The organism is Flavobacterium sp. (genome assembly GCF_027490375.1).
In the GTDB taxonomy this organism is placed as follows: domain Bacteria; phylum Bacteroidota; class Bacteroidia; order Flavobacteriales; family Flavobacteriaceae; genus Flavobacterium.
This window is the reverse complement of sequence record NZ_JAIXYH010000088.1, coordinates 1-57,671: the sequence shown is the minus strand read 5'-3', so window position 1 is coordinate 57,671 and position 57,671 is coordinate 1. Positions and strand designations below refer to the sequence as shown.

Sequence of the window (57,671 nt, the reverse complement as noted above, 5' to 3'; positions counted from 1 at the left end):
TTACGCGGTATTCCAAGGTTTTGGTGTCCGACACTTTAGTGTAGCCGTAGTAGTGTTCAAAGATAAATTCTTCGATGCTGTTTTCACGCATGGCAACAGCGTTTGGGCTGCAATTTAGTTGCAAATGGTTCCAGTTATTATTGGTTTTCCATTGGTAGCTCAGCGAGCGATTTTGGGCGTTTGCCAAAATTTGATGTTTAGTAGGTATGGCGGTGTAATGTTCTTTGTACAATTTATTGGCAAGCCAGGCAACTGCTGGGTACGGAACGGTTTCGTTAATAAAAACCACGCCGCGTTTATAGCTGTTTTCTGTGCGGCGTTTAACGTAAAAACGCAGATTTATCTTTTCAAAAGTTCCGAGCAGTGGTATAGGAAGACCAAACAAGCGCGTATTTCGAAACATAAAACCTACTAAACTTACATAGGTTTTGCCTTCAAAAAAGTCGAGTTCAACGCCTTTCGGAAGGTAGGGTTGCAGAATTTCCGGATCAACGGCATAATTTGCCATGATTAGATCTTCCCATCGCGCCGACAAAAAAGTTTTAGGCATTTTAACGGTTGCTATATATTTTGATAATCAGCATATTTTCAATTAGTTGCTTTTAAAAACCAAGTTGAATTTGTAGCTAGCAAGTTAGCGGTATTCAAGGGAACTTACCGCCATTTTAACCTTGCATTGGGCATTTTTCAAGTTGCGATGGTGGCTGAGTTTGCAGACGGCTAGTTTTTAGAAGCGAGACACGATGAATTCGCCACTTTACGTTTCATGTTCCCACCCGAACCCACGTATCGTTGGAGCCTGAAAGTGTCGAAAGCTTTACGTGAAAGTTCGCACAGCGTTTTATTCCTTCTTTCGCTTTTTCTGCCTTTTTTGCTTCCTTCATTTTTTTCGCTTTTTTCTATTCGTAGCTTTTCCGGCTGTTCGCTATAGTCCGCAAAAAATACGCCTCGTTCAGTCGGCAGGTGTTGGGCTTCTTGGGTCGCCCACACGTACCGCTTCACGTTGCCATATTTTTTTTACGGGCTGCCGCTTCCATCCGGGCTAGGGCATACGTTAGCAAAAATTCGTGAAAATGTAGTAACAAATAGGTAGGTGAGAGAAGGAAGCTACTTTACGAACAACATTTTAAAAGTAGTAATTTGAAAATAGTTTTTTAACCAATAAATTGTTAATCAATTATTTTTTACATTTAGGCGTGATTGAAAAAATAAAACTAACGGATTTAAATAATGCATGTAAGTATGCGGAATATGTTTAAGATTTTATTACTAGGTGGATTTCTTTTGGTGGTGAATACAATTTTCGGGCAAACAGACCCTAAAAAAATAGCTTTAGAAAAAGGGCAAGAAGCCATTAAGCTCATGGATAATGGCAAAATTGAAGAAAGTATTAAATTATTGAAAGACGCTCAAAAGTTAGATCCTGATAGGTTAGATTATCCTTATGAACTTGCCTTAGCTTACTATAAAAAATCGGATTATAATGAAGCTATAAAGATATTAGAACAGTTTAAAAATCATAAAAAAGTTAACGACCGTTTTTTTCAACTCTTAGGTAATAGTTATGATTATATTGAAAATTCTGAGAAAGCTATAGAAATATACGACGAAGGACTGAAATTATTTCCTAAATCAGGAAGTTTGTATTTAGAAAAAGGTAACGTTTACTGGCACAAGAAAGATTATCTAAAAGCGCTATCGTTTTATGAAGATGGTATAAAAGCCGATCCATCATTCCCTTCAAATTACTACCGGGCTGCTCGGATTTATTGTAGTTCTTCCGAAGAAGTTTGGGGGTTAATTTACGGTGAGATTTTTATGAATTTAGAACGCAACAGTAGCCGAACTTCTGAAATTAGCAAACTACTTTTCGACACCTACAATAGTCAAATTACGATCGATGGAGACACTACAAAAATTGATTTTTGTAACATCGTGATTGATTCGAAAAAAGAACTAAAGAAGAAAAACAGACCTTTTTGTATGGTTTTCGGTAAAGCACTTATTTTGTCTTTCGATGGTATTTCGAAAATTGATATAAATTCTCTCGATAAATTACGGTCTATTTTTATTCAAGAATACTATCGTCAAGGAAGTGCGAAAACACATCCGAATGTACTTTTTGAATACCAAAAGAAAATATTAGAACTTGGCCATGCTGAGGCATATAATCATTGGATTTTGATGAAAGGTGATGAAGATAAGTTCATTGTGTGGCAGTCAGCTAATCAAGAAAAGTGGAATAATTTTATCAGCTGGTTTAAAGAAAATAAATTGGAAATAGGCGACAATAAAAAGTTTTGTAGACTGCACTATGAGTAAGATTTATATATAAATATGATTTTAAGGTATTTGCTTTACACGTACTAATATATGAAATGCATTCCGATAGCCTTCGGAATATATCAATTAACCGCTTAATGGCACATGTTCCTACGCGAACCAACGCATCGTTACGGCCCGAGCCTGTTGAAGGCAAAAATTTTTTTTGAGAAGTTAGTCCCGATAGCTATCGGGATCGTGGCGTTCACCACTTAACGTATCGTTTTGCCCAACTTAACCCACTATCGTCGGTGCCTGAGCCTGTCGAAAGCTAACCGCAAAGTTCGCAAAGGTTTACGCAAAATTCGTAAAGGGAAATTTTTCCATTTTTTTCGCTTTTTTCTATTTTTCCCTTTTTTCTTTTTTTTAGTTTTTTTTTCATTTGCAGCTTCCCCCGGGTGAGCGACAGCAGCGGCATCCTTTGCGGCGCTACGGTATTTCCACCACGTGTTCGCCGGAAAGATATAGCGTATGGCGCGACGGCGCTGCGGTGAAACGTTTGCGAAGCGGTATGATTGCAGCGCCGGCACCCCCAAAAAAATTCCGCTAGTAGGAATACAAATACTGTAAGAGTGTTGTGTGTTTTTAATAGCTAAAGACCTTATCACTTAAAAAAATCATAAAGTTATCGGATCTTTTTTTAGGTTTCGGAAAAGTAAATAGATTTGCGACTGATTAGTCAATCACAAAATGAACAAAAGAGATTCCATCATCAAAGCTGCGCTCAAATTGTTTGTGGAAAACGGTTTTCACGGCACCGCAACTAGTAAAATTGCACAAGAAGCGGGCGTTGCCAACGGAACACTCTTTCAGTATTTTAAGACCAAAGAAGAACTTATCGTTACGCTATACACCAATTTTAAAGAAGAGCTGGCGCTTTACGTGGCGAATAATACCGCTGTGGATGCCAACATAAAAGACACGATAAAAACTAATATTCTGGCATCGCTCTATTGGGCTCTCGACAACAGAGATAAATTCCGATTCTTACAGCAATTTCATACGTCGCCCTATCACGGTCAGCTCGAACTCGAAACTTTGCGCAAGTACGAAGAGCCACATTTACAATTGATTCAGCAGGGAATAAACGAAGGAGCAATAAAACAGCTTCCGGTAGATTTGCTCTATGCACTTATGCTTAATCAGGTGTTTGGCTTGTATCAGTTCATGACTTCAAAGGAACTCTCTAAAACCGAACAATCTGAAGTAGTGGAAACCACTTTTGAAATGCTGTGGGGAATGATCACCTAAATTTTTTTAAATTCTAAAACGACTGATTAGTCAATCATATTTATAAACAATCAAAAAAATGAAAAAAGTAGCTTTAGTAACCGGCGCGTCGTCGGGAATTGGAAAAGAAACGTCTAAAATGCTAATCGCAGACGGATATACCGTTTATGTCGCGGCGCGTAGACTCGAAAAAATGGCCGATTTGGCGCAGCTGGGCGCGCATTTAGTAGAACTAGATCTGGCAAACGATGCTTCTATTAAAAAGGCGGTGGAAACTCTCTTAGCCCAAGAGCAACGCGTTGACGTACTGGTAAATAACGCGGGCTATGGCTCGTATGGAGCTTTAGAAGATGTTCCGTTGGAAGAAGCAAAATATCAGTTCGAAGTGAATATTTTTGGATTGGCACGCCTAACGCAATTGCTGCTGCCAACTATGCGTAATCAGAAGAGTGGTCGGATTATCAACATTTCGTCTATTGGCGGTAGTTTTGGAGAGCCGCATGGCGCTTGGTACCATGCCACTAAATTTGCTGTTGAAGGTTTGAGCGACAGTTTACGTATGGAACTTAAGCAATTTGGAATTGATGTCGTGATCATTAAACCCGGTGCTATTTTAACGGAATGGAACGGTATTGCGCGTGAGCATTTACTCAAAACTTCGGGAAGTACAGCTTATGGTGCGCTGGCGCAGAAGCATGTAAAAATGCTTGCTGATGCCGATAACAGAGGTTCGCTGCCATCGGTGGTTGCAAAAACTATTCTAAAAGCCGTACGAGCAAGTAAGCCCAAGACGAGATACGCAACTGGTGGAGGAGCCCATCTGATTTTATTTTTAAGATCGATCTTGTCGGATCGGTTGTTTGACAAACTTATTTTGGCACTGATAAAAAGATAATTGATCTAATTTTGCAGCGGAAATCTTAAACCGAGTATCAATGAATGCTTCAAAAAACAAGTTAACGTTTCTAAAAATATTTTTAGTGCTCCAAGTGCTTTTAGTGCTGGTTTACACAGGTCTAACAATCAACAATGCAGGATGGTCGCTTTTTCATGTTTTTATAAACGACATTCTGGCGGTATCTTGGAACGGACAGTTTAACATAGATTTTAGTTCGTATTTAGTTTTGTCTGGCGTTTGGATTTTGTGGCGAAATAAATTTTCGAGCAAGTCGATTTTCCTTGCATTAGCAGCGGCAATAATCGGTTTCATTGTTTTTGGGTCTTATCTGCTTTATCTATCTATCAAAGAAAAAGGAGACGTAACTCGAATACTCGTGGGTGAAAATTAGCTTTAGGAAGTCAACTACTATTTGATTACGGCTGATTTGATTTGAGTGAACACAATTTTTCTGGTGTAGTTTCACGACGAGCACAATCTCTTTACTTATTCCGAAACGTTTACAAATCATTTCTCGGGTGAGCGACAGCAGCGGCATCCTTTGCGGCGCTACGGTGTTTCCATTATGCGTTCGCCGGAAAGATACAGCGTATGGCGCGACGGCGGTTTGGTGAACCGTTTGCGAAGCGGTATGATTGCACCGCCGGCACCCCCAAAAAACTACTTCTTTAAAATCAGAGAAAAAGTGGTTCCTTCGCCTAAGGTGCTCGATACTTCGATGCTGCCGTTTAGGCGCTCTGCGAGTTGTTTTACGATCGCTAGACCTAAACCTGTCGACGCTTCGCCGTTGGTGGGGCGGGCAGTTAGTTTCTGAAATTTGCGAAATAACTTCGTTTGATCGGTATCACTAATTCCCGGTCCTTCATCGCGAACTGAGAAAATCCATGCATCGTCGCGTTCTGAAAAGCGAATCCAGACGCGCTTTTCCTTTGGTGAGAACTTTAAAGCATTGGAAATCAGATTGTCTAAAATGCGTTGTAGCTTGTCGGTGTCTGTATAAAAAGTGGTTTCAATCGCTTCGCAAAGCAACGTGATTCCCTTTTCCTGCGCCGACATTTGATAAGTCTTAGCTAAATTTTCCAAAAACGGCCGAGCAGAAACTTCAGTTTTTTCCACAACGAAATCGGTCGATTCGGCCTTACTCAGACATAACAGATCGTCGATAAGGCGGCGTCCTTGGTCGGTTACAATAGTAATTAAATCCAAACACTGTTTCTGAGTTTCCGGATCTGTGTCGGCATCTCGCAGCAAATCGCTCAAGCCTTTTACCTTATCGAGAGGCGCTCGCAAATCGTGTGCAACGATATTCATCAGATTATTTTTCTCGAAAACAGCTTCTTCCAGCAACGAATTTTTAGTTTCAATCTCCGCTTTCTGTTGTACGAGTAAGGCATTTAATTTCTCTTTTTTGCGCGATTGAAGATACACCGACAACAGGACGACCAGCACCAAGGCGATAACTAGGGAAAACGTTACGATGGTTAGATTTTTTTTGTGAAGCATAGCCGTGGCTAAGTCGGCTTTTTGTTTCAGTAATTTGTTTTCTTGGGCTTTCTTTTCCGACTCGTACTTTTCAATCATTTCGGTGCGCTTTTCAAGCTTTTCCTCATTGTACAAATCGTCCATTAAATCCGGAACTTGTTTTTCGTACGAGAGTGCTTTTTTGTAATCGCCCACAGCTTCGTACGCTTCGGAAAGCGCCATTAACGAACTGATTTCCAAATCAGCCGATTCAGCTTTTCGTGCCATGACAAGCGATTCTTCCGCGTAGGCGACAGCTTTGGTGTAATCTCCGGTTTGCCGGCATGAAACGCTTAACTTTGCTAAGGTCGATGCTAAATCAAACGGATCGTTAAACAAGCGTTTTAATTCGAGTGATTTCAAAAAATAGAAGGTGGCTTCTTTATGGCGACGCTCGGATTTATACGTGTTGGCCACATTGAAGTAAATCCGTGAATACTCGCGTTTGTTCTTTTCTTTATCAATGAAGGCCGCTCCTTTCCAATAGTATTTTCGCGATTCTTCGTATTGTCCTTTTCGGTCGAGCACGATAGCAATATTGCTGTAGTTCCAAGCTTCGCCCTTCTTGTACTTGGCTTTTATGCTGTTGGCGAGCGACTTTTTAAACCAATTGTACGCTTCGTCGATTTCATCCTGACTCAAGTACACAAATCCGATGTTAAGTTGCGCATTTGCTGCTCCGATTAAATCGTTTTGCTTTTCGCTGAGTCGCAAGGCTTTTAGGTATAAATCGAGTGCTTCGGTGTACTGACTCCGATTTTCGAGCATGATGCCGTAATCGTTTAGTACGGCAATTTCCTGAGGAACATCTTTGGCTATTTTCGCCTGCTGGATGGCGCGTTTGAAGTAGTTCTCTGAGCTAGTATAATCGGCAGAAATACGCTTAATACTTGCCAATAGTTGGTAAATCTTACTGCGCTTTTTTGGATTTTTTCCCGCCCATTTTTCTGCCAGAAGTGCGTAATGTGTTGCACTATCGGCGTTTATGAAGCGATAATCTTCGGCTAAATAATACGCGAGCCGGTCGTTTTTTGAATTCTTTGCTTGTCGCAACACCGCTTTTAAACTGTCGATTTTCTTTAAAGACGGTGTACTGCTTTCAATTTCTTGAGAAAAGCATATTTGTGCTAGCGCAATTAACGTGAGACAGAGAAAACGCATGACTATGTACTTCAATTTGAAGCAATAGTAAACAATTTTAAGAAGAAATTTCTTAGAAAATACAATAAACCGACTTCTCGCTCACAACCTGAAATGAAATTATAGATCTGACTGATCCATCAATTCGAAATACATGTCGTTTGGATCATAGTCGAAGTCGAAATCAAATAAATTATCATCGTAATCGTCGCTGTTGTTAATGGCGATGATGTTTTCTAAATCAGAATTTACTTCGGCGTAAGACAATGGATTCATAGCAGCTAATCTTTTTAGTAAAGTTCGGCAGCTCTTATGAAATGTGCTTTACGCGAATGTTATCCTATTGCGAATAAATTCAATGCGAGTTTTAGTACTTACCGGAAAGAAGTTCGCCTCCTAAAGTAGATTTTCGGTCAATTCCGAGTGCTTTCATCATTTCGTAGGTAGTTGAAACCGCTGCGCTGGTAACGGGCAATCCGAGTTTTTGCTGTAGCGGATCGATAGCAGCTAGAGAAGGCATTTGCACACAAGCAGATGCTACCACCATATCGGCTCCAGCGATATTTAAACGTTCGGATATTTCCAATAAATTCATGGGATTTTGCGCGGCAACTTCCAAATTATCAGGAATCTCCAAAGCAATGGAATCGATTACGGTAAATCCTTGATGTTCTAAATAACCAACCACTAAATCGGTTAACGGACGCATGTACGGCGTGATGATACTGATTTTTTTGGCTTTCAAGGTTTGTAAACCACTAACCAATGCGCCCGCGCTCGTAATTATTGGAGTAGGAGCACCGTTGGCAACAGTTTCGGCATGAAGATTTTTCTCGGAAACGCAATGATACCCATTTCCCATACTCATAATAGCCACTAAACAGGCATAGCCCATTACGTCTACTCGTGCATCTGACAATTCGACCGCGCATTTCAAGCTCATGGCATCCATGGCTTCTAGTTCCTCTTTGGTAACTTTTTTCATGCGCATTCTACTCGAATGAAACGTAAAGCGTTCGGGTAAAATGCTTTCTCTGCCTCTGAAAATAGCAGGGATTTCGGTTTCCATCGTCACATTCGACGAAGGTACGATCTGGCCAATACGGTATATTTTTTCTGAAGTCATTAAATTTCCTTTACGTGATTTACAAGCGTTCCCAATCGTTCCACGCTGGCTTCAATAAGGTCGCCGTCTTTCAGCCATTCTTGCGGATTTCGCCCAGCACCAACACCAGCGGGAGTTCCTGTTGCAATAATGTCGCCAGGCTCCAAAGTAAAAACGGTACTTAAATCTGATATTAAATCGGCAATTCTGAAAAGCATAAACTTGGTATTGCTGTTTTGTTTTTCAATGCCGTTTACGGTAAGTCGTAAGTCTAAATCCTGTGGATCTGAAATTTCATCGGCAGTAAGTAGGGCAGGACCCATAGGTGCAAAAGTGTCTTGACCTTTGGAAACAATCCATTGTCCGGCACGTCGACAATCGCGTGCTGAGATGTCGTTTATAATGGTGTAACCAAAAATGTGATTATGTGCAGTTTCTTTGCTAATGTTTTTACCTCCAGTTCCAATTATAACCGCTAATTCGACTTCCCAATCCAGCTGATTCGTAATTTTTCGATTTAATAGAACTGCGGTTTGATGTGCGGTAACTGTAGTTGGTGGTTTAGAAAAAATGACAGGCTGTTGCGGCAATTCGTTTGAAGTATCAAGCGTTCGCGCACTTTCGGCTACGTGTTCGGTGTAATTTAATCCGATACCAAAAATATTCTTCCTTGGTTTTGGAATTGGAGCCAGCAACTGGATTTCAGAAAGCTTTTGGCTTACTTGAACAAATTCTCCTTCTTTCAAACGATTAATACGCAATTGTAGCTGATCTTTCGCTGCTTGTCCGCGATCGATAAGTTCAAGCATCGTCACTGGAATTTCGGGATAATGTGCGTTCAATAGGCGTGTATTAACGACAAAATCGCCCAAAACAACACCCAAGGTTTCACGTTCGTGAAAAAGGAAACTATTTAATTTCATAATGTAATTTTTAATCGGCTTGTTCTTGGTACAAACCTAGTGATTCGATAACTGGTAAATCGTTGAAGGAGAATAAACAGGCATCTTCGGTATCCGATGCATTATGATGTTCGTGCCACGCCCAAGACGGCACGCAAAATATATCGCGGGTTTTCCAATCAAAACGCTTTCCCGCAATAATCGAATATCCAAAGCCTTTCGCTACTTGATAAACAAACGAACCCGTGTGTCGGTGACGCTTGCCAGAAAATCCAGCAGGAAGTAATTGCATGGAAGCGCCCATGGTTTGCATAACGTGTCCACCCGTAATCGGGTTGCAGTAACGCATTTTTACACCGTCGTACGCATCAATCGGATTAACTTTTGCTGCTTCGACTAAAGCGGGATAAATCTTCTTCCATTCAAATTTAAATAACGGCGAATACGGCTTATCCCAAATTTCATGAGTAGGATAAAAACCTGAATTTCCGTAATTTAAAACGGAATAATTAACAGGATACTTTAATTCTTGTTTTCCGTCATAAACCGCATAATCATTCGCTTCCAGTGCATTTACTAGCGGAATATCTAAGCCGTCTTGCCAAACGCAGGTTTCGCCATCTTCGGCAACGCCGTGTTCGTGCCAGGTGCTGTTTGGAGTGATTACAAAATCGTTTACTTCAAAGGTTATTTTATGTCCGTCGACAACCGTATAGCCGCCTTTTCCTTCCATAATGAAACGCAGTGCCGAAGCTTTGTGGCGGTGTGCCGAAGTACTTTCGCCGGGTTTTGTAACTTGAATACCTGTGTACAACCAACCAACAGCTGCACTTACCGCTTTTCGATGGTCGTTAACGAGATAAACCACGCGTCTGCCTGCTTGTTCGGGTGTAACCAATTCGGCACTTTTTAAAGCTAGGCCGCGCAGTTCTTCGTACTTCCATAACATAGGAACGGAGTAGGAGCGAGGTTCCCAAGGTTCAATGTCGTTGGCAACGGTCCATAAAGCACCAGCACCCAAGCCTTCTAATTCTTTGTAATAGGCTTCGAGTTCAGGCGAAGATTTAACTCGCGCTCTTCCTAGTTGATCGTCTGAATGATTATTATTCATTTGGTAGTATTCAAAAGTATTAAATTATTAAACTCAAAGTTGCTCGAAAATTATTCTAAAATTGATTCGTTAATGGCATTCCCATTTTGCTGTTGCATGTGATACGCAAGAAAATGTTCTTTTCCACCGAATATTTCTATAACATCGTCTCTTCTTAACGTGCTTTGTTCTGTTGAAAAAATGTCATTAAAAGACGACCAATGATATAAACTCATTTTACTTGCAAAGCCATGCTTAACAGGATTGTAATGAATGTAGCAAATCAAATTTTTCAAATAAATACTTGAAGAGACTAATTTACGTGAAAATCGTTTTTCAAAAAGAGAGCCTGTTCTATTAAATTTCTTGTTGATTGCTTGGGTATAGGCATTGAAAAGATGACCGAACTGCTTAGAGGCATCAAGAACTTTAGCTTTTTCAACAGTTGAATATTTTAACTTATCAAACTTTATCTCTTTCTCAATTCTTATATAAACCAAGATATGAAAGTGATTTTTTAATAAACACCATGCATAGATATCTGCAATTGGCGAAGTATACTTTTCCAATAATTTTAAAAAATAGCGGTAACTTTCATTATCAAAAAAAACATTGATGCTATTATTTCCTCTATTGTAAATGTGATAGTAGTTTCCCTGCTCCAGTGGTAAAGGCTTGTAATTTTTCATAAATGGCGGTTAAAAAGTTTGACAGTATAAACTTAAAGAGTTTTAAACTCTTCAAGACAATTTCTGCATATATATTTAATTTATTTGAAAAGTATTCAGTAAGTGTCTCTTTGACTGCTTCTGCGAAATTGTAGGTACTAGTCATCTTTTGATTTTAGATTTTTTTAAATAACAATTTAGTACCTTAACACTCTTCGAGAATTTAAAACTCTCGGAGAGTGTAGAACTCGCGGAGAGTGTAGAACGTTTCATAAATTTAACATCGGAATAACTTGCCATTTTTCTCAAGCAGTAGAAAAAAACTATACTAAATTCAATACTTTATTTTTATGAAAAGTGAATTTATTTAAAGAAACGTTATTCTCTTAGTTTTCGCTGTATTCACACGGAGTTCAAAAATATCGAAACGATTGTAATGTCCTAAAATATCGTGCATTTGCTTGGGTTGGATACATTTACTTAAGTCGATATCTCCGTAGACAATTCCTTCCTGGTCGATTAACGGTTCGGAAATCGGAACTCCCGTCGGACCGATAATTCCGGAAAAAGCAGCGTGTTCGCGATTAAGCAATTCAGCAGCATTCGGACAATCCGTTTCCAACATTTTTACCGCATCGGCACCAATAGTTGAGCATGAAACGAGTGTAAACAACTTTCCTTCAAACGAATGTGCGGCCGCTCGAATCTTTATAGCATCGGCCATATCATAATCAGGAGGTGCCACAGGCAAGGAAATGTAATTGGCAATGTGTACGTTTTCGTCTTGTGCCAACAAAGTAAATCGGGCCAAAGTATTGGTATTTTCTCCACAAGCTAAAGTTCCAATATTTCCTGTTTTTGTTGGATAAACGCGCAAGGAAGAACCATCGCCAGAAGTCCATGTAAGTTTTTCCGCCCAGGTGGGAACTAACTTTCGGTGCTTTCCAACGATCTCGCCGGTGTTGTCGATTATCAAATTCATATTGTACAGTTCGCCAAAGCTTGTTCCGCGTTCGTTCATGCCAATAACAACCGTCAAATCAAGTTCCTTTGCTGTTTTTTGGATTTTCTGAATAAGAATATCATCAGCCGTTAAAGACGATTTATACAAGAGTTCAAACCATTTGCTTCCTTGAACGGGCGTAAGTATCCAATTCCAATACGGATATGCACAGATAAAAACTTCGGGGAATGCCACCAGTTGAGCACCGTTCCGCGCCACTTCACGCATGATGTCGAGCACTTTATCAACCGTTTTTTCGGCATTTAGGAAAACAGGCGATGCTTGTACAACTGCTGCTTTAAATTTCGGAAGTTCTAAACTCATACGTATTGATTTAAAAGTTCAATGGTTTTTGTATCAAAGGGTTCCGATTTCATAGCTTCGGTTGCTGTTGCTAAACGCACATTCACTAGTGTTGCTTCGCCCGACAAAATTTCTTGATCATGCGCTCCTGTAAAGGAAAATTTAAATACAACCGAAGAAGAACCTATTTTTCGAACGTTCAGTTTTTTGGTTATCCTATCGCCAATACGCGCGGGCGCCGAAAAACGCGTTTGCAGTTGTACTGTTGGAATACCGTTGGTTTCGTGTATTTTGGAAAACGGACGTTCTAAAACTTCGGCAAAGAAATCTTCTACTAAATCATTGAGCATTTCGAAATAGCGTGGATAGAACACAATTCCGGCGTAATCGCAATGCCTGAAGCGTATTTCCTCTGTTTTTATAAAAGATTTCATGACGTTCGAAGTTTAAATCGTTGAATTTTTCCTGTTTCCGTTTTGGGAAGTGTCGCTACAAATTCAATATGTCTCGGATATTTGTACGGAGCGGCATGTTCTTTAAACCAATTTTGTATTTGTATTTTGAGTTCGTCGTTTCCGGAAACCGATTCGTGCAAAACAACATAAGCAGCAACGAGCATACCTCTGTTTTCGTCGGGTTTTCCTACCACAGCACATTCCTTTATTAATTCGTGTTCCAAAAGTACTTGTTCTACTTCGATTGCTGCAATGTTATAGCCCGAAGAAATGATCATATCGTCGCCACGTGCCACAAATTGGAAAAAGCCATCAGCGTCTTTTTGGTAAATATCGCCTGTAAAATTCCAGCCATTCTGTACGTAGGCGTCTTGTTTTTCAGCGTTGAAAAGATATTTGCAACCCGTAATTCCACGAACGGCTAGCCGACCTGCTTTATTAATCTCCTGTATTTCATTACCAAAGTCGTCGAATAATGTCGCTTCGTAACCCGGTATCGGAACTCCTGTAAAACCGATTTTCCGTTTTTCGTGTGAAGATCCGATGAAAATATGCAGCATTTCCGTAGCGCCAATACCATCCAAAATCGGAATTCCCGTAACTTCTTCCCAATCTTTTGCCACCTTAGCGGGCAATGCTTCGCCTGCCGAAACGCAATATTTTAGGGTGTCGATGTTGTAATCGGCTGCCTTTTCACACATGACACGCCAAGCGGTTGGTGCAGTAAAGCAAGTTGTAACGCCTTGTTTTTCGATAGCTTGCAGCAAAACTTCTGGAGCAGGTTTGGGAATGAGTAGGGAAGTAGCTCCATAATACAAAGGAAACAGCAACAAGCCGCCTAATCCGAAGGTAAAACCTAGCGGCGGACTCCCAGCGAAAATCTCTCCTCTTTTAGGTTTCAATGAATATTTGGGAAATCCTTCGCAAATAGCTGCTACATCACTGTGATAATGGGCAGTCATTTTTGGTTTTCCTGTAGTTCCTGAAGTAAAACCTATCAAGGCCAGCAGTTCCTCATGGGCAATAAAAGGCTGGAAATAGGTGCTGAAATTGTTTTTCTTTAAAGAAAGATGGAAGTTAGCACGATTAAATAAAAGGAGTTTTGTGTTTTCATTTTTTGAAAACGAATCGAGTTCTGAGGCTAACTCATCTTCGCAAATCATTAAGTTCACAGCAGCCATTTCTGCGATCACTTCTAATTCCTTCTTCCGCAAAAGTGGCATAGTTGCAACAGCTATAGCGCCAATTCGCGCAATCGCTAACCAATACACAGCAAAAGCTGCGCTGTTGTATCCGCGAAGCAATACGCGATTTCCGGCTTGAATTCCGTATCGTTTAGTTAATTCGTGAGCTGCCTGATTAACTAATTCAAGTAATTCAAAATAAGTAATTGAATGATTTTCAGAAATTAAAGCAATGTTATCTCCACAACCCGTTTCAATATTCTTTTCCAAAAACAAAGTCGTGCAATTTCCTTTAAAACGGGGAAATTCAACAAACGGATTATGAGCTAAGCGATTCGCTTCCGGCAATCCATCGTATGCAAAACGGTCGGCAATCATCATTGTGGTTTATGTGATTTTGGTTTTAAAGCTTGTTTCATACGTTCGAGTTGCATGCGTTCAAACTGCGTTGTTTTGAGTAGAGAATCCCACGATCTTTGATAAGCTTTTGGAATCTTATTCAAAGTAACACCTTCATAAGCAGCAGCTTTCATTACAAATCCGGGATTCAATAAAAGTGGCTTTCCTAAGGCAATCAAATCGGCTTTCTCGGCAAGTAAAATGGTATTAATCTGATCGATATCCGTTATTTCACCTGCTGTTATTGTCTTTACATTACAAGCATTTCGAATTTCATCGCTGTAAGGAACTTGCCACATTGGCGTAACTTTTACCTGCTGTTGCGCATGCGTATTGCCTGTCGAAACATTGATGATATTCGCACCATTTTCTTTCAAAGTTGAAACAAAAGTTTGAATATCAGATTTTGAAACGCCTTTGGAATGCCAATCGGTTGCCGAAATTCGCACAGAAATAGGAAAGTCTTTTGCAACGATCGATCGAATTGTCTTTAATATATGAATCGGAAAGCGCATGCGGTTTTCAATGCTTCCGCCAAAAGAATCGGTTCGCAAATTTGTCAACGGTGAAATAAAACTTCCAAGTAGAAATCCGTGATGCATTTGAATTTCAATTCCGTCAAAACCGGCTGCGACGGCTCGTTCTGCGGCAGCTTTAAAATGCTCTGTAATTTGTTCTAAATCGCTGTCGTTTAAAATGGTTGGAATTTTTCCATTTTCATGGAAGGGAATCGCTGAAGGTCCGACAGGCTCAATAACCGACTTCCGACCGGCATGTGCCAACTGAATCCAAATTTTGGTGTCGCAGTTTTCGTGTATGAAACGATTGATTTTTTGCCACGATTCTTGCTGTTCGGAATTGTAAATACCCGTGCAAGTCTCAGCAATTCTCGAACCTGCACTGACCGCAGTTGCCTCGGTAATGATTAAACCAAGTCCTTGAAGTGCGCGCGAGGTATAGTGCTGAAAATGCCAATCGTTTGGTAATCCGTTTTCTGAGCAGTATTGCCCCATAGCGCTCATGGCAATACGATTTGACAACGTACAGCCGTTAATTTTCAAGGGTTGAAAAGCTGGACTGTTAATCGACGCGACATTTTTCTGTGCAAACGCCTGCGCTACAAAATCAGTGAATTTACGATCGCGAATGCGCAAGTTCTCGTAGGTTACTTTTTTAGCACGTGTCATTACTGCCATAGCAAATGCTTCAAACGGCTTTTTCACTTGTAAATCCATCGATTCAAACCACTTCAATGAAACTACTGCTGCATGTTGTATAGCTTCTACACGCTTGCGGCGATTTTGTTCGTAAAGTGCGTAAACTTCAGGCAAATTTGTTTGATGTGTTTGAACCGCTTCTGCCAAAGCAATAGCCGATTCCATAGCTAATTTCGTACCCGAACCAATGGAAAAATGCGCAGTGGCTTTCGAATCGCCCAATAAAACAATATTGTTATGATGCCAATTTTGGTTGTGAACTTCGGGAAACTGACGCCAAATTGATTTGTTTGTGAGCAAGCCGTGTCCGTCGAGTTCTTCAGCAAATAAATCCTGTAAAACCGCTACCGTTTGCGCTTCGTCGAGTTTATCGAATCCAGCATTTTTCCATGTTGTTTCCGAACATTCGAAAATCCACGTACTTTTTCCGGCTTCGTATTGGTAGGCGTGTGCTACAATGGCACCGTGCGCGGTAGTTCTAAAAAAGTAGGCAAATGCATCTAAGGGTTTTGTAGAACCCATCCACACAAATCGGTTCGAATGGAGAGTAACCTCGGTTTTGAATGTCTCGGAGAATTGCGTTCTAAACTTACTGCCAATTCCGTCGGCAGCAACAATTAAGTCGTATGCTAAAACAGCCGTATCGGGTTCAATACTTGTTTCGAAATGCAAGTTCACACCTTCTTCTAAGGCACGTTGCTGCAAGAGTTTGAGTAGGGTTTTCCGGGAACAGCCGCAAAATCCGTTTCCAGAAATTCGAACCGATTTGCCGTTGAGAACCACGTCGAGATCGTCCCAATAAGCAAACGAATTCTTTATTAAATCGTATGATTTTTGATCTTTTTGAAGAAATTCACTTAGTGTTTCATCTGAAAAAACAACACCAAAACCAAAGCTATCATCGGCTTTATTTTGTTCAAAAACCGAAATTTCGAACGTAGGTTGTTGTTTTTTGAGTAAAATCGAGAAGTATAATCCGCCTGGACCACCGCCAATTACTGCTATTTTCATTGTGCGCGTTTTAAAACAAATTGATCGCCTAAGCGTGCATAAAAAGCTCCCGCTAAACGCGAAATTGGCTGGTAAACTTCTAAATCGGTGTGATAGTTCTCATCCACAATTTGATCGTTTATATGAATCATCACAATTTCTCCGAGAATCATCATACTTCCACCGCGTTGTCCGTCGATGTGATGATGATGAATAACCTTACATTCAAACGAAATCGGTGCATTTGCCACACGACGCGGTTTCACTACGGTACTTTCTGCGTAAGCGATCTTCGCATAATCAAACTCACTTTCGTGGGAAGGAATCGGTGCTGCCGTATCGTTCATCTGTTCAACTAAATTCTCGGTGACCATATTAACGACAAACTCACCTGTTTGAAGGGCATTACGAGAAGTATCTTTATTGGCATTCGGACTGTTAGAAGCCGAAAACATGAGCGTAGGCGGATCGGCACTTACGGCATTGAAAAAAGAGAAAGGTGCTAAATTGTGCACACCGTCTTCACTGACAGTAGCTACCCAACCAATAGGTCTGGGAATTACAAGTCCGGTGAGCAACTTATAAACCGATTTGAAATCGAGTTCTTCCGGTTTGATTATCATTTTGGATTGTTTTTCCACAAATTAAATAAAAAATAGCTTTTGCAAACGATTTCGTGAACACTCGTTTGTGATTTTTTACTTGTTAACGAATAAAAGTTATTAGATTTGAACTACACGAATTTTAAGCCATGAGTTACTACAAGATTGAAAACCTAGAACAATATTTTAAACATTATAATAAGTCGATCCGCGAACCACGAAAATTTTGGGGAAAAATTGCTGAAGAGCACTTTATTTGGTACCAAAATTGGGAAAAGGTGGTTGATTTTAATATGGCTGAAGCCGATGTAAAATGGTTTGTTGACGGCAAATTAAATATTGTAAAAAATTGTATCGACCGTCATTTGGCGAAACGTGGTACAAAAACGGCAATTCTCTTTGAACCGAATAATCCCGACGAGGAAGCACAGCACATTTCTTACAACGAATTGCATTCGCGGGTTTGTAAAATGGCAAATATCTACAAAGATTTAGGTGTGAAAAAAGGCGATCGTGTTTGCATATACATGCCTATGATTCCGGAACTAGCGGTAGCTACTTTAGCTTGCGCGCGAATCGGTGCCATTCACTCGGTAGTTTTCGCCGGATTTTCATCAGCTGCACTCGCTGCCCGAATAAACGATGCGGGCTGTAAACTAGTTGTTACCAGCGACGGCGGTTTCCGTGGAAACAAAACCATTAATCTGAAAGAAATTGTCGACGAAGCTTTGAAATCAAACGATACCGTAGAGCGCGTAATCGTGGCAAAGCGCACACATACTTCGGTAAACATGACCGACGGTCGCGATATTTGGCTAGACGATTTGTGGGTTGATGCATCCGACAATCACGTGGCAGAAATCATGGACAGTGAAGATCCGCTTTTCATTCTCTATACCAGTGGAAGCACCGGAAAACCTAAAGGAATGGTACACACCACCGCAGGTTACATGGTTTACACGGCTTATACTTTTAAGAATATTTTTAATTACGAAGAGAACGATATCTTCTGGTGTACGGCAGATTTAGGTTGGATAACCGGACATTCTTACATTTTGTACGGGCCGTTATTAAACGGTGCAACTACCGTGATGTTTGAAGGAATTCCGACGTTTCCCGATCCGAGTAGATTTTGGCAAGTAATTGAAAAACATAAAATTACGCAGTTTTATACGGCGCCAACAGCGATACGTTCGCTAGCTAAAGAGAGCTTGGATTATGTGCAAAAGTTCCCGCTTTCGTCATTGAAAGTGATTGGTTCGGTTGGTGAACCTATTAATGAAGAGGCTTGGCACTGGTTTAACGATCATGTAGGAGGTAAACGCTGTCCGCTTGTCGATACTTGGTGGCAAACGGAAACGGGTGGCATCATGATTTCGCCTATTGCCTTCGTTACACCTACAAAACCAACTTATGCGACTTTGCCGTTGCCGGGAATCCAGCCGGTATTGATGGACGAAAAGCGTAATGAAATCGACGGAAATCAGGTTGTGGGAAGCTTGTGCATAAAATTTCCATGGCCTGCCATTGCACGAACCATTTGGGGCGATCACGAACGATATAAGAAAACATATTTCTCTACATTTCCTGGAAAATACTTCACCGGAGACGGTGCACTGCGCGACGAAGTAGGTTATTACCGAATTACCGGACGCGTTGACGATGTCGTAATTGTTTCCGGACATAATTTAGGAACCGCGCCAATTGAAGACGCCATAAACGAACATCCAGCTGTTGCAGAAAGTGCGATCGTTGGCTTTCCGCACGACATCAAAGGAAACGCTCTTTACGGCTTTGTGATTTTGAAAGAAGAAGGAATGACTCGTAATCACGACAACTTGCGCAATGAAATTAATCAAGTAGTTGCAAGTCAGATCGGACCGATTGCTAAATTGGATAAAATTCAGTTTGTAAGTGGATTACCCAAAACGCGATCTGGAAAGATCATGCGACGAATTCTTAGAAAAATCGCCGAAAATAACGACGCTGATTTTGGAGATATCACAACCTTACTCAATCCAGAAGTTGTCGACGAAATTAAAAAAGGAAAGTTGTAAACTTTACATGCTGTAACATAATCCCACGTAATGCAGTAGGGAAGACCCTCAGACGAAATGAAACCAAAAATTGTGATCGCGGGAGGCGGATTAGCCGGTTTAACTGCCGCGATTCACCTGCGTATGAATGGTTTTGATGTTACGGTTATCGAAAAAAATAAGTATCCGCATCACAAAATGTGTGGCGAATATTTGTCTAATGAAGTAGTTTCCTACTTGCTGCAAATAGGTGTGGATGTTTTGTCTTTACAACCGAAAAATCTTGACACACTGCGATTTGTGTTGGAAAACGGTAAGCAATTGGAGTGTACATTGCCACTTGGAGGTCTGGGAATCAGTCGATTTGCCCTCGATTCACTGCTGTACCAACGCGCAAAAGCTATTGGCGTTGACTTTATTTTTGAAAAAGTAGACAACATCAGCTTCCATGAAAATGTATTCACTGTCAGAATTCGCGGAGATCAAACACTAACAGCCGATTACGTTTTAAACGCTTTGGGAAAGAAAAGTGTTGTCGATGTTCAATTTCAGCGAAAGCACACCTATAAAAATGCAGATTGGATTGCGGTCAAAGCACACTACAAAGGCGATTTCCCCGAACACATCGTTGGATTATACCACTTTACCGGCGGTTACTGCGGCGTTTCTAAAATCGAAAACAACGAAATGAATATTTGCTTTCTGGCCAAACAAGAGTTGCTCGAGCAAAACAAAACCATATCCGAATTAATTAAGAACGTCCTTTTTAAAAATGCGCCGCTTCGAGAAATCTTCGAAAAAAGCACTTCCACTTTTGAAAAACCAATTGCCATCAGCGGAATTTCTTTTGAAAAGAAAACCAAATCTGAAAAACATATCTTAATGATTGGCGATTCTGCCGGTTTGATACATCCACTTTGTGGAAACGGAATGGCAATGGCCATAAATAGTGCGCGTTTGATTTCGGAAATATTGACAAAATATCCCGAACCCACAAAAATAAATCGAATACGTGTCGAGAAAATCTATCAAGAAGCTTGGAACAAGGCGTTTTCAGGACGATTGTGGATGGGCCGACAAATCTCTAAAGTTTTGCAAAATCAAGTCATTGCCGACAAATTGTTCCCTATCTTCGTAAGGTACCCGCAGTTGTTGAAATTCGTTATCAAACAAACACACGGCAAACAAGAATCCACATGATAAGTACTCGAACGCGCTCTACAGAACCGGAAATCATGGACGACATGAATTTAGAAGGTTCGGAGTTGACAGACGCTCTCGATAAAATTGCTTGGATCAATCGAATTTTAGGAGGGAATCGGGTTACAATTAACGGAATTGAGCAACTTCTTCGAAACAAAAATCAAAAGGAAATACATATTGTTGATTTAGGTTGCGGAAACGGTGACATGCTCAGAACCATAAAAATCTGGGCTGAGAAACGTAACTTAAATGTTCGTCTAACGGGAATCGACGGGAATCAAGCCTCTATAAATCATGCAATTAAACTATCTGATAGTTCGATTCGCTATAGCTGTTCCGATTTTCTACAGGTAGTTCCCGATGAACCCATTGATATTGTAATTTGCACATTAACCTTGCATCATTTTGAAGACGAATTGTTGCTTGAGGTGCTTCGAAAATATTACGAGAAAGCAAATGTCGGATTGGTAATCAATGATTTACATCGATCTAAACAAGCTTATTATTTGTTCACAGCTTTGGCAGTTGTTTTCCGGTTAAATCGAATGTCTAAATCCGACGGTCTGGTTTCGATTTTGCGGGGTTTCAAAAAAGCTGATTTTTTGCGTTACGCCAAGCAACTAAATTTCACTAAATTCAGCATTTGTTGGAAATGGGCGTACCGCTACCAATGGATCATCTATAAAACATGAGTGTACAAATAAATGCCGTTGCTACCGCAGTTCCCGAATTTACGAGGAAAACCGCCGAAATCATTCCTTTTTTGGAAGAGTGGCTGCACGGCCAAGATGACCGCTTTATTCGTAAAGTGGTAAAAATATTCGAAAGCGCTCTGGTCGATCAACGCTATGCCATTATGGATCCGGTGTCAGTATTTACTGCCGATACTTTCGCACAAAAGAACCGTATTTACAAGGAAGCTGCAATAACACTCGGAAGACGCGTACTTGAACAAGCTTTACAACAGGCAAATTGGAATCCCGAGGAACTCGATTATATCATTACTGTAAGCTGCACTGGAATTATGATTCCATCTTTAGATGCGTATTTGATTAATAAAGTTGGACTAAAGCAAGATGTTGTGCGGCTTCCCGTAACCGAAATGGGTTGTGTTGCGGGCGTGAGTGCATTGATTTATGCAACTCATTTTCTCAAAGCAAACCCAGGTAAAAAGGCAGCAATTGTGGCATTCGAAAGTCCTTCGGCAACGTTTCAACTCGACGATTTTAGCATGGCAAATATGGTTAGCGCGGCCATTTTTGGCGATGGTGCTGCATGTGTTTTACTCTCTGAAAGTGAAGAAGTTACACATCCTAAAATACTGAGCCACGAAATGTATCATTTCTTTGATAAAGAACACATGATGGGATTTGATTTGGTTGAAGGAGGTCTGAAAATGGTTTTAGATGTGGAAGTCCCAGATACGATTGCCGAGCATTTTCCGAACATCATACACCCATTTTTAGAAAAGAACAAACGCACTATCGATCAGATTGATCACCTTATTTTTCATCCAGGTGGGAAGAAAATCATTCAAACGGTCGAAGCGCTGTTTGGTGATTTGGGAAAGAATCTAAACGCAACAAAGTCGGTTTTATCGCGCTATGGAAACATGTCGAGCGCAACGGTTTTATTTGTTTTGGAAGAAGTTTTAAAATCGAAACCAAAGTCGGGCGAACTTGGTTTGATGCTGAGTTTTGGTCCGGGTTTTACCGCGCAACGCCTACTAATCGAATTTTAAAATGATGAATGCAAACACCTATATTCTGGCTCAGCTGCCGTACCGACAACCATTTTTGTTTGTTGATGAAATAACGTCGGTATCCGAAAATGAGATCACCGGAAATTACCGGTTGCCCGAAGATGCGTATTTCTATCAAGGACATTTTAAAGATTTTCCGATGACGCCCGGTGTTATACATACCGAAATTATGGCACAGATAGGAGTAGTTTGTTTAGGAATTTATATAAATCATAATGCATTGTATAATAACAAGATATGTGTACTTACTTCAACTGAAATTAACTTCTTAAAACCCAGTTTCCCAGGAGATAAACTCACAGTAAAATCAAAGAAAGTATATTTTAGATTTGAAAAATTAAAGTGCGATGTTTCTTTGTTCAATGAAAGTGGCGATGTTTTAGCGAGAGGAAGTATTTCCGGTATGTTAACCGATTTTAATCCAAATGAATAGGAGAGTAGTCATAACCGGATTAGGCGTTGTTGCTCCAAATGCTGTTGGAATACAGAATTTTAGCGATGCCTTACGAACGGGTGTCTCCGGAATTTCGTTCGATCCGGAGCTGGATGCTCTTCAATTTTCATGTCGCATTTCAGGTACGCCAAAAATCGAAACAGCCTTACTGGAATCTGTTTTTTCTGAAATTGAACGCAGAAATCTGCAATCTACGGGCTTTGTTTACGGTGTTTTGGCATCGTTAGAAGCTTGGAAAGACGCGGGTTTGCCAGTAGAAACAGCGCATCCACTTTGGGAAAGCGGAATTATCTTCGGAAACGGAAGTTTGGGTGTCGGTAAATTCCGCGAAAGCATTCTTCAAATCGATGCACTTCAAACGCGAAGATTGGGAAGTTCGGCGGTAATTCAAACCATGAGTAGCGCCGTAAGTGCATACGTAGGAGGGAAGCTTGGCTTGGGAAATTGTAACACCTCGAATTCAAGTGCTTGTGCTACGGGAACTGAAAGTATTCTCGCTGCCGCGGAACGGATTGCCACTGGAAAAGCCGATCGTATTTTGGCAGGAAGCAGCAGTGATAGCGGCCCGTATATTTGGGGAGGCTTTGATGCGATGCGTGTTTGTACGTTTAAACACAACGATGAGCCGGAAAAAGGTTCGCGACCGCTTTCGGGTATAGCTTCCGGTTTTGTTCCAGCAGCGGGAGCCGGCGCCTTGGTTTTAGAAGCCTTAGACGTGGCTTTGGAAAGAAACGCACCGATTTATGGAGAGATTTTAGGCGGACACGTAAACAGTGGCGGTCAACGAAACGGCGGAAGCATGACCGCGCCAAATTCGGTTGCTGTGATTCGATGCATTCAGCAAGCGCTTATTAACGCCGGTGTTTCGGCATCTGAAATTGACTTGATAAACGGACATCTAACAGCCACCATAAAAGACAGTACCGAAATTGAAAACTGGTCGCAGGCTTTACAAAGGTCTGGAGCAGATTTTCCTCAAATCCAAGCCACAAAAGGACTCATCGGACATACATTGGCCGCAAGTGGTGCCATAGAAACAGTAGCTGCAGTGTTGCAATTGAAAGAGCAGTTTTTACATCCAAATGTAAATTCAGAAGATATTCATCCCGAAATTAGCAATCGAATTGCAGTGGAATGCATTCATCCTACCAAAAAACTGCACAAATTAGATGTTATTGCCAAGGCAAGTTTTGGTTTTGGAGATGTAAATGCTTGTTTGATTCTCAAAAAATATTAAAATGACGCAAACTGAAATTTTAGCAAAACTCATCGAAATTGTTCGACCGTATTCTCAGAAAAGTGCTGCAATGGAGCACGTTTCGATGGAAACCGATTTCATAAAAGATTTAAAAATTGATTCAGCCACTTTGGTAGATGTGGTTTTGGATGTGGAAGATGCTTTTGGCATTACAATCGATAATTCGGCCATGGAGAAAATGACGAATGTAGCCAATACGATCGCGGTAATTGAGGACGCAATTTCTCGTAAATGATTGGAAATGATATCATTGATTTGCAATTCGCGTTAAGCGAAAGTATTGTACTTCAGCAACGGCGCTTGGATAAAATTTGTACGTTGGCCGAGCAGCGCTACATTCGACAAGCCGAAAATTCGTGGCAAACATTTTGGTTGATATGGACCAGAAAAGAGGCTTGTTATAAAGCTTTTCAGCGCGATAATTACATCCATAGTATTTGTCCGCATCAAATTGAAAACCAATTTGATTCCTCTGGAATGTTGTCTGAATCGATTAGTTTTCGCGGTAAGCAATTTTTCGCACAAACAGCAATAGACGGTTCAAAAATTCATTCGATTTGCAGTAGTTCAGAGGAACGTCTGAAAGAAATACACGTACTCGACGATTTACAAGAAGTACTTTATCTGTTTGATTTTAGAAAAGATACGAATGGAATGCCGTTTCTTCAAACAAAAAACAATCATCGCCGAATTCCAATATCAAAAAGTTCGCATGGTGCATTTACGACGTATGCACTTTTCAAAGCAGATATCGCAAACCTGGACGCTACAGCTTTAATTTATGCTTGAGTTTCTGGTAAATCAACGCCAAGGCAAAAGCTTTGTCGGTAGTCGATTCTTTATCCGATTCAGGAAGTTTTAATTGTTTTTCGATTTCCTCGATGGCAAAGGTCTTGTCTGATGAAATGTCCTTGTACTTTTTGTACATAATATCTACGTCGAGCGCTTCATTACGCAAACGTCCGCAATTTAGTTTTTCAAGAACCGTGTTAATGATTTCGATGTCAAAATTCACCTGATGCCCAACAATAACCGCATTTCCGAGATAATTAATGAATTGTTCGATGGCTTGCGGTTCCAGCATTTTCTCGACTTTACTTTCAATGATAAATTCGTTCGACAATCCGTTGTCGTGGTTAAAAACGTATTGTAAAAGAACGACTTCAAAAACATCGCCGGCATTTATGTGATTCTGTTGCATTCCTACTGCACTAATCGCTAAAATGACATCTTTATGCGGATCGTTTCCCGTAGTTTGTAGTCGTAAAGCAACTGCACGTTCCGGTTTTTGTTCGATACGCGAAAGGTAGACTTTCCAGAAGTCGGGATAATTTTTGTTTGCTATTTTAATCCAGTCGAGCATAATTACGAGAAAAAGGTCAGTTGAAACTTACTTTTTACGATTTCTTCCAGTTCTTTTAAAGGAAGAATGGCACTTTTCAGCCGTTCGCGATCCGATTTAGAAAGCTCATCGGTGGCTATGTACGCGGCGTCGGAACCCGATTTGTAACCTTCGTTGGTTCTAATTTTCAACAACATCAAAAATGCTTCCGAAGCCACTTGATAAACGTCGGCATGCTTCGGCTCAAGCATCGCCAATTGCTTAAAACGACTGTACGTATTGGTACTTCCTTTGATTTCGCGACTTAAAGAAATAACTCGTGCAATTTCCACGTAAGTGAGAATCGCTCTGTTTTTAATGTCAAATAAATCTTTGTATTCGCCGTCTTCTTCTAAATTAAATTTAGAGAAAAATCCTAGTGCTGGCGGACGTTTGATCGCTTCGTTAGCCAAATAAGCCAAGAATTTTTTGTTTTTCGGAACAACCGACATGACATGTTCCCACAAGCTTTCTTCAATTTTTGCTTCACCAGCAGCAAGTTCAAAATCAAAGAAAATTCCTGGATTCTCCTGATTTTTCAAACCAGGCTTCGAAGTCCAGTCGCTGTATTGCTGTATCCAATCGGAAAACGATTTGCACCAATTGAGATTGTTGGCCATGTGCTTATTCGGACATTCGCTGTAGCCGATATCTGAAAGAAACTGCGTGGTTCGTTTTGACAAACGTAAAAAGTACTCACGCACGGCAGTAACTCGATCTATTGCCACATCTTCATAAACCAAAAAATGATCTTGATCGGTTTTCAACAACTGTTCTTTACGTCCTTGACTACCCGTGGATAAAAACGCGAAGCGGCAAGGAGGGGAGCCGTAATCTAAAATAGCGAGGTCGATACAACGTTTGATTAAAGCCATATTTACTTCGCCTGTAATAGCGCAAACGTGGGAAAGCGGAACCTTTTTCTCAATTGCTAATTGAATGAAATCGGTCATTTTTTCACGTAAATCTTTCAATTCAGAAACGCTCAGTGCTTTTTTGATCTCTTTAATTAATAATCCCGGGTTATTCGCTTGCGCGGAAATGAGATCCGAAAGATGAATAACTCCTGTAATTGCTGTCGTTTCCGTACCATCGGCAGAAACTAATAGGAGTGGTGCATTATGGCGAATGATCGACAACTGTGCTTCGGCTAGCGACGTATTTTCAGGGACAAAAACGTAATTTTTTGAGGCAATTAACTGACAAGCAGCCGTTAGCGGCAAGCGTCCCGTAGCAATTTTTGAACTTAAATCGTGTTCAGTAACTACACCTAAAAGCATATTATTATGTAAAATAACAGCGCTTTGTTTCAGATTGTCAGTCATTTGCTGTGCAACCGCTTGTACGGTATCCGAAGCTTGAACGAACAGCGGTTTTTTGTCGTACGAAAGTGATTGTAAATACTGTAATTCCGTAGAACCTTCCGGACCACGAACCGTATCGTTAACAAGTCCGCTTTTACCCATAGTGCTGAGCGAATTTCGCGGAGCAGTAGAGGCAAAACTCTGAAGTAGAAAATCTAATACCTTACTATTGGTAAGTAACAGCGGACGAAAGGTGTCGATCGGAATACCGTAAACTATGCTTTCTTCACGGGCTTTAGCCGTCATCATATAGTTATTCTTCGCGAAAAACGGTCGTAATCCCAGAATTTCTCCGGTTTCGCAGCGATTTAATAGGGTTTCTTCAGCGTCGGCAACAACAGAAAGATTTATGGCGCCGCTGGCAACGATGTAAAAGAACGGATGCAGCGGATCGTCGACTTTAAATAAAATCTGATTTTTCTCTAGTGTACGAATTTGCAAGGTCGCGGCCACGGGAACCAATTCTTCGAACGGAATTTCGCTGAAGGGTTGATAGGCGGCAAGAAACGTGGCCAATCTTTCGGCTAAAGTATTTTTCATAACACTCGTAAATATAAGCGAAAAAGATCTGAATATTGGTGATAGAAAGCTTTCTTTACAATTTTTCTATTTTACATAATATAAATTATAGTTCAATTTTATCTGTAATAAAATCAATCGTCGATAGATTCTAATATCTTCAACCTAAATAATTTACTTATTTCTAATTCAAGTTTTTCTTTATAATTTTCTGTGAGCCATTCCCGGTAATTCTTACTCACATTGCTCAAGCACATCGTATATTTCTTTACCCGATAACCAATTTCTTCGTGCAGTAATTTCGAGAGCTTTTTGGCTTCATAAGCTGTGTCGGCATTTTCAACGCACATCTTAGCGTGTTGCGCCATCGACAAGTCGAGAACTGTTTTTGCTTTCCGATTAAAGCGTACAGTTTCGGCAAATTCTTTTTCGACATCAAAAGGTTCAATTTTAGACTTTGAAAAATGTTTCGCTACTTCTGGCGGCATTTCGTAAACAAAATTCGACTCAATTTCAGCGTCTTCACGTAAATTTTCCAAATAGTATTCGGGCGATTTAAAAATGTGTTGCCAGTTTACAGGCGCGCTCCAGAGTCCGAATCGTGCAGCATTATTTCCCAAATCGATAACCGTGAACGAATCTTTCCCCGGCAATCGTCGCGATCCGCGGCCAATCATTTGAAAATAAAGCGTTAACGATTTTGTCGCGCGATTTAAAATTACCGTTTCAACCGTTGGCTCGTCGAAACCTGTCGTTAAAATTCCAACAGAAGTTAAAATAGCATCCGGTGTATTCTTAAACCACTTTAAAATAGCTTTCCGATCTGCTGTATTTGTGGTATTATCCAAGTGTTTAATCGGTAATTTCGCATTCTTAAACGTCTCTAATACATACAACGACGTACTAATACCGTTGTTAAAAATGAGCGTTTTCTTCCCTAAAGATTTTTCCATATAAGCATGCAACAATTTTTCTTGCATGGCTAGATTCGTGTAGAGATCATCGCTCGATTTTACGGTATAATCGCCGTTAATTCCAACCTTCAAACTCGTTAAACCCACATCGTATGAGTATGTTATTGCTTTGGCCAGATAGCCTTTATCAATCAAATTCGCAATGGTATCGCCTACGATTAGTTCGTCGTAGTTCTGATTCATCGGTAACTTAATGTTCGAGCTCAATGGAGTTGCTGTAACACCGAGAATAAACGACTGTGGAAAAGAACTTAACAATTTGCGAAACGAGTTGTAATGCGCTTCATCGATAATAACGAGACCAATGTTATCTAATTGAAGAACAGCGTCGTTGATACGATTTTTCAAGGTTTCGACCATCGCAACAAAACACTTGTAGTCTTTTTGATCCGGAAGTTCCTTTATTTTACTGTTAATGACCTTATTGCTTACGCCGAAATCGCGCAACATTTTTGAGGTTTGTTTGCACAATTCGATTCGGTGCGTAAGGACCACAACTTTTTTGTCGCCTTTCTCGATATACCTGCGTACTATTTCAGAAAAAATCACAGTTTTTCCGCCGCCTGTAGGAAGTTGATACAGCAAATGATAGTTGGGCTTTGTTTGCTCCATACGCTCAAAAATGCGATCAATATCCTCACGCTGATAGCCGTACAACGTTCTACGCTCCTCTGCCTCTACTTCTATTATGGGTTGTTCTATCAAACTGCGAAAATTGAAATTTTGCAAATTTACTTCCTTTTTTTGGGCTGTAGATTAACTTTATGATAATAATCTAAAACATCTTAAACAATTTATAAAATGTCCTTGAGGAATAGCCGATTAGCCCTCGTAAATACTGGCCTTAATCAAGAATTGCCGACTTTAGTTCTAAAGCTCTAAAAGCCGTTACTTATCTAATAATTTTTGAAATTCACTTTTTGAAAGTAATTCTGCGTGAATGTCGGCGAAATTTGCAGCATTCGGCCAATTTTGTATTTCAACATCTTGGATGATTTGTGCAATTTCCCGTTGATTGTCGGCATAAAATCCGTGTTGTATAGAGAACTTAATCAATTGCACAAAATTGGTGTAGGTTCCTTTGTAGAAGTTTTCGTGGCGGATGTAGCGTTTTCTGCTGTATTTGAGCTGTAGCTGAATATTGAAAAACATCAGTTCAATGATTTTTTCCGGCGCCATTTCCAGCGATATAAAGTGTTTGATGAAGTTGTTAGCCACCGTTCGGCGGAGCTTCGCGCGCTTTAAAGTCTTTGGAAAATACTCGGCTTCGATTTTAACTTTCGCGGCAACGATCATTTTTTGTGTTTGAGGAGCAAATACAAAATCGAAATACACTTTTACCGGTTTGAACTTGTCGTACAATAAAGTTACCAAGTCCTCCAACGGTTCTCTCGGCATTTCGGAAATGTACTTTTTCAAAGCTCTTTTACTCATAGCAACGTTTCTAAATTCCAAATATATCGTGAAAATTGAAGGATTGCTGATGCCTATTCTATATTTTTGAGGAAAATTTCGCCATTGGAAAAATTAAAGCAAAAAGTACAACGCAAATTCCTTAAACCTGTCGCCAATTTTGTGAGTAAATCGACAGCGGGAAGTTTGTTTTTACTTGTAGCTACGCTAGCCGCCGTTTTTATAGCCAATAGCAGTTATGCCGATTGGTACCATCACTTCTGGAAGCAAAAGTTTGGCTTTTCGTTCGACGGACAATTGTATTTGGAAAAAGACTTACATCATTGGATAAATGACGGTTTGATGGCCATTTTTTTCTTTGTCGTTGGATTGGAACTTAAGAGAGAAATCGTTGCCGGCGAGCTATCCGAAATAAAAAAAGCGGCACTCCCGATTTTTGCAGCTATCGGCGGCATGTTGGTTCCAGCGGCTATTTTCTTAGTTTTCAATCATGACAATCCGCAAGCTGTTTCGGGCTGGGGAATTCCTATGGCAACCGACATTGCTTTTGCTTTGGGAATTATCTACTTCTTGGGCGATCGTATCCCAGATTCGTTAAAGGTGTTTCTTGCCGCATTAGCCATTGCCGACGATCTTGGAGCTGTACTCGTAATCGCGTTTTTCTACACTTCTGAAATTGAATTGACTAATTTGGGCGTTGGTGCACTTTTTCTGTTAGTCTTGCTTTTAGCGAACCGTTTAGGCGTTCGAAATACCGCTTTTTACGGGATTATAGGAGTTTCAGGAGTTTGGCTATCCTTTTTGTTGTCGGGTGTTCACGCTACGATTGCCGCGGTTTTAATTGCCTTTACCATTCCGTCGCGAACTAAAATTGAAGAAACCGAGTTTACTTCAAAAATGAAAGACAACCTGAGTGATTTTGAGTCGGCAGAAGGCAATGAATTTCCAACGCTTACCGCGGAGCAACTACATTTATTGGAACGCATGAATCGAAATATTGATGCGGCATTAACACCTTCGCAAAAATTAGAACATCAACTGCATCCAATTGTTGCTTTTGTCATTTTACCCGTCTTCGCTTTTGCGAATGCAGGTGTTACTTTTTCGGGAAATATAGTTGAACAATTGCTTTCAAACGTGGCGATAGGCGTGGCATTGGGCTTAGTTCTAGGAAAGGTCATCGGTGTGTTTTTAACCTCTTACCTCCTACTCCGTTTGAAATGGGTTCAACTGCCTGTTGGGGTCTCGTTATATCAGCTTTTTGGCGTTTCTTTTTTAGCCGCCATTGGTTTTACGATGTCGCTTTTCGTGACCGAATTGGCCTTCACGGATGCGCAACTGATCACAGAAGCTAAAGTCGGCATTTTTGCTGCTTCTTTACTTGGTGGAAGTTTAGGCTACCTGCTTCTCTCTAAAAATAAGTCTAATTTAATTGTTGAATAAATCGTGTTTAAATTATTTAAATTCACAGCTTTACTGGAAGGTGTTTCGTTATTAATTTTGCTTTTTATTGCGATGCCATTAAAGTACATTTGGGGTGATCCGCTGGCTGTAAAATATGTGGGAATGGCTCATGGCTTGCTTTTTATCGCTTACGTTATTTTCGCAATAATGCTTAAAGACGAACGAAATTGGGATTTGAAGCGAACTGCGTTAATATTGCTAGCATCTGTGGTTCCGTTTGGAACTTTTTACGCTGAAAAGAAATTATTTTGATTCAAAATTATCTCAAATACTTGTACAAGCTGGTTCCTCGATTTTTGAAGGAATTAGAATTTTCGTACACACTAAACGCCTATACTTCGGTGCTGATAAACACGGCTATCATGATTGTTTTAGCTGTTGTTTTGTATCGCGTTGCCAAGTATTGTTTGGTTTATTTGATGATCGTAACGGCACGTAAAACGAAAACAAAATTCGATGATTTACTCGTGTCTAATAAAACGGCAAAGTATGCTGCACAGTTGCTGCCACTCTGGTTCATAAAGCATTCAGTACCTGTTATTTTAGTTCGTTTCGACTATTGGGAAGGAATTTTTGCCACCGTCGTTCGGGTATACATCATCATCTTAGTGCTGTACATCATCCGAACAATACTAAGCGCTTTACGCGATTATTTAAAGTCGCTTCGCAGATTTAGCGACAAACCAATAGACAGCTACTTACAAGTTATCATGATCACCCTAACAACGTACGGCGTAATCATGATAATCATGCTCATTTTCAACACAAAACCGGCAACTTTATTAACAACTTTCGGAGCTATTTCTGCGATTATTTTATTGATTTTCAAAGATACAATCTTAGGCTTCGTCGCTAGCATTCAAGTGTCAGTTAATGATATGGTTCGTATCGGCGATTGGATAACGATGACCAAATTTGGTGCCGATGGCGATGTTATTGAGATTAACCTCGCAACGGTTAAAGTGCGTAATTTCGATAATACAACAACTACAATTCCCACCTACTCGCTGATTTCAGATTCTTTTCAAAACTGGCGTGGCATGCTCGATTCGCCCGGTCGCAGAATTAAGCGTCATATTCTAATAAAATCACACAGCATACGATTTTTAGAAGATTCAGATATCGAACGCTTGAAGTCGATTCAATTGATTAAGGAATATTTAGATACACGATCAGCAGATATTAATAGATTTAATGCACAACGAAATATCGATAAATCTGTTTTGATCAACGGACGCAATCTCACAAATTTTGGTGTTTTTCGTAAATATATCACACAGTATTTAAGCCATTATCCGGGGATTCAAAAAGATATGATTTTGTTGTGCCGACAGTTACAACCTACTCCTAACGGAATTCCTTTGGAGATTTACTGTTTTTCTGCCGACAAGCGTTTTGAAAATTATGAGTACATTATGGCTGATATTTTTGACCATATCTTTGCTGCGGTTCCATATTTTGATTTGGAACTTTTTGAATTTCAACAAGCTGTTGAACCAACCAATACCTAATTTACGTATCTATATTTTGAATCGAGATTAAAACACAAATATGAAACGAATTCTACTCTTTTTATTGATGTCTGCCGGCGTCTTTGCACAGAACAAAGGACGAGTCGAAAAGAAAGTCGACCAACTTCTTGCCGCAGGAACCGTTTTTCAAACGCAAAATCTTATTGCAAATCATGCTAACGATACGCGAAATACCGCGCAAGTTTCGGATGCAACGGTTCTAAATGTAAATTTCGGAACGGTACAAAGTCTGCTTACTGCACAGCCCGAGTTTATACGAATATCGCTGCCATACCAAAATCAGATTTTGGATATCAATCTCTATAGAGTCGATATTAAATCTGCTGATTTCGAGGTGCTAACTCCTCAAGGATCGTTCGCAAACTTTTTGCAGGCGGCACATTATCGAGGAACTGTATCCGGATTAAACCGTTCATTAGTTTCTTTGAATATTTACCCAAATCAAATTAATGGAATCATTGCTACTGAAACATTTGGTAATTTAAACCTTGGTAAGTTAAAGAACAACACATCTGCATTTTCGCACATACTATACTCAGACGTTAACTTAAAGAAGTCGAATGAGTTTAATTGCGCTGTAAAAGAAAAGCCAACGGAACTAACAGCTGAAACGAGTGCAGTTGCCACCACCAGCCGTTGTGTAACGAATTATTACGAAATCGATCATGCTATTTACCTAGAAAACAACAGTAGCGAAGCAGAAACCACCGCATGGATGGAATCGCTTTTTAATAATGTACAAACCATTTTTGATAACGACGAAGTAAATACCGCTTTAAAAAGTATTTTCATTTGGACAACTCCCGATTCGTACAGCGGAGAAACATCAGTCGATTATTTGTTTGGATTCAACACTTTTCGACCTACATTTAATGGAGATGTTGGCATGCTATTAGGAATCGATGAAGGTGCGCTTGGAGGTGTTGCAGTAACAATTAATGGTTTGTGTAACGAGCAGAATTTTTCATACAGCGACGTTGATTTGTTTTTTGAAGACCTTCCCTTGTATTCGTGGCCTGTAAACGTAGTTACGCATGAATTAGGTCATTTGTTTGGTTCTCAACATACACACGGTTGTTACTGGAACGGAAACGACACACCTATCGACGGATGTGGGACAACTTTTAGTGAATTTTTTGCAGAAGGCGACTGTGAATTTGGTTCGCTTCCTGAGCCTGGAGTTGGCGGAACCATCATGAGTTACTGCCATATTTTACCAGAAATCGGAGTGAATTTGATTAATGGTTTCGGGCCACAACCCGCTGCGCGTATGCAAACGGCCATCAATAATTCTACCTGTTTAAGCACCGATTGTATTAATACGTGTATCACATTGGTGTCGAATTTAGTAGCAAATAACATAACTGATACCACAGCCAGTTTTACATGGAACGACGAAATTCCAGCGACGAATTATGAAATCTCTGCCGGAATTTATCCGTTTTCAGTAGATCAAATGAATTTTATCCCACTTACGGGTCAACAAGCAGCAATCGGCTCTTTAATTCCAAATACCTTTTACCGCTTTTTTGTGCGTCCCGATTGTCCAGAGAATGTAACGGGTTCAGCAGCTTCGGTACTTTTTGCTACAGCTGCAAACTGGTGCGAATCTCCCATTGTTATCACCGACACCGGCGGCTCTATCGGCGAATATCAAGATAACGAACGTTGGGTGCGTCAAATCATTCCCACGACTTTTGATTCGGCAATTAAAATCACTTTTACCGAATTCTTTTTGGAACAGGATTATGATTTCTTAACTATTTATAACGGCGTTTACCCAGGTCCAGACGCAACACTTGTTGGTCAATTCACTGGTGTCGACGTTCCTGAAATGGTAACTAGCACCGCAGCGAATGGTGCTTTAACTTTAGAATTCTTCTCTGACGGTTTTATCTCCGATTTAGGGTTTACTGCAGAAGTTTCCTGCCTAACACTTGGAGTTTCTGAAAACCAATATATTGATTTACAGTATTATCCAAACCCAACAACAGCTGTTTTAACGGTGCGCGCTTCAATCGACATCCAAAAAATTGAAATTTTCAGTATGGATGGTAGAAAAGTAATTGACCAACAAAATAGTGGCAGCATGCTTCAAGTGAACACCGCAGCCTTAGCTCAAGGTTCCTACATCGCAAAAATTACCGGAACCGATGTTCAAACGAATTTTAAGTTTTTGAAACGCTAAGAATAGATTGATTCGAATAAAAACAAAAAGAGGTGACCTAAATCACCTCTTTTTTTAAGACTCTAACTGAGCCTGCTTTTTTTGTTCGCGGCGTTCCTTAATCATATTCATGCTCGCACCTCCAACCCAATAGAATACAAAACTTACGAGAAAAAACATAAGCCAGAATCCAATAGTCAAGATCGTCAAGAATACTAAGAACCCGAGATACTGCTGAAATTCAAACATAGTACCGGTATTAAGTGAATTCCCTACAAAAGTAATTTATTTTAGACTGTAATCAGATAAAATATCACTTTTTTTAAAGACTTCTAATAATTACTTTTGAACAGCTTTTTAAAAGCCAAAACAAACAGCACGTCAATAACCTAATAATCGAAAAAAATCCTAGAAAAAATGGAATATCGTATTGAAAAAGACACCATGGGCGAAGTGAAAGTTCCTGCAAACCAATACTGGGGCGCACAAACCGAACGCTCTCGCAATAATTTCAAAATTGGTGAACCTGGCTCTATGCCAAAAGAAATCATCGAAGGTTTTGCCTATTTGAAAAAAGCCGCAGCCTATGCAAATTGCGAATTAGGTGTACTTTCAACAGAAAAAAGAGATGCTATTGCACAAGTTTGCGACGAGATTCTTGCCGGAAAACTCGATGCCGAATTTCCACTTGTAATTTGGCAAACCGGCTCTGGAACCCAAAGCAACATGAACGTAAACGAAGTTATTGCAAACCGAGCCCAAGTTCTTATGGGTGGAAAAATTGGTGAAGGCGAAGCTTTCGTGAAAGCAAACGACGATGTGAATAAATCGCAGTCCAGTAACGATACTTTCCCAACAGGAATGCACATTGCTGCATATAAATCTGTCGTAAGTCGTACACTTCCTGCTGTGAAAAAGCTTCGTGATACCTTACACGAAAAAGCAGTTGCATACAAAAACGTGGTGAAAATTGGACGTACGCACTTGATGGATGCTACTCCGCTTACACTCGGACAAGAACTAAGCGGTTACGTAGCGCAGCTCGACTACGGAATGAAAGCGCTGGAAAACACTTTAGCTCACTTACGTGAATTGGCGCTCGGCGGAACTGCCGTAGGAACCGGACTCAATACGCCAGAGGGTTACGACGTTTTAGTTGCCGAATACATTGCAAAATTCACCGGACTTCCGTTCGTGACTGCACCTAATAAATTTGAAGCTTTAGCCTCGCACGACGCTATTGTAGAATCGCACGGTGCTCTCAAGCAACTGGCCGTTTCACTAAATAAAATTGCGAACGATATTCGTATGCTTGCTTCAGGCCCACGTTCTGGAATTGGCGAGATTTTCATTCCAGAAAACGAACCTGGATCTTCAATTATGCCAGGTAAAGTCAATCCAACCCAATGCGAAGCTATGACAATGGTTTGTGCGCAAGTGATGGGCAACGACGTAGCTATTAGCGTTGGCGGTATGCAAGGTCATTACGAGCTTAATGTATTTAAACCCGTTATGGCTGCAAACTTCTTACAATCTGCGAGATTAATTGCCGATGCGTGTCTGTCTTTCGACGAACATTGCGCCCAAGGAATCGAGCCTAATTACAAGCGAATCAAAGAATTGGTAGACAATTCGTTAATGCTTGTTACAGCGTTAAACACTAAAATTGGTTATTATAAAGCAGCTGAAATTGCGCAAACAGCACACAAAAACGGAACGACTCTCAAAGAAGAAGCCGTTCGTTTAGGTTATGTTTCCGAAGCTGATTTCGATGCTTGGGTAAAAGCAGAAGATATGGTTGGAAAAATCAACTAAACTTGAAAGCGGCTCTTCGGAGCCGTTTTTTGCTTTATACGAGTTCAACGTGAAATTGTTAAAACCACTTTTTCTTCTTAAAGTAAATTACCATTGCAACAACCGAAAATAACATAACCAACCAAACGCCCGGATAGCCGTAAACCGATTTCAACTCGGGCATGTGCTCGAAATTCATTCCATAAACGCCAACGATAAAGGTTAAAGGCATGAATATCACCGAGAAAATCGTAAGCGTTTTCATAATCTGATTCATCTTTTGCGATTGCGATGAAAAGAAAACATTTGCAGCACTTTCCAAGGTCTTATTATCGTATTCCAATTGTTCGATGATCTCCAAACATTTCTGGTATAAACGCGCAAAAAAGACATAATTCGACTTCGAAATACGCTCAAAATCATCGTCTTCGCGAATTTCTTTCAAGGTATATAACGCATCGCGCAACGGAATAATGTTGCGTTTTAAAAAGCTGGTTTCTTCTCGTAAACGCTCAATTTGTTCTAAAAATTCGGCTTTGTGATTGTTCTTGGCTTCTACCATTAACAATTCAATACGATCTTCATAATGCTCAATCGTAATAAAGAAATTTTCAATTACGGCATCAAGCATAACATACAGCAAATAATCGTTCTTCTTTTTGCGAATAATTCCTGCTCCACTGCGAATTCGCTCACGCAAATGCGAGAAAAAAGCACTGCGCTTCTCTTGAAACGAAACCAATGTATTGTCTTTTAATAGAAAACTAATTTGGTCGACGTACAATTTGCTGTCGTCTCCGAGAAGAACCGATTTGATACTAAAAAATAGCACATCATCAAATTCATCTAAACGAGCGCGTCGATTTACATTGAGCACATCGCCCACGACATACGGATTCAGTTCAAGTATATCGCCAATCGATTGTATGAGTTTAACATCGTGTAATCCGTGGATATTCAGCCATTTAATATCATGTTTTTCTTCCGGATCGGTTAACTCGAATTTAATTTTTTCCAAACTCGGATTTAAATACTCTTCGTAACCTTCCGAATCGTAAACAAATAACTGAACTTCAATAGGTTCGCTCGTATGCGTTCCGGTATATTCCGCGAAATTAGGCTGAACTTTTCGTACTCGATTGTATTTGATGCGCTGCAAAACTTTTTTGAATAAAGATAGTGAGCTGTAACCGATTTCAAAACAATACGGCAAAAATCCGCTCTAGCGTTTTTCTATGCTGTTGCTTTTCTATTTCTTTGGTACTTTCGCAAGAACTGCAAACAAATAAACCGACGCATTTTCTACTCATTATGATCGCAACGAAAACCGTTTTAACGCACATCGCACAACTGCTTCAAGTACGCGAAACTCCCGAAAAACCCTTAGTAGGAACCGATTTTAACGAACTTCCGTTGCTGGAAAATGCATTTTTAAAAATCTCCGACGGACGCATCGAAGCCTTCGGACACATGGAAAACCTAGGTTCAATCGAAGGTTACACGGAAATTGATTGCAGCCATCGCTTGGTTTTGCCGGCGTACATCGATTCGCATACGCATTTGGTGTATGCCGGCGATCGTACACTCGAGTTTGCCGATCGAATTCAAGGCTTGACCTATGCCGAAATTGCCGAAAAAGGCGGCGGTATTTTGAATTCGGCTGCATTATTGGCAAAAACGGATGAAGAAACGTTGTATCAAGCCGCTTATGAACGTTTGCAACAAGCTATTCAATTGGGTACGGGCGCGATTGAAATTAAAACCGGTTACGGATTATCGACCGAGGCCGAATTAAAAATGCTGCGCGTTATCGAGCGTTTGCGTGCGGCGAGTCCGATTCCGATTAAAGCTACGTATTTGGCGGCGCACGCGGTTCCTACAGCATTTAAAAGCAATCCGGATGCGTATGTCGATTTAATCATCAACGAAACGCTGCCGCAAGTTGCTGCCTTGGAAATTGCGGAGTATATCGATGTTTTTTTGGAAACCAATTATTTCAACAGTGCGCAAACCGAGCGTATTTTGGCCGCTGCGGCGCAATACCAGCTAAAGCCAAAGATTCACGTCAATCAGTTTACAACAATCGGAGGCATTACAACGGCAGTAAAACACGGCGCTTTGAGTGTCGACCATCTCGAAGTTATGGCACCCCAGGATTACGACGCGCTTGCCAACAGTAAAACGGTAGCGGTGGCGCTTCCCTCCTGCTCGTTCTTCATTCAAATTCCGTACACGCCAGCAAAAGAATTGATGCAGCGAAACATTCCGTTGGTTTTGGCAACCGATTTCAATCCTGGGACAAGTCCGAGTTTAAACATGAATTTTGTGGTGGCGTTAGCCTGCATTCAAATGAAGTTAACTGCCGAGCAAGCCCTGAACGCAGCAACACTAAACGCGGCATTTGCACTCGAATTACAGCACGAATTAGGCAGCATAGCCGTAGGAAAACGCGCGCAACTAATTATCACAAAACCAATGCGTTCGTACTGGGAAATTCCCTATTATTTCGGAAACAACCCGATCGAGCGCGTAATCAACTAATACGTTTTGTTTTTTTTGGGCGGCCGAGCGGGCTTTCCGTTCCAATCTGTAGCCGCTCCGTAAACTACGCAACTACAGGATTTCCACTGCAATCCCTGCCGCAACAGCAAACCACCTGATGCTGCTTGGTTGGGAAGAACGATACGAAAAGGAAAATGATGGTTTTAACATTCAAATTACTTTCTTTTGATTCGTTTTTAAACCGTCCGTATTCGTAATTACGATTTAAAACACTAAACTTCACCATTCGAAATTTTCTTACATCGTAATTCGGACAAGAAAACTACATTTCAAAAACCTACGATTTTTCATTTATCAAATTTTTGCAACTCCTTTGTTACAAGTTCAACATTTTCTTTATTGCTAATTTTTGATATCAACGAAGTATAATGATTCCCATTTTGGAGATCGGTGATGACAACCGCTTGTAAAAAGTAGTCATCGGTCTTCAACTTATTGAACATTTTCAAAAATAAGTTAAATCGAAATTCCTGATTGCTGAATTTCTCTTTACGGTTGCGTCTGATTTTTACTGGTGAAGTATCACAATAATAGTACAGTATAACATTGTTTAAATTCAAATAATCCAACACGATACGAATAAACTTATTAAGTGTCTTTAACGAATTCGTTTCAATATTTGCCGAAAGTAACGCTATGGAAACATCTACTAGCGGAATTCCAAACTTTACGTCAATACTCTTAAATTCGGTAAAAGTAACTATATACTGGTAACCTTCTTCCGTTTCAAAAGGAACAACTAACTCCGAACTCAACTTAATTTACTGTTTAGTCTTAGGAAAATAAATGTGCTTTTTAGCAATTAGCTTTTCTTTACTTTCTTCTTTTTCAGCACGAAGTTTCTTAAAGAATTTTAGCAACTCTTTAGAAGGATTTTCAATATGTAGTATTTGTGATTTCATATAACAACACTACAAAAGTACTTAATTAGAGCTAAAACACAATACTTCAGAAAATTATCGCTCTTTATTCTATTGTTAAAATTAGAAAATGATTTTCTCTAAGCTTAATTTTTCGGCTACTTAAAGGTCTTTAATGTCTCAAGTTTGTGCACTTTTCTAGACTATTTTTGGTTCAGATTTAAAAATTATACATTATATCTCATATTGCGATATGAGGTTTAGAACACTTGAGAGACTGATTTTCTTGAAGTTTTGTTTAATGAAGACTTCTAAAAAAATTAAGCACCATTAGCGGAAATTGCTACTAAAAATCTCAATTTCGGGTGGTCCTAAAGATATGCTCGTAGAACATCCGTTAACAACTATCGTGGTCTTAGGTGGGTCCCTTAGCGATTGGACGAAAACCCTTGCCGAGTGCAAGGCGTTGCAAAAACCGGTTGAAAACGGCTGATAAGCCCGTTTAAAACCGTGATTTTGCCGACTTGTGCTGGCAAGGTTGTAGGGAAAGCGCGACGGCGCCGGAGGTACGACCCGCCGGAAGGGCCAAATAAGAAAACTCGAAAAACTATCCTACTCGCGCACCAATTCGGCTAATGGTTTCCAATACATAATCGTGCATAACTTCTTTATAATCAAGATGTGTGACCATGCGTAATTTGTTGTTGCCCATACTACTGATGTAGATTTTCCGCTCTTTTAAACGCTGGATCAAAGCCGCTTCGTTTAAACCGGGTTGTAGAGAAAAAATTACAATATTGGTTTCGACAGGCTCAACGCGCGCCACCCACGACATTTGCGACAAAATAGCTCCCAACTCCTTTGCTCTGCGATGATCTTCGGCCAAACGACCTACGTGATTGTCGAGTGCATAAATAGCTGCAGCTGCCAAATATCCCGCCTGACGCATGCCGCCGCCAAGCACTTTTCGGATACGCAACGCCTTGTGAATTAACGCAGCATCGCCTACCAAAGCCGAGCCTATGGGCGCACCCAAACCTTTTGAAAAACAAACGGAAATCGTATCGAAATACGCACCAAAACTCAATGGTTGCTGCTGTTTAGCCACCAAAGCATTCCAGATTCGGGCACCATCGAGGTGAAACTTTAATTGATTTTGCCGGCAAACGTTGGCAATGGCAGCAAGTTCGGCCAACTCGTAGCACGCGCCGCCGCCTTTATTCGTTGTGTTTTCAACGCAAACTAAACTTGTAAGCGGACTATGGTAAAACTCCGGATCGGTTATAGCGGCCTGCACTTGATCGGCTCTAATTTTCCCGCGATCGCCGTCGATTAACGCACAAGAAACCCCGCTGTTAAAAGCTACTCCGCCGGCTTCGTAATTAAAAACGTGCGCATACTTATCGCAAATCAGCTGGTCGCCCGGTTGCGTATGCAATTTAATAGCCGTTTGATTGGCCATAGTACCCGACGGAAAAAACAAGGCAGCTTCTTTACCAAATAAGGCGGCCACTTTTCGCTCCAATTCGTTTACCGTTGGATCTTGTTTGTACACATCGTCGCCCACAGGTGCTTGAAACATCGCACGGAGCATTTCCTGTGTTGGTTTAGTAACCGTATCGCTAATTAAGTTTATTTCCATTTGTAGGCAAAGAAGTCTTACTTTTGAGCACGCAAAATTAGACTTATTTATGACAAATACCGAACAGATTAAGGGTATTGTAGAGCGCCTTGGTGCGCTGAGGAGGTATCTTTGACATAGATGCCAAGCTTATCGAAATAGCCAACGACGAAGAAAAGACTTTGGCACCCGATTTTTGGAATCAACCCAAACAAGCAGAAGCATTTGTTAAAACGCTGCGTTCTAAAAAACAGTGGGTAGACGACTACAAGAAAGCCGAGAATTTAACCGAGGAGTTGCAATTGGCATTGGAATTTTTCCGCGAAGGCGAACTTACCGAAGAAGAACTCGACACGGCGTTTGATGCTGCAAATTCGCACATAGAAGCAATCGAATTCCGCAATATGTTGTCGGACGAAGGCGATGCTATGAGTGCCGTTTTACAAATTACTGCAGGTGCAGGCGGAACGGAATCGTGCGATTGGGCTGCGATGCTGATGCGTATGTACTTGATGTGGGGCGAAAAAAATGGTTACAAAGTAAAAGAACTCAACTTTCAAGCGGGCGAAGTTGCTGGAATTAAAACCGTTACTTTAGAGTTTGAAGGCGATTATTCTTTTGGATATTTGAAAGGCGAAAACGGTGTGCACAGATTGGTACGTATTTCGCCGTTTGATAGCAATGCCAAACGCCATACTTCGTTTGTTTCAGTTTATGTGTATCCGCTGGCAGATGATACGATAGAAATCGAGATTTCACCCGCCGATTTTAGCTGGGAAACCATGCGTTCGAGCGGTGCGGGCGGTCAAAACGTAAACAAAGTTGAAACTGCCGTGCGATTGCGCCACCATCCTACGGGTATCATCATTGAGAATTCGGAAACGCGTTCGCAGCTCGACAATAAAACCAAAGCTATGCAATTGCTAAAATCGCAGTTGTACGAAATTGAGTTAAAGAAAAAGCAGGCTTTACGCGATGAAATTGAAGCCAAAAAGATGAAAATTGAATGGGGTTCGCAGATCCGAAATTACGTCATGCATCCGTATAAACTAGTTAAGGACGTGCGAACACAATTTGAAACATCGGACGTTGACGGCGTTATGAACGGTGAAATTGATGCGTTTCTGAAAGCGTATCTGATGCTCATGGGTCAGAAAGAAGAAGAAGCGTAAAAAACGTTTAGGTTTATCATAAAAAAAGCTGTATTTAAACAAGTACAGCATTTTTCTTTGCGAACGTTTTACTCGTAGAGTTTATTGTGTTTTTCCCAATCTTCTCGAGAAAGTCGAAATTCCAGATTAACGGGATTATTGCTCGTTGATTCGAATTCGGATTCGCCAAACAATTTCGCTCCTAATTTGAGTACTGCTTTTTGTGAACGGAAATTGTATTTGCCGACATGAAAAATTATGTGTTCGATGTCTAACGAAAAAGCATGATTAATCATGAGTTGTTTTACAGCTCGATTGTATATACCGCCCCAATATTCCACTGCTAAAAAAGTATAACCGATAGCGATACTTTTGAAGAATTGGTTGTGCTGATAGAAGCGAGATGAACCAATAATTTTCGAAGTTACGCGATCGCGAATTACGTAAGCGGCGGCAGCGTTTTGAGCGCTTTGAAAGTACTTTTTAAACACTTCAAGTTCATGTCTGTTTTTCTCAGGATGCTGCTCCCAAATACGGTAATCAGAAGCAACGGCGTAAAGTTCATCGAAATGTTCAGGCACGAGTAACTCCAGACGAACTAAATCATTTTTAAGGTCGTTTGATCTAAAGGGCATAAATTATTTTGTAAAAAGGCCTAGGGTACCTCCTACCCAATCTTTGTCTTTGTTAAACTTCACTCCAATCATTTCTCCTCTACTTAGTCGAACCAAATTGCAAAGCAGTGTAGGTCGGTCTGCTCCGTTTGGCCACAAACAAAGTACTCTAATTTCAGCTTTTACCAAGCCGTCGGGCGACTGCACTACTGGTTTGTAATGCACTTTTTTCTGCAAAATATATAAATCTTTATCGACAACTGCGTCGATATCTGCTTTCGTTACGTGAAAAACAACTCCAGAGCCACTAAACGAGAAAAGTGGTTTTAGTACGTAGTTTTCTAAATCGGCTGGTATTTCTTCAATCTCGCTTAGTAATTGTGTTTCAATAAAATACGTTCCTTTTAGATACGGCAATATGAACTTGCTAATTCGAAAGAACCAATTTGGATGTCCGGCCCATTCCACAGCTAAATCTTCTGTAAATGAAAAGTTTAGTTTTAAATCGGTACGAACGTCGAGCTCGTCAAAAATTACGCGATTGTAGATTCGCTTTATCGGTTTTAAATCGCCGTTTTCATTGTAATACAGCTGATTTCCTTGCTTGATAACCTCAGTCACACAAAGAATCTTTATACCGAATTGCCGCGCACAATAGTAGAAATCGATTTTGGTATTTTGCTTTTCTGGTTCGATTTCTAAAAGCATTACTTCTTCGGGAGCGTGATTCCCTAGAATAACCTTTCCTAAAATTTCGTAGTACTCTTCGTTACTAATGTTATTAAAAAACGGTGTTAGTTCCGATAAAAACGGATATACGCTTTTGAATTTTTCGAAGATTTCGATTTGGAAATTAAAAAGCGACGGAAATCCTTGCACTTCAATTAGTTTCGGAACTACAGCTCCGTTTTCTTCACAAATTCCAAAATCAATTGCTAAAAACTCGGTGTGCTCAGTTTCGTTTGGCACTTCTTTGTTGAGTTCTAGCGCACGCTGCGTTTGCGCTTTGAAATCCGGATTTTTTATAAAGTCGATGACTTGTTCGCAAGCATCAATCAGTTGCTTTTTCAGAGATTCGTCGACGAACAACGGAGTTTCCGCCATCCGAAACGTAGGCATATAGTCGAAATCGGCGGCTACAGCTTGTTTGAAAGCGTCGTACTTTTCGGTTGAAAAAGCCTCGTTAAAGCGTTTTCTGTAGTCTGTAATCATGGTGCTTACTAATTAGATTGTATTTTTTTGTGTGTAAGCAAGTGATTGATAGCTGTTCGAAGAAAGTTTGGGATAAAGGTTTCGTTGGTGCGATATACCTTTTCGTCGTCAAGCAAATCTTCTAACATATTTCTGAATTTTCTTCTGCCTTTCATGGCTTTAATGCGCTCGCGTTTTTTCTCGTCGCGCAAATTAGCAATGAAGCTAATTGGGTCGGCTTCGGGATGAAACTGCGTTCCAATGGCGTATTCTGAGAATCGAACGGCCATAATTGCGCGTTCGTACTGCACGTGATCGCGAATTTTTTCAAGCGACAAGATTTGTGCACCATGTTTTTTGAAGACGCTCAATTTTGGTTGAACCACCTGATAATCGCGTGAATCTACCGCATAATACGGGTCGTCTAATCCTTCAAAGATCGGATCATTAAATCCCTCTTTGGTTTTGTGAACGGTCATTACGCCAAAAGAGGTGTCGTTTCGTTTCGTTATTTCCGCAAGTCCGAAGTGTTTGCAAGCCATTTGGAAGGAATGACATATAAAGAGGATGTGCTTTTTTACTGGTTTTTCCTTATTCCAAAGCATGAGTTCATCAATAAAATTGAAGTACTTCGCATCCCAAACGCCGTCGCCTTCTAAAGGATTTCCCGGACCGCCGGTCGAAATATAAATATCGTATTCGGCTAAAGCGGGAAATTCTGCTTTTCCTCGAACATTAAAAACCTTAAAGCTTACTAACTGATTGAATCGGTTTATGATATCTATGATGCAGCGCATGCCTTGATTTGGCTCGCCGTCGTACATATCGAGTATGGCAATTTTAATTTCTTGATTCATTTGTGTTGTGTCAGATTGCAAATATAAGGCAGGAAATTGTTAAAGTCCTTTCGTAAATTCGGCAGTTATGAAATCTACTACTTTCGTTAAATCTTGTGTTTGATTAAAAACAGCCAATTGCTTGTCGGCACCTGTACCTTCAGCCATCATGCGGTGAACGTACTCGATTTGTTTTCTGCTGCCAAGCTCATCGACAACATCTTCAACAAAATCAAGCAGTTCTAAAATCAATGATTTGGTTTCAACTTCCTGTTTCAAACCAAAATCGATCATGCAGTTTTCGATTCCATAACGCGCAGCGCGGAATTTATTCTCTTTTATAAGTGCCAATCGATAAATATTGAAACTGGTGTTTTGAACGGTTAATTTGTACAACTTCGCGACTATCGCCTGTATGATTGCCACCAAACACATGGTTTCATCGACTGTTAGCGACATATCGCAGATTCGAAATTCGATCGTGTTGTAAAACGGATGTAACCGCAAATCCCACCAAATCTTCTTGGGATTATCGATACAATTCGTCTTCACTAAAGTGTCGAGGTAATTGTCGTAAGCGGAAACCGAATCGAAATATTCGGGTAAGCCCGTTCTAGGAAACTTATCAAAAACTTTGGTTCTAAACGATTTATATCCGGTTTGTCGACCTTCCCAAAACGGCGAGTTTGTCGAAAGTGCAAAAATGTGCGGCAAGAAATAGCAGGCTTGATTCATAAGCTGCATACCAATTTCCCGATTTTCAATACCGACGTGACAATGCATGCCAAAAATCAGATTGGAGCGCGCGGCGTCTTGCAATTCGTTTACAATGTTGTGATAGCGCGGATCGTCTGTAATTGGTTGATCTTGCCAGCGCGAAAACGGATGTGTTCCCGCACCACCGACAACCAAATTTTGTTTATCGGCTAATTCGACAATTTTAGAACGAAGAAACTTAATTTCCGATTCGGCTTCGGCAACGTTATTACAAATGTTGGTTCCAACTTCTACAACGCTTTGATGCATCTCGGCTTTTACCTGCTCGTTGAGAATAATCTTGGCGCCGTCGACAATTTTCGACAAGTGCGAACGTAAATCCCGTGTTTGCGGATCGATGATCTGGTATTCCTCTTCTACTCCTAAAGTAAAAGTGGGTAGCTTGGTTTTCATGTGTTTTTGGATCTGACGTTAAACATCATTTAGAGCGGAAGTGCGGCCGATTGCTTGATAAAGTCGCCCCAACGCAAATTCATTTGACCCGATTTGTGTTTTTTAGCAAATCCGATGGCCATTTTGGCGGCTTCTTCTACAACCCAATCAAAATTCTCTCTTCCTACCGAAGTTAATTCGGCATCTGGTGCTGGATTACCAAAGTCGATTGCGTACGGAATTCCATCGCGTACAGCAAACTCTACCGTATTGAAATCGTATCCCAAGCCGTTGCATAAACGCAAAGTGTAGTCTTTAATCGTAGCTAACAATTTCTTGTCGGTTACCGGATTATCAACCACATAGCGCAAATGATGCGGGTTCCTTGGTTCGTATGGCATGATACGTACCGCTTTTCTGCCTAAGCAATACACGCGGAAATACGAATCGAAAACAATTTCTTCTTGCAAAAGCATTACTAATTGTCCGGTTTCGCGGTGTTTTTGCCAGAATTCATCGCGATTTTCAAGACGATATACATTTTTCCATCCGCCGCCGGCATACGGTTTCATATACGCTGGAAAGCCTACATAATCGAACATGCCTTCCCAATCGAGTGGATATGCGAGGTTTCGGAACGACTTAGCCGTAGTGTCGGTTGGATGTTCTGCCGAAGGTAAAATTACGGTTTTAGGAAGCGGAACTCCCAAGGTATCAGCCAAACAGTTGTTGAAAAACTTATCGTCGGCACTCCACCAAAACGGATTGTTTATAACGTTCGTGCCGGTTAAAGCCGCGTTTTTAAGGAATGCGCGATAAAAAGGAACGTCTTGCGAGATACGATCGATGATTACAGCGTATTCGTGCGGACGATTTTGGATAACTTTATCGATGCTTACCGCTTCGGCGATGATGCCTTTTTCATTTTTTTCGTTTACACGTTCGATAAAAGCGGCTGGAAAAGTGTCTTCCATGCCAAATAGAATACCAATCTTTTTCATATTGAGTGTTTTGTTAGTTTAGAAGAATTTAATTCGTGATAAGTAGTGTGGAAACATTTCGCGCCAAACGGGCCAATCGTGTTCGCGATCTTGGCGGATATCCAACCAATGATCGACTGATTTACCGGCAAGTACGCGACTTAATTTGAGGTTTGCATCGAAACAAATATCCCAATTACTGGTTCCTAAGATGATGTCCATATTCCATAGTTCGTGATCGTTTAAACCGTGGAGGTAATCTTCTGGACTGTTGTAGAACACATCGTCGTTATGAAAACCATTCATGAAGCTTTTGATGCTGAATGCGCCACTCATAGAAAACATGTGGCTGACGTAACCCGGATGGCGAAATGCGAAGTTGGCTGCATGATAACCGCCGAAGCTACAGCCGGCGACAGCTACTTTATGCGAGTACGTATTATGACGTACGCGTTCTACGATTTCGTGGCAAATCATTTTGTCGTACCAAACATGATTTTGAATGCGGTGTGCCGGATGAATGTTTTTGTTGTAAAAACTGTCTTTGTCGATACTATCGGGACAAAAAATTTGGACTAATCCCTGTTCGAGATACCATTGTGCCGAACCGATTAAACCTTGGTCGCGGTTTTCGTGGAAACTTCCCATCGAAGTTGGAAACAAAATAACTGGATAACCCGCGTGGCCAAAAACCAGCATTTCGATTTCGCGACTTAAATTGGGAGAATACCACTTAAAATATTCTTCTTTCATAGTTTGTGATTCGTTCTAGACAAGTTTAATCAATTCAATCGAAAAAAAGCGCACAACGGCTTATTATTATCAGATTATCTATAAAAAGCCTAGCAAATTCGAAATATATTAAGGAAGTCAATAAAAAATATGCAACTGCCAAAAGATATGCAGTTGCGTCGCCTTTCGATTGCTTGAAAACGCTGCGCTTCACATGGAAATTTTACTCTAAAACGCGGTTTGCAGGTCGAAAAGCTGCACTTGATTCTTTAAACGTTCGATCAGCATCCCCATCATTCTTTTGTTAAGTGCGGACGAATTTTTGATGTACGTCTCAAATTCTGCTTCGGTAAAAAGAGCAATGACCATTCCTTTTAACGCATTTCTGAATTTGATATCGCGTTGAATGCTGTGTTCTATAAATTGTAGTTTCTTTTCAACTGAAAGTTGCGCAAAATCGACCTTACTCTTACTGATGTAGTTTTTGAAAACAGCTATAAATAGATTGTTTTGCAATTTGAGGATAGGTCGTAAGGTGGCGTTTTGAAAAATCTCGTCGGCCGACGAATTAGGCTGGATACTTCCGAGCGTCGGACCGCGGAAATCGGTTAGAAATTGATCCCTGGCTTCCATCTTTTTCTTTTAAAATTACGAAAGAAGCCGTTGCACATTTCACTGCTGTTCAGATGTTTTAAACATCTTATTAACCAATTAACGAACGATGAGCTTTACCAAAGATGCTCCTTTGACGTGTTGCACAGATTTTGTATTTTTAGGAATAGAAACTGATTTTTCCTTCGTTTCAACTTCTAGTAGTACTAATACATTGTCTACGAGCACCGGAACGCGAAGCACAAAATCGGCAGGAACATTTAGCCAGCGGTATTTGAGCTTTGATTTTTCGATTTTAACTTCCAATTTCGGAATTTCGGTAGTTCGTAGATAAAAATCGAACACTGGTTTAAGATTTGAAGCAGTTTCTCGGCTCCAGAAGTCTTCAATTTCAGCAGAAGTTACGATTTGCTTTTGGTACGTGAGACACATTTTTTTTAGTGCTTCCTTGAACTTTGCATCATCGTTCATGTGATTTCGAATCGTTTGAATGATGTTCGCACCTTTAAAATACATATCGCCCGAACCTTCTTCATTAATGCCGTAACGACCAATAATTGGAATATCGTTTCCTATGAGATCTTTAATTCCGTCTAAATATTGATAGGCTGCATCTTTTCCTTCGGCACACTCCAAATAAACAATTTCGCTATAAGTTGTAAAACCTTCGTGCACCCACATATCGGCAATGTCTTTTGTGGTGATGCTGTTTCCAAACCACTCGTGTCCAGCTTCATGTACCAAAATAAAATCAAACAACATACCGGCACCTGATCGCGACAAATCGTTACCCGCATATCCTTTTGAATAGCGATTTCCGTAAGCAACAGCACTCTGATGTTCCATACCTAAATAAGGAGCTTCGACCAGTTTGAATCCGTCTTTACTAAACGGATATTCGCCAAAAGCCGCATTAAAACAATCGAGCATTTTAATAGTTTCGTCTTTAAATTGCGGGAATTTCGAAGCGTTCTCTTCCAACATCCAAAAATCTAAATCCAATCCTTTGTGCACTTCTTGAAAGCGCTGAAATTTCCCCAAATAAAACGTAATGTTATAAGCATTTATTGGTTCGGTAACACGCCAATGCCAAATGGTGTGCCCGTTTTTAAGCTGACTATTGGAAATCAACCGGCCATTTGATACCAAAGGTAGATTTTCGGAAGTCGACATTTGGAAATCGACACCAAAATCAGGTTCGTCGGACTGAGAGTCTTTGCACGGAAACCACGCACTGGCTCCCAAACCTTGCACGGCAACGCCTACAAAAGGGTCTCCGGACTTACTTTTTCTAAATACCAAACCACCATCCCAAGGCGCATTTCTGGCAACAATCGGATTTCCGTGATAATACACCTCAATTTCGCGCTCTTCAACCACAGTCGAAATAGGAATCGCAACAAATACAGCGCCTTCGATACGTTTATAAGTACATTTTTGTTTATTGAGAATGATGGAATCTAGGACAAGATTTTCAGCTAAATCAATTTGAATTTCACGAGTTTGCGCTTGTACTTTCGCTCGAATGGTATTGAAACCCGAAACCGACTTGCTAGGAACATCCAAGTGAATATTTAAGTCGTAATGCAGTACATCGTAGTTTATACGTTCGGGGCGCAAACCGCCTTTCAGCGAATCTTTTTTCGTTTGTGAAAAACTAGATAAAACGCTTGCAAGCAGCGCAAAAATTAATAATCTCATTTGTTCAATTTAATCAATTCTAAGGCTTTTTCCATTTCAACATCGCGTTTAGCTATCAAATCATCGACTGTAATTTTAGTCTCATAATCAGGGAAAATTCCGCGTCCTTCCTCAGCTGTTTTGCAGGTTGGGACGATCTTCATCAAACCTAAACGCAAATAAATTTCTGAATTTTTAAGACGCACAAGTGGCATTCTGCCCGCTACGGTTCCGTTGTAGGCACCTCCTGTTTCCTGACCAATAAAAACGGCTCGTTTACTACCTTTTAAATTAGATGATATAATGCAGGAAGCAGAAAAACTACCTCCGTTTATCAATACATAAACCGTTCCATCAAAAGCCGTTGCTCTTGGTTTTCTTTTCTTGTGCTCCGGACCTCGATAGTAATATTTTCCATCGGAACCTTTTCGTACTTTGAAGAAGTTATACGTATAGTAAAACGGTGCTCCGATTAAAGCAAGCGTTTTCCGAAGCAGATTCCCTCCTTTAAAATAATCGGCTTTGAAAAGCGAAGTTTTTCCAGCAACTTCCGTTCGATCGCAAAAAACGTATGGTTCTTTTGAAAGATACGAATACAGATAGCCAATTTCTGAAAGTCGGCCGCCGGGATTGTCTCGCAAATCGATGATCAGATTCTTTATTTTTTTCTGTTTTAAAGCAATAAAGGCGTCTTTGTAAAAATCCTCGTACTTCCCAATCGAAAAGCCTCGAATTTTCATCACGGCCGTAGTCGAATCGGTTGTTACGATTGAAAAAGAACGGTTGTAGGTTTCCGTGACCGGATTGTACCCGTAATACCTATTTTTTCGGTGTTTTTCTTTGAGTTCTTTCTTACGCTCCTTATTCGAAATTTTAGTTTCAGTTGTTTTCTCTTCTTTTGCTGCTTTAGCTTCGCGAATGAGAACTTTTTGGAATACGCTGTCGCGGAAGCTTAAAGTATAAGTAACGCTGTCTTGTAAACCGTGTTCCACAGTGTAGTACGTGGAAAATAGATTCCCAAACCGCTCATCGATAAATGTTCTATTGTAACCATCGGAAGTGTACAAACGCGAATATTTCGCATATAAATCAGTAACACTTTCCTTATTGATAGCCAAAACGCGCGTTCCGATTGCTATTGTCGAGTCTTTAGAGGCGTTTTTTGTGACGAATAATTTCCCGTCCAGCCATTGAAATTCCAATTGAGAAAACGGCCCTTTTCCTTTTGAATTGAGAATCTTGGTTTCGACTTTTGAAAGTCTTTTTCTAGGAGGCACCACCGACAAATGTCCTTGCCGAATTGAATTTACTACAGGCGCTAGCTGCGTGTAAAACTCGTACGGTTTCATGGGTTTAGAAAGCGTATTGGTAAAGCTGTCTATTTTGAATTTAAAATCGCTTTCGCTGATGTACCAATCTAAATCAGCTTGATACTTTTTTAAATTTCTATAGGCTTTTTTAACATCGGCTTTCAGTTCGTTTGGCTGAATATCAGTACTTATTTTGGCGTTGTATTGTTGCGTACTTCCACAACTAGCTAGCAGTACTGCCGCAGCAAATAAAATTCGCTTCATAAACTCTCTTAGGTTTGAATAACACCCAGATTAAACTTTTTCTCGATCGGTGCGTTGTTTGCTGCTTCGATTCCCATCGAAATCCAAGTTCGTGTGTCGAGCGGATCTATAATTGCATCGGTCCACAAACGTGCAGCAGCGTAGTATGGCGAAACTTGCTTGTCGTATTTCGATTTTATCTTTTCAAACAAAGCTTGTTCTTTTTCGGCATCAACAATTTCACCTTTCGCTTTAAGCGCAGCCGCTTCAATTTGCATCAGCACTTTTGCAGCTTGTGTTCCGCCCATTACCGCTAATTCGGCACTTGGCCAAGCAAAGATTAATCGCGGATCATACGCTTTTCCGCACATAGCATAATTTCCGGCGCCGTAACTATTTCCAACGATTACCGTAAATTTAGGAACCACCGAGTTCGAAACGGCATTTACCATTTTTGCTCCATCTTTGATGATTCCGCCGTGTTCCGATTTGCTTCCTACCATAAAACCCGTCACATCTTGAACAAAAACCAACGGAATTTTCTTTTGATTGCAATTAGCGATAAAACGTGTTGCCTTATCTGCCGAATCGGAATAAATGACGCCTCCAAACTGCATTTCGCCTTTTTTAGACTTAACGACTTTGCGTTGGTTGGCAACAATTCCAACAGCCCAACCGTCGATACGAGCGTAAGCTGTGATGATCGATTGTCCGTAACCTTCTTTATAGTAATCCAATTCCGAATTGTCAACCAACCGTTCTAATATACTCACCATATCGTACTGATCGGATCTGGATTTGGGAAGAATTCCGTAAATCTCTTTTGGATCGGCTTTTGGTGGTGCACTTTTCTCGCGGTTAAATCCGGCTTTTTCGAAATCGCCGATTTTGGAAACGATTCGTTTGATTCGATTTAAGGCATCGTGATCGCCTTTCGCCTTGAAATCCGTTACGCCCGAAATTTCACAATGTGTTGTCGCACCACCAAGCGTTTCATTATCGATTTTTTCACCAATAGCTGCTTTTACTAGGTAACTTCCAGCAAGAAAAATACTGCCGGTTTTATCAACAATTAAAGCTTCGTCCGACATAATCGGCAAGTACGCGCCTCCAGCTACGCAACTTCCCATAACAGCGGCAATTTGCGTGATTCCCATGCTACTCATAATCGCATTATTCCTGAAAATGCGTCCGAAATGTTCTTTATCTGGGAAAATTTCATCTTGTAAAGGCAAGTAAACACCGGCAGAATCGACCAAATAAATGATCGGAAGTCGATTTTCCATCGCAATTTCTTGTGCGCGTAGGTTCTTTTTGCCGGTAATCGGAAACCAAGCACCCGCTTTTACGGTGGCGTCGTTCGCAACAACTATGCACAGTTTTCCGGATACATAGCCGATTTTAATTACAACGCCTCCGCTCGGGCAACCTCCATGTTCTTCGTACATTTCATCGCCAACAAAAGCACCAATTTCAATGCTGTTTGTTTTATCATCTAACAGATAATCAATGCGTTCACGAGCAGTTAATTTTCCTTCGCCGTGTAATTTTTCAATGCGTTTTTGGCCGCCGCCGAGCTTAACTTTTGCGTACTTTTGTTTGAGTTCGGAAAGTAAAAGTCTGTTGTAATCTTCGTTTTTATTGAAGGTCAAATCCATACGTTAACTGCTAGTTTAGTGTTCGCTAATTTATGTAATTCGGGAATGTTTCTGGAAGATTTTTGAATTAGACGTTCAAGTAATCTAAAGTTAATAGATTAGTTAACGTTAACTTAACATGGTAGCGATACTTTTGCAGCCGTAAAACATGCCTTATCATGACCGTAAACAATTTCTTTCAATTTTTAGTTCCTAAGGACAAGAAGTTTTTCCCGCTTTTTGAGCAAGCAACCGCAAATCTGATTCTAATGGCTTCGGCCTTGCATGAAGTGGTTAACCTCCCTCCTTCTGAACGCGTTACTGTTTATCAAAAAATTGAGGAGTTCGAACAAGTAGCAGAAGACATTACACGACAAGTAAACCTTGAGTTAAGTCGCAATTTTATCACTCCGTTTGATCGTGAAGATATTTATGCTCTGATTACTGCCATAGACAACATCACTGGAAATTTGTACGGCGCAGCGAGCAGAATGCGTTTGTATCACGTAGATAAAATCACAAAATCGATTCGTAAATTAACTGAAATCAATCTAGAAGCTTGTCAAAGTATCGATTATGCGGTTCAAGAATTGCGCGATTTAAAGAAAATCAAACGCATTACTGATGCTTGTTTGAAAATTCAAAAACTAGAAAATAAGTCGGATGCCGTTTACGATAAAGCTGTTGCTGATTTATTTGAGAATGAAAACGACGCGAAGAACATCATTAAATACAAAGAAGTTCTTTCGGTTTTGGAATCGGCTGCTGATAAGTGTAAGAGTGTCGCCAGCGTTCTAGAAGGTATTGCCGTTAAACATTCGTAATTAAAGCGCGATGACATTACTCATTATTATTATCGCATTAGCGCTGGTTTTTGATTACATCAATGGCTTTCACGATGCGGCAAATTCGATTGCAACTGTTGTAGCAACTAAAGTACTTTCACCTTTTCAAGCCGTGCTTTGGGCTGCGTTCTTCAACTTTTTAGCCTACTGGGTTTTTGGCTTTGGCGTTGCAGATACGGTTGCTAAAACTGCACACACAATGGAAATCGACTTAGTGGTTATCCTTGCGGGTGTAATTGCAGCGATTATCTGGAACTTATTTACGTGGTGGCAAGGAATTCCCTCCAGTTCATCGCATACGTTAATTGGTGGTTTCGCGGGATCGGCGATTGCTCATGCAGGATTCGATGTCGTAAACTGGTATATTCCCGCTAAAGATGGTGGTCTACCTTCAGGCGTAGCAATCGTTATCGCTTTCATCGTTCTAGCGCCTTTTGTGGGTGCTTTGGCTTCATATTTAATCAGCGTTTGGTTGCTTCATGCCTCTCGAAAATCGATTTGGCCCAAACTGTTTACAGCCGGTATTATCATTCTAACCGTTTGGTTCATTTCCACACAATTACATTATTACGAAAAGATAAAAGAACCGCGATTTGAATCGGAGTTTTGGAGTGTTGTTTTCGAATCTCACAACATCAAATGGTTCCTTATTGGGTTTATAATTCTTACGCTAGCCATCTTCGCTTTGGTTTTTAGTTCGTTGAGCAATTCAAGAGCTGAAGTAATTTTGAAGCGTACGCAACTTATATCTTCCGCGGCATTTAGTTTAGGCCATGGTGGAAACGACTCCCAAAAAGTAATGGGTATCATTGCGGCTGCGGTTGCCGTGTACATCAATACAAGTGGCAGTGCACAAGCGGCTATGCCGGAATGGCTTGATGTAGTGTTACCAAAAGACGATACACCCGGAAAAATGCCGGAATGGATTCCGCTTGCTTGTTACAGTGCGATTGCGCTGGGTACACTTAGCGGCGGTTGGAAAATTGTAAAAACCATGGGGTCGAAAATCACGAAAGTAACCGCCTTTGAAGGAGTTGCTGCTGAATCGGCCGGTGCATTAACGCTTTACTTTACGGAACATTTAAAGATCCCTGTTTCAACAACACATACGATAACCGGATCGATTATTGGTGTTGGTCTAACGAAACGTATTTCGGCAGTACGCTGGGGTGTCACCGTGAGTTTAGTCTGGGCGTGGGTCTTAACCATTCCGATTTCGGCGATTTTAGCTGCTTTGATCTACTGGATCTTAAAAATATTTATCTAGAACTTTTTTAGTGATATCAACATTAAAGAATTCGCTCCCTGTGGGCGAATTTTTTGTTTTTAGTACGTTAAAAAAAAGTAGCCGCGAGACTCGGATTTTTAACAGATTTCAACGATTTTTGTTACTGTCTGGTTACATTCGCTTATGCAAACAACTCAGGAACTCGCAGCAAATTATTTTCATGCGTGGTTGCGGCAAGATGCAGCAGCTGCGTATTCTTTTTTGCACACCGATTTCAAGTACTGGGAAATTATTGCTGGTGAAATGAATCGTTCGGATTTTTTCAGATTTCTAAATACGTGGTTTAACAAGCCAACAGAAATGTTTTTTACGTACGATTTTCTAGATGCCGGCATCGATTATGCCGTGGTGCGCTATTACTCGTATTTCAATTATCCAGGCAACGGTTTTCGCATAAAATTAGAGGTAATTTCCGAGCTATTCTTCCACAAAGACAAAATCATCAGTCAGAACGATTCGATTGATCTGTACCAATTCTCACGTCAAGCCTACGGAATATTTGGGCTCATTTTCGGTCACAGTTTGTTCATGCATAAAATGTTAGCACGACAAATGCGGTATCCCGTTTGGTTGGCCAATCCAAAAATGGATGCTGAAAATCCGTTATCTAAAAAGCTGTTTTTTCGAAGTTCCGAAGTACGTCGGATAACTCCCACGAAAAAGTAGATCGGAAGTTTAGAAAACCCGATTTTACCTCCAAAGGCGAATCGAAATTATTGTCATACAACGCTCCTGTTCCTAAACCTTGTGGGATTATATTCTTATGAATAGCAGTAAATTGCGCTATCGCATTTAAACCAATGCTACTTTCTAAAGCCGAAGTAATCCACCAACCTATTTGTCTGTTTTCACACGCTAAAATCCATTGCTGGGTGGCTTCCCAACCACCTAAAAAGCTGGGTTTAAAAATGGCGTACTGCGGCGCAATAAAGTCGAGAACTTCGTTGGTGTTTTGCAAACCAATCAACTCTTCATCAAGTGCAATCGGGAGAATATTTTTGCTACACAGTTTTCGCATTTCCTCCCACTGCCCTGCTTTTATAGGTTGTTCAATGCTGTGGATATCAAACTTAGCGAGTTCGTTTAATTTAAATGTCGCTTCTTCCTTGCTGAAGGCGCCGTTGGCATCTACGCGGATTTCGAGCGTGTCTTTCGAAAACGCAGCGCGAATTTCTTTGAGGATAGCTAGTTCACTGTCGAAATCCAAGGCTCCCACTTTTAATTTCAAACAACTAAAGCCGGCGTTTAGTTTTGCTGCCACTTCAGCTTTCATTTGGTCGGCACTACCCATCCAAATCAAACCATTTATCGGAATCCCAGCCGTTCCTCTTGAGAAATCGTTGTCGAAAAGCAAAAAAGGATTCTCGGCTTTAAGTGATTTTCCGGCGATTTCAAATCCGAAATTTATCGACGGCCAATCATTCAAATCTAAATCCGAAATAGCTGTACCTGAGTTCACTAAATCGCAAAATTCGTTGAGTTTCGAAACGTAATTTGGTCGATCGTCGTAACTCAATCCACGTAGCAGTCCGCACTCGCCTATTCCGGATTTCTCGCCATCTGACAGCAAGATAAAATGCGATTCTTTCTGCAGCAATACACCACGCGATGTACCTGCGGGTTTTATAAAATTCAAAAAATACGAATAAGCTCGAGCAGTGACGGCCATAACAAGTATATACGCACAAAAATACGTATTGCTTACCGAAGTTAAAGCGGTAATATCAGTTCACTTCGATTATTGACGGTGGAATTGATTACATAACGTGACTTCGAGAGAAAAATTGAAGTTAGAAATCATTTACAATAGTTGGTTAATACCAAGTGAATCTTTAAAGTAGGCTAAAGAAAAATTCGTTAAGGTGTTCAAGTACGGTTTCAGATGCGTTTAATTTGGGCAGCATTTCCGGCTTTCGGCTGTATCTTTTTATTCCGCGTTGCTCCATTAAAAGGATGCCGCCTCTATCCGGGCTGCGGAAATCGTTACCTTCAACTGCACCACCGATTTTG

At 40.6% G+C, this 57,671-nt stretch carries 52 protein-coding genes (1 of these 52 running past the window's edge); 22 read left to right on the top strand and 30 right to left on the bottom strand.

The window, feature by feature from the left end; translation table 11 throughout:
* Positions 1-550 carry the 5' portion of a DUF2071 domain-containing protein gene (locus Q0064_RS13440; protein ID WP_298148724.1) on the bottom strand. 167 nt of this gene lie to the left of the window's left edge, so only the first 550 of its 717 coding nucleotides appear in the window; the start codon lies at positions 548-550; its stop codon lies beyond the left edge, outside the window.
* A 701-nt stretch (positions 551-1,251) separates the two neighbouring features.
* Between Q0064_RS13440 and Q0064_RS13435 the strand changes: the two genes are divergently transcribed.
* The 4 genes from Q0064_RS13435 (at position 1,252) to Q0064_RS13420 (ending at position 4,841) form a co-directional block, all read left to right on the top strand.
* On the top strand, positions 1,252-2,322 hold the full coding sequence (locus tag Q0064_RS13435; RefSeq protein ID WP_298148723.1) for a tetratricopeptide repeat protein: 1,071 nt from the start codon (positions 1,252-1,254) through the stop codon (positions 2,320-2,322).
* Between the two features lie 690 nt (positions 2,323-3,012).
* Positions 3,013-3,573 carry a TetR/AcrR family transcriptional regulator gene (locus Q0064_RS13430; protein WP_298148722.1) on the top strand — a complete coding sequence of 187 codons (561 nt, stop codon included), beginning with the start codon at positions 3,013-3,015 and terminating at the stop codon, positions 3,571-3,573.
* A 58-nt stretch (positions 3,574-3,631) separates the two neighbouring features.
* Positions 3,632-4,447 (top strand): oxidoreductase, encoded by an 816-nt coding sequence (locus tag Q0064_RS13425; RefSeq protein WP_298148721.1) that lies wholly within the window; start codon positions 3,632-3,634, stop codon positions 4,445-4,447.
* Between the two features lie 40 nt (positions 4,448-4,487).
* Positions 4,488-4,841 carry a hypothetical protein gene (locus Q0064_RS13420; protein WP_298148720.1) on the top strand — a complete coding sequence of 118 codons (354 nt, stop codon included), beginning with the start codon at positions 4,488-4,490 and terminating at the stop codon, positions 4,839-4,841.
* A 269-nt stretch (positions 4,842-5,110) separates the two neighbouring features.
* Here Q0064_RS13420 and Q0064_RS13415 read toward each other — a convergent pair whose 3' ends face one another.
* The 11 genes from Q0064_RS13415 to Q0064_RS13365 all read right to left on the bottom strand — a co-directional run bounded on the left by Q0064_RS13415 (position 5,111) and on the right by Q0064_RS13365 (position 17,050).
* A complete protein-coding gene (locus Q0064_RS13415) occupies positions 5,111-7,132 on the bottom strand; it encodes a tetratricopeptide repeat-containing sensor histidine kinase (RefSeq protein WP_298148719.1) in 2,022 nt (673 codons plus the stop codon).
* Between the two features lie 99 nt (positions 7,133-7,231).
* Positions 7,232-7,387 carry a hypothetical protein gene (locus Q0064_RS13410; RefSeq protein ID WP_165764487.1) on the bottom strand — a complete coding sequence of 52 codons (156 nt, stop codon included), beginning with the start codon at positions 7,385-7,387 and terminating at the stop codon, positions 7,232-7,234.
* A 91-nt stretch (positions 7,388-7,478) separates the two neighbouring features.
* Entirely contained in the window at positions 7,479-8,237 is a 759-nt protein-coding gene (locus Q0064_RS13405) for an Asp/Glu racemase (protein ID WP_298148718.1), read from the bottom strand.
* The gene (locus Q0064_RS13400) at positions 8,237-9,139 is read right to left on the bottom strand and encodes a fumarylacetoacetate hydrolase family protein (protein WP_298148717.1); all 903 of its coding nucleotides are present in this window, start codon (positions 9,137-9,139) and stop codon (positions 8,237-8,239) included. The genes Q0064_RS13405 and Q0064_RS13400 overlap by 1 nt, the downstream gene beginning before the upstream one ends.
* Positions 9,140-9,149: 10 nt before the next feature.
* The gene (locus Q0064_RS13395; protein ID WP_298148716.1) at positions 9,150-10,229 is read right to left on the bottom strand and encodes a cupin domain-containing protein; all 1,080 of its coding nucleotides are present in this window, start codon (positions 10,227-10,229) and stop codon (positions 9,150-9,152) included.
* A 50-nt stretch (positions 10,230-10,279) separates the two neighbouring features.
* Positions 10,280-10,897 (bottom strand): hypothetical protein, encoded by a 618-nt coding sequence (locus Q0064_RS13390; RefSeq protein WP_298148715.1) that lies wholly within the window; start codon positions 10,895-10,897, stop codon positions 10,280-10,282.
* Positions 10,898-11,243: 346 nt separating this feature from the next.
* A complete protein-coding gene (locus tag Q0064_RS13385) occupies positions 11,244-12,203 on the bottom strand; it encodes a carbon-nitrogen hydrolase family protein (protein WP_298148714.1) in 960 nt (319 codons plus the stop codon).
* Positions 12,200-12,616, bottom strand: a complete 417-nt coding sequence (locus Q0064_RS13380; RefSeq protein ID WP_298148713.1) for an acyl-CoA thioesterase — start codon at positions 12,614-12,616, stop codon at positions 12,200-12,202. The genes Q0064_RS13385 and Q0064_RS13380 overlap by 4 nt, the downstream gene beginning before the upstream one ends.
* Positions 12,613-14,202: an AMP-binding protein gene (locus Q0064_RS13375; protein ID WP_298148712.1), complete on the bottom strand. Its 1,590-nt coding sequence runs from the start codon at positions 14,200-14,202 to the stop codon at positions 12,613-12,615. The genes Q0064_RS13380 and Q0064_RS13375 overlap by 4 nt, the downstream gene beginning before the upstream one ends.
* Positions 14,199-16,448, bottom strand: a complete 2,250-nt coding sequence (locus Q0064_RS13370) for an FAD-dependent monooxygenase (protein WP_298148711.1) — start codon at positions 16,446-16,448, stop codon at positions 14,199-14,201. Before Q0064_RS13370 ends, Q0064_RS13375 begins: the two co-directional genes overlap by 4 nt.
* Entirely contained in the window at positions 16,445-17,050 is a 606-nt protein-coding gene (locus Q0064_RS13365) for a flavin reductase family protein (RefSeq protein WP_094486565.1), read from the bottom strand. Before Q0064_RS13365 ends, Q0064_RS13370 begins: the two co-directional genes overlap by 4 nt.
* A gap of 128 nt (positions 17,051-17,178) precedes the next feature.
* On the opposite strand from Q0064_RS13365, the gene acs reads away from it, so the two are divergent.
* From acs to Q0064_RS13325, 8 genes are read left to right on the top strand one after another with little or no spacing between them, the layout of a single operon-like run.
* The gene (gene acs / locus Q0064_RS13360) at positions 17,179-19,086 is read left to right on the top strand and encodes an acetate--CoA ligase (protein WP_298148710.1); all 1,908 of its coding nucleotides are present in this window, start codon (positions 17,179-17,181) and stop codon (positions 19,084-19,086) included.
* A gap of 57 nt (positions 19,087-19,143) precedes the next feature.
* Positions 19,144-20,265, top strand: coding sequence for an NAD(P)/FAD-dependent oxidoreductase (locus Q0064_RS13355; RefSeq protein WP_298148709.1), 1,122 nt, complete (start codon positions 19,144-19,146; stop codon positions 20,263-20,265).
* On the top strand, positions 20,262-20,960 hold the full coding sequence (locus Q0064_RS13350; RefSeq protein ID WP_298148708.1) for a methyltransferase domain-containing protein: 699 nt from the start codon (positions 20,262-20,264) through the stop codon (positions 20,958-20,960). Before Q0064_RS13355 ends, Q0064_RS13350 begins: the two co-directional genes overlap by 4 nt.
* On the top strand, positions 20,957-22,009 hold the full coding sequence (locus Q0064_RS13345; protein WP_298148707.1) for a 3-oxoacyl-[acyl-carrier-protein] synthase III C-terminal domain-containing protein: 1,053 nt from the start codon (positions 20,957-20,959) through the stop codon (positions 22,007-22,009). Before Q0064_RS13350 ends, Q0064_RS13345 begins: the two co-directional genes overlap by 4 nt.
* A 4-nt stretch (positions 22,010-22,013) precedes the next feature.
* Positions 22,014-22,463, top strand: coding sequence for a 3-hydroxyacyl-ACP dehydratase FabZ family protein (locus Q0064_RS13340; RefSeq protein WP_298148706.1), 450 nt, complete (start codon positions 22,014-22,016; stop codon positions 22,461-22,463).
* On the top strand, positions 22,456-23,721 hold the full coding sequence (locus Q0064_RS13335; RefSeq protein WP_298148705.1) for a beta-ketoacyl-[acyl-carrier-protein] synthase family protein: 1,266 nt from the start codon (positions 22,456-22,458) through the stop codon (positions 23,719-23,721). Before Q0064_RS13340 ends, Q0064_RS13335 begins: the two co-directional genes overlap by 8 nt.
* 1 nt (position 23,722) lies before the next feature.
* A complete protein-coding gene (locus Q0064_RS13330; RefSeq protein ID WP_298148704.1) occupies positions 23,723-23,977 on the top strand; it encodes a phosphopantetheine-binding protein in 255 nt (84 codons plus the stop codon).
* Positions 23,974-24,531 carry a 4'-phosphopantetheinyl transferase superfamily protein gene (locus tag Q0064_RS13325; protein ID WP_298148703.1) on the top strand — a complete coding sequence of 186 codons (558 nt, stop codon included), beginning with the start codon at positions 23,974-23,976 and terminating at the stop codon, positions 24,529-24,531. The genes Q0064_RS13330 and Q0064_RS13325 overlap by 4 nt, the downstream gene beginning before the upstream one ends.
* Here the strand turns inward: Q0064_RS13325 and Q0064_RS13320 are convergent.
* The 4 genes from Q0064_RS13320 to Q0064_RS13305 all read right to left on the bottom strand — a co-directional run bounded on the left by Q0064_RS13320 (position 24,509) and on the right by Q0064_RS13305 (position 29,414).
* The gene (locus Q0064_RS13320; protein ID WP_094486558.1) at positions 24,509-25,105 is read right to left on the bottom strand and encodes a DNA polymerase III subunit epsilon; all 597 of its coding nucleotides are present in this window, start codon (positions 25,103-25,105) and stop codon (positions 24,509-24,511) included. The two genes, Q0064_RS13325 and Q0064_RS13320, sit on opposite strands and share 23 nt — an antisense overlap.
* A 2-nt stretch (positions 25,106-25,107) precedes the next feature.
* Positions 25,108-27,027 carry a DUF294 nucleotidyltransferase-like domain-containing protein gene (locus Q0064_RS13315; RefSeq protein WP_298148702.1) on the bottom strand — a complete coding sequence of 640 codons (1,920 nt, stop codon included), beginning with the start codon at positions 27,025-27,027 and terminating at the stop codon, positions 25,108-25,110.
* A gap of 113 nt (positions 27,028-27,140) precedes the next feature.
* Positions 27,141-28,682 carry a DEAD/DEAH box helicase gene (locus Q0064_RS13310; RefSeq protein ID WP_298148732.1) on the bottom strand — a complete coding sequence of 514 codons (1,542 nt, stop codon included), beginning with the start codon at positions 28,680-28,682 and terminating at the stop codon, positions 27,141-27,143.
* 186 nt (positions 28,683-28,868) lie between these two features.
* Positions 28,869-29,414 (bottom strand): DUF6155 family protein, encoded by a 546-nt coding sequence (locus tag Q0064_RS13305; RefSeq protein ID WP_298148701.1) that lies wholly within the window; start codon positions 29,412-29,414, stop codon positions 28,869-28,871.
* Between the two features lie 84 nt (positions 29,415-29,498).
* Between Q0064_RS13305 and nhaA the strand changes: the two genes are divergently transcribed.
* From nhaA to fumC, 5 genes are all read left to right on the top strand, one after another.
* A complete protein-coding gene (gene nhaA, locus Q0064_RS13300) occupies positions 29,499-30,836 on the top strand; it encodes a Na+/H+ antiporter NhaA (protein WP_298148700.1) in 1,338 nt (445 codons plus the stop codon).
* Between the two features lie 3 nt (positions 30,837-30,839).
* Complete coding sequence (locus Q0064_RS13295) at positions 30,840-31,109, top strand: DUF3817 domain-containing protein (RefSeq protein WP_094486554.1); 270 nt, start codon at positions 30,840-30,842, stop codon at positions 31,107-31,109.
* A 110-nt stretch (positions 31,110-31,219) separates the two neighbouring features.
* The gene (locus Q0064_RS13290; protein WP_298148731.1) at positions 31,220-32,368 is read left to right on the top strand and encodes a mechanosensitive ion channel domain-containing protein; all 1,149 of its coding nucleotides are present in this window, start codon (positions 31,220-31,222) and stop codon (positions 32,366-32,368) included.
* A 40-nt stretch (positions 32,369-32,408) separates the two neighbouring features.
* Entirely contained in the window at positions 32,409-34,577 is a 2,169-nt protein-coding gene (locus Q0064_RS13285) for a M12 family metallo-peptidase (RefSeq protein WP_298148699.1), read from the top strand.
* A 396-nt stretch (positions 34,578-34,973) separates the two neighbouring features.
* The gene (fumC, locus tag Q0064_RS13280) at positions 34,974-36,371 is read left to right on the top strand and encodes a class II fumarate hydratase (RefSeq protein ID WP_298148698.1); all 1,398 of its coding nucleotides are present in this window, start codon (positions 34,974-34,976) and stop codon (positions 36,369-36,371) included.
* Positions 36,372-36,429: 58 nt separating this feature from the next.
* On the opposite strand, the gene corA is transcribed toward fumC, so the two are convergent.
* Positions 36,430-37,509, bottom strand: a complete 1,080-nt coding sequence (corA, locus tag Q0064_RS13275) for a magnesium/cobalt transporter CorA (RefSeq protein ID WP_298148697.1) — start codon at positions 37,507-37,509, stop codon at positions 36,430-36,432.
* Between the two features lie 152 nt (positions 37,510-37,661).
* Between corA and hutI the strand changes: the two genes are divergently transcribed.
* The gene (gene hutI, locus Q0064_RS13270; RefSeq protein WP_298148696.1) at positions 37,662-38,891 is read left to right on the top strand and encodes an imidazolonepropionase; all 1,230 of its coding nucleotides are present in this window, start codon (positions 37,662-37,664) and stop codon (positions 38,889-38,891) included.
* A 308-nt stretch (positions 38,892-39,199) separates the two neighbouring features.
* Here hutI and Q0064_RS13265 read toward each other — a convergent pair whose 3' ends face one another.
* The gene (locus Q0064_RS13265; RefSeq protein ID WP_298148695.1) at positions 39,200-39,667 is read right to left on the bottom strand and encodes a hypothetical protein; all 468 of its coding nucleotides are present in this window, start codon (positions 39,665-39,667) and stop codon (positions 39,200-39,202) included.
* A gap of 712 nt (positions 39,668-40,379) precedes the next feature.
* A complete protein-coding gene (locus tag Q0064_RS13260) occupies positions 40,380-41,414 on the bottom strand; it encodes a GntG family PLP-dependent aldolase (protein ID WP_298148694.1) in 1,035 nt (344 codons plus the stop codon).
* A 49-nt stretch (positions 41,415-41,463) separates the two neighbouring features.
* Here Q0064_RS13260 and prfB point away from each other — a divergent pair.
* A protein-coding gene (prfB, locus tag Q0064_RS13255) for a peptide chain release factor 2 (RefSeq protein ID WP_298148693.1) occupies positions 41,464-42,565 on the top strand; the annotation gives its coding sequence in 2 pieces (ribosomal slippage) (positions 41,464-41,526 and positions 41,528-42,565; 1,101 coding nt in all).
* A 68-nt stretch (positions 42,566-42,633) separates the two neighbouring features.
* Here the strand turns inward: prfB and Q0064_RS13250 are convergent.
* The 10 genes from Q0064_RS13250 to Q0064_RS13205 form a co-directional block, all read right to left on the bottom strand.
* Positions 42,634-43,179, bottom strand: a complete 546-nt coding sequence (locus Q0064_RS13250) for a GNAT family N-acetyltransferase (RefSeq protein ID WP_298148692.1) — start codon at positions 43,177-43,179, stop codon at positions 42,634-42,636.
* Between the two features lie 3 nt (positions 43,180-43,182).
* On the bottom strand, positions 43,183-44,370 hold the full coding sequence (locus tag Q0064_RS13245; RefSeq protein WP_298148691.1) for a hypothetical protein: 1,188 nt from the start codon (positions 44,368-44,370) through the stop codon (positions 43,183-43,185).
* Between the two features lie 8 nt (positions 44,371-44,378).
* The gene (locus tag Q0064_RS13240) at positions 44,379-45,206 is read right to left on the bottom strand and encodes a homoserine O-succinyltransferase (RefSeq protein WP_298148690.1); all 828 of its coding nucleotides are present in this window, start codon (positions 45,204-45,206) and stop codon (positions 44,379-44,381) included.
* Between the two features lie 39 nt (positions 45,207-45,245).
* A complete protein-coding gene (locus tag Q0064_RS13235; protein ID WP_298148689.1) occupies positions 45,246-46,355 on the bottom strand; it encodes a carboxylate-amine ligase in 1,110 nt (369 codons plus the stop codon).
* A 29-nt stretch (positions 46,356-46,384) separates the two neighbouring features.
* The gene (locus Q0064_RS13230; RefSeq protein WP_298148688.1) at positions 46,385-47,335 is read right to left on the bottom strand and encodes a hypothetical protein; all 951 of its coding nucleotides are present in this window, start codon (positions 47,333-47,335) and stop codon (positions 46,385-46,387) included.
* A gap of 18 nt (positions 47,336-47,353) precedes the next feature.
* Positions 47,354-48,067, bottom strand: a complete 714-nt coding sequence (locus Q0064_RS13225; RefSeq protein WP_298148687.1) for an alpha/beta hydrolase-fold protein — start codon at positions 48,065-48,067, stop codon at positions 47,354-47,356.
* Between the two features lie 207 nt (positions 48,068-48,274).
* Entirely contained in the window at positions 48,275-48,679 is a 405-nt protein-coding gene (locus tag Q0064_RS13220; RefSeq protein ID WP_298148686.1) for a glyoxalase, read from the bottom strand.
* 78 nt (positions 48,680-48,757) lie between these two features.
* Positions 48,758-50,359 (bottom strand): M1 family metallopeptidase, encoded by a 1,602-nt coding sequence (locus tag Q0064_RS13215; RefSeq protein WP_298148685.1) that lies wholly within the window; start codon positions 50,357-50,359, stop codon positions 48,758-48,760.
* Positions 50,356-51,912, bottom strand: a complete 1,557-nt coding sequence (locus tag Q0064_RS13210) for a S41 family peptidase (RefSeq protein ID WP_298148684.1) — start codon at positions 51,910-51,912, stop codon at positions 50,356-50,358. The genes Q0064_RS13215 and Q0064_RS13210 overlap by 4 nt, the downstream gene beginning before the upstream one ends.
* Positions 51,913-51,920: 8 nt before the next feature.
* Positions 51,921-53,549, bottom strand: a complete 1,629-nt coding sequence (locus Q0064_RS13205) for a carboxyl transferase domain-containing protein (RefSeq protein WP_298148683.1) — start codon at positions 53,547-53,549, stop codon at positions 51,921-51,923.
* A gap of 158 nt (positions 53,550-53,707) precedes the next feature.
* On the opposite strand from Q0064_RS13205, the gene Q0064_RS13200 reads away from it, so the two are divergent.
* The 3 genes from Q0064_RS13200 to Q0064_RS13190 all read left to right on the top strand — a co-directional run bounded on the left by Q0064_RS13200 (position 53,708) and on the right by Q0064_RS13190 (position 56,327).
* The gene (locus tag Q0064_RS13200; protein ID WP_094486535.1) at positions 53,708-54,352 is read left to right on the top strand and encodes a DUF47 family protein; all 645 of its coding nucleotides are present in this window, start codon (positions 53,708-53,710) and stop codon (positions 54,350-54,352) included.
* A 10-nt stretch (positions 54,353-54,362) separates the two neighbouring features.
* Positions 54,363-55,640, top strand: coding sequence for an inorganic phosphate transporter (locus Q0064_RS13195; RefSeq protein ID WP_298148682.1), 1,278 nt, complete (start codon positions 54,363-54,365; stop codon positions 55,638-55,640).
* A 144-nt stretch (positions 55,641-55,784) separates the two neighbouring features.
* Complete coding sequence (locus tag Q0064_RS13190; protein WP_298148681.1) at positions 55,785-56,327, top strand: nuclear transport factor 2 family protein; 543 nt, start codon at positions 55,785-55,787, stop codon at positions 56,325-56,327.
* On the opposite strand, the gene Q0064_RS13185 is transcribed toward Q0064_RS13190, so the two are convergent.
* Positions 56,269-57,330 carry an o-succinylbenzoate synthase gene (locus Q0064_RS13185; protein ID WP_298148680.1) on the bottom strand — a complete coding sequence of 354 codons (1,062 nt, stop codon included), beginning with the start codon at positions 57,328-57,330 and terminating at the stop codon, positions 56,269-56,271. The genes Q0064_RS13190 and Q0064_RS13185 overlap by 59 nt on opposite strands.
* Positions 57,331-57,671: the final 341 nt, after the last annotated feature.

Bases quoted from the DNA above. Each gene is read 5' to 3' on its own strand.
- Q0064_RS13435 (WP_298148723.1), top strand. From the start codon at position 1,252: ATGTTTAAGATTTTATTACTAGGTGGATTTCTTTTGGTGGTGAATACA.
- Q0064_RS13430 (WP_298148722.1), top strand. From the start codon at position 3,013: ATGAACAAAAGAGATTCCATCATCAAAGCTGCGCTCAAATTGTTTGTG.
- Q0064_RS13425 (WP_298148721.1), top strand. From the start codon at position 3,632: ATGAAAAAAGTAGCTTTAGTAACCGGCGCGTCGTCGGGAATTGGAAAA.
- Q0064_RS13420 (WP_298148720.1), top strand. From the start codon at position 4,488: ATGAATGCTTCAAAAAACAAGTTAACGTTTCTAAAAATATTTTTAGTG.
- Q0064_RS13415 (WP_298148719.1), bottom strand. From the start codon at position 7,132: ATGCGTTTTCTCTGTCTCACGTTAATTGCGCTAGCACAAATATGCTTT.
- Q0064_RS13410 (WP_165764487.1), bottom strand. From the start codon at position 7,387: ATGAATCCATTGTCTTACGCCGAAGTAAATTCTGATTTAGAAAACATC.
- Q0064_RS13405 (WP_298148718.1), bottom strand. From the start codon at position 8,237: ATGACTTCAGAAAAAATATACCGTATTGGCCAGATCGTACCTTCGTCG.
- Q0064_RS13400 (WP_298148717.1), bottom strand. From the start codon at position 9,139: ATGAAATTAAATAGTTTCCTTTTTCACGAACGTGAAACCTTGGGTGTT.
- Q0064_RS13395 (WP_298148716.1), bottom strand. From the start codon at position 10,229: ATGAATAATAATCATTCAGACGATCAACTAGGAAGAGCGCGAGTTAAA.
- Q0064_RS13390 (WP_298148715.1), bottom strand. From the start codon at position 10,897: ATGAAAAATTACAAGCCTTTACCACTGGAGCAGGGAAACTACTATCAC.
- Q0064_RS13385 (WP_298148714.1), bottom strand. From the start codon at position 12,203: ATGAGTTTAGAACTTCCGAAATTTAAAGCAGCAGTTGTACAAGCATCG.
- Q0064_RS13380 (WP_298148713.1), bottom strand. From the start codon at position 12,616: ATGAAATCTTTTATAAAAACAGAGGAAATACGCTTCAGGCATTGCGAT.
- Q0064_RS13375 (WP_298148712.1), bottom strand. From the start codon at position 14,202: ATGATGATTGCCGACCGTTTTGCATACGATGGATTGCCGGAAGCGAAT.
- Q0064_RS13370 (WP_298148711.1), bottom strand. From the start codon at position 16,448: ATGAAAATAGCAGTAATTGGCGGTGGTCCAGGCGGATTATACTTCTCG.
- Q0064_RS13365 (WP_094486565.1), bottom strand. From the start codon at position 17,050: ATGATAATCAAACCGGAAGAACTCGATTTCAAATCGGTTTATAAGTTG.
- acs (WP_298148710.1), top strand. From the start codon at position 17,179: ATGAGTTACTACAAGATTGAAAACCTAGAACAATATTTTAAACATTAT.
- Q0064_RS13355 (WP_298148709.1), top strand. From the start codon at position 19,144: ATGAAACCAAAAATTGTGATCGCGGGAGGCGGATTAGCCGGTTTAACT.
- Q0064_RS13350 (WP_298148708.1), top strand. From the start codon at position 20,262: ATGATAAGTACTCGAACGCGCTCTACAGAACCGGAAATCATGGACGAC.
- Q0064_RS13345 (WP_298148707.1), top strand. From the start codon at position 20,957: ATGAGTGTACAAATAAATGCCGTTGCTACCGCAGTTCCCGAATTTACG.
- Q0064_RS13340 (WP_298148706.1), top strand. From the start codon at position 22,014: ATGAATGCAAACACCTATATTCTGGCTCAGCTGCCGTACCGACAACCA.
- Q0064_RS13335 (WP_298148705.1), top strand. From the start codon at position 22,456: ATGAATAGGAGAGTAGTCATAACCGGATTAGGCGTTGTTGCTCCAAAT.
- Q0064_RS13330 (WP_298148704.1), top strand. From the start codon at position 23,723: ATGACGCAAACTGAAATTTTAGCAAAACTCATCGAAATTGTTCGACCG.
- Q0064_RS13325 (WP_298148703.1), top strand. From the start codon at position 23,974: ATGATTGGAAATGATATCATTGATTTGCAATTCGCGTTAAGCGAAAGT.
- Q0064_RS13320 (WP_094486558.1), bottom strand. From the start codon at position 25,105: ATGCTCGACTGGATTAAAATAGCAAACAAAAATTATCCCGACTTCTGG.
- Q0064_RS13315 (WP_298148702.1), bottom strand. From the start codon at position 27,027: ATGAAAAATACTTTAGCCGAAAGATTGGCCACGTTTCTTGCCGCCTAT.
- Q0064_RS13305 (WP_298148701.1), bottom strand. From the start codon at position 29,414: ATGAGTAAAAGAGCTTTGAAAAAGTACATTTCCGAAATGCCGAGAGAA.
- Q0064_RS13290 (WP_298148731.1), top strand. From the start codon at position 31,220: ATGATTGTTTTAGCTGTTGTTTTGTATCGCGTTGCCAAGTATTGTTTG.
- Q0064_RS13285 (WP_298148699.1), top strand. From the start codon at position 32,409: ATGAAACGAATTCTACTCTTTTTATTGATGTCTGCCGGCGTCTTTGCA.
- fumC (WP_298148698.1), top strand. From the start codon at position 34,974: ATGGAATATCGTATTGAAAAAGACACCATGGGCGAAGTGAAAGTTCCT.
- hutI (WP_298148696.1), top strand. From the start codon at position 37,662: ATGATCGCAACGAAAACCGTTTTAACGCACATCGCACAACTGCTTCAA.
- Q0064_RS13260 (WP_298148694.1), bottom strand. From the start codon at position 41,414: ATGGAAATAAACTTAATTAGCGATACGGTTACTAAACCAACACAGGAA.
- Q0064_RS13250 (WP_298148692.1), bottom strand. From the start codon at position 43,179: ATGCCCTTTAGATCAAACGACCTTAAAAATGATTTAGTTCGTCTGGAG.
- Q0064_RS13245 (WP_298148691.1), bottom strand. From the start codon at position 44,370: ATGATTACAGACTACAGAAAACGCTTTAACGAGGCTTTTTCAACCGAA.
- Q0064_RS13240 (WP_298148690.1), bottom strand. From the start codon at position 45,206: ATGAATCAAGAAATTAAAATTGCCATACTCGATATGTACGACGGCGAG.
- Q0064_RS13235 (WP_298148689.1), bottom strand. From the start codon at position 46,355: ATGAAAACCAAGCTACCCACTTTTACTTTAGGAGTAGAAGAGGAATAC.
- Q0064_RS13230 (WP_298148688.1), bottom strand. From the start codon at position 47,335: ATGAAAAAGATTGGTATTCTATTTGGCATGGAAGACACTTTTCCAGCC.
- Q0064_RS13225 (WP_298148687.1), bottom strand. From the start codon at position 48,067: ATGAAAGAAGAATATTTTAAGTGGTATTCTCCCAATTTAAGTCGCGAA.
- Q0064_RS13220 (WP_298148686.1), bottom strand. From the start codon at position 48,679: ATGGAAGCCAGGGATCAATTTCTAACCGATTTCCGCGGTCCGACGCTC.
- Q0064_RS13215 (WP_298148685.1), bottom strand. From the start codon at position 50,359: ATGAGATTATTAATTTTTGCGCTGCTTGCAAGCGTTTTATCTAGTTTT.
- Q0064_RS13210 (WP_298148684.1), bottom strand. From the start codon at position 51,912: ATGAAGCGAATTTTATTTGCTGCGGCAGTACTGCTAGCTAGTTGTGGA.
- Q0064_RS13205 (WP_298148683.1), bottom strand. From the start codon at position 53,549: ATGGATTTGACCTTCAATAAAAACGAAGATTACAACAGACTTTTACTT.
- Q0064_RS13200 (WP_094486535.1), top strand. From the start codon at position 53,708: ATGACCGTAAACAATTTCTTTCAATTTTTAGTTCCTAAGGACAAGAAG.
- Q0064_RS13195 (WP_298148682.1), top strand. From the start codon at position 54,363: ATGACATTACTCATTATTATTATCGCATTAGCGCTGGTTTTTGATTAC.
- Q0064_RS13190 (WP_298148681.1), top strand. From the start codon at position 55,785: ATGCAAACAACTCAGGAACTCGCAGCAAATTATTTTCATGCGTGGTTG.
- Q0064_RS13185 (WP_298148680.1), bottom strand. From the start codon at position 57,330: ATGGCCGTCACTGCTCGAGCTTATTCGTATTTTTTGAATTTTATAAAA.